The following is a 56914-nucleotide window of genomic DNA, read 5'->3' on the forward strand; positions in this document are numbered from 1 at the left end:
CCGCAACGGGGCTCTTTTGCGATCTCACTCACCGTCTATTAGGAACCGCCCAGCGGTTCCGACGAGGAATTGCGGTGCCTCATGACCAGTAGAGGGCCATCCTTCCCCGCTTCTTCGCACAAGGCATATTCAGGCAGGTCATCGGCTTTGATGATCCCGCGAAGGAAGAAACAGAATTTTTTGAACGAGCCACCGCTTCCACTGCGTTCGTAAAGGGTCTTGAAAGCCCATTTAGCGCTATCCCTGCCTGCGGCACGGCGAGCCAGTCGGTAGATAAAGCGTCCTATGCCCGGCTCGATCAGAAAGTAGTCCCGGTGTACTGTAAGTACCTCCGGACGCTTGCCCTCGGTGACTTCTCGATAAATCCACTCCGGGGCTTCAATCTCGACAGAACTTATCTTCTTGGTGTCCGTGCGTGACAGAACACGATAGCGCGCGATCAGCCCCTCGGCTTCGGTTGTCCGGAACTTGCCGCTTTCGCGCACTGTCTTGATGGTAGTACCCCGCAACCGATCTAGCGCGGCTTCCACTCCCTTAACCTGACTACTACCGTTACCACGTCGGGCAAATCTGAGGATGTCGCTAACATGCAGCCGAAACACTCTCCCCGGCTTGCCACCCTTTCCTTCTCGATAGCGGTTCATAGCTTCGGTCAAGTGAGACACCATCATCAGCACAATGTCGTAGTCCCAAACGGAGGCCATTCCGTGCGCTCCTGCGGACACTTCCACGTATCCATCCGGCAGGTCGTAGCGGATCAGTTCTCCGGCTCGCTTGTCCTTCTTGGATAAACGGAACACGGCCACATCCATGACGCTGCGATTGTCGCGGCCGCCCACGTCATAAAGGCTGGGCGCAAAAAAATCTGGCTGAGCGTCGCCTTGTGGAGGCTTGCGGACAAGTGACAACGCTTTGTCCCGCTCTTTTGCCCTTTCCATCTGTTCATGCACGGTCGAGACGTTAGACGGTCTACCGCGTTCAGCAGCCGGAGTTCGGTCACTGTTCCGCTTCCTGATATTTTCAAGGCGTTCCAGTAGCCCGCCAGAGTCGCCTATTACCGCGCCTATGGGCTTAAGACCGCTGTTTCGGCTACTCATGCACGGCCCAACCGGAGCTGTATTAAGCCCAGTACAAGCGGTCTACTCGTAAATGTCGCCTGCAAGTTGGCCGCCACAATTCAGGCCCCCATTCCGGGACGAGGGGCCGAGCCGGAATGTTTGCACGCATCAATCCATGCCTCGACCTCGGCTAAATCCCACACGACCTTGCGACTACTAAGTGCGATGCGCTGAGGGAATTTTCCCTGCTTTTCAAAGTTGTAGATCGTGCGCTCGCACAGTGGAATCATCTCCAGCAGCTGCTTTTTGCTAATGAGAACTTTACTCACTCTCCTTAATTCTCTTTCCACACCGAATACCTCGTTTTGTCATCGCCCGAGGTTTAATTATTGCCCCACAATGCCGGTGATTTCCAGCAGTATAGAGAACTTTTTCTCAATAAAATCAATGCCTTAGTGTCCGTAAATTGTCCGCCTTTCAAAACAAAAACCTTCGCAATTCTTTGTTTTTCTTGGCACTTTATTTGACGCAGATAGCGAAAATTGCCTGTCCATATGGAATACGTTTTACGGACAAAAAAAAGCCCTCCGAAGTGGGCATTTCGCTACAAAATGCAGGTCTCAAGACTCCGAATCAGTCCTTGAGGCGGGGCTTCCTGATTGTCCACTCGTCAATCATGTCCGCCCAATCCTGTAGCATTGCCCGGCGCTGATCGCGGTACTCGGCCTTGTTGTAGATGGCTCGAACGCCCTTCTGTTCGTGCGCAAGGCACTTCTCGATCCAGTCAGTGTTATAGCCTGCCTCATGCAGCAGCGTGCTGGCTGTACGCCGCAAGTCGTGCGGTCCGAACTTGCCAAGCGACTGCCCTTCCTTCTGGGCCAGACGATAGGTCAGCGTGAGCACCTGATTGAGCGTGGCGCTGCTCATCGGCAAGTCCGAGTCATAGCGCGATGGCAGCACGTACTCCGAGCCGCCCGCGAAGGTTTTCAGAGCTATGAAAATGTCGAGCGCCTGCCTCGACAGGAACACCAGATGGGGATTGCGGCGCTTCATCCGCTCCTTGGGGATTGTCCAGAGCGCTTCGGTGAAATTGATTTCGCTCCACGTTGCGTTGGTCAGTTCGCTTTTGCGTACCATCGTCAGCAACAGCAACTTGGCGGCCGCGCGGATCGAAGGTGTGGTGCCAATGCGCTCCATGTACTGGTACATCAAGCCGATTTCATCGGGCGTAAGTGCTCGATCTCGCGGCTCAAACTTTGCAATAGTCGACGGGCGCACCAGATCGGCCGGGTTCTCAACCTTCTGGCCGCGTTCTATAGCCCAACGGAAGACCTGCATCACAATTTCGCGGCAAAGCACGGCCGTTGCCGGTGCCCCGCGCTCCACAATCGCATCAGTCAGCGCCCGTAAATCCTCATGGGTGATTTCTGTCAGCTTCTGGTTACCGAACTTCGGCTTAAGCTCGCGCTCGAAGGTAGCTCGACGCATATCGCGGGTAACGTCCGCCATTTGATAGCCGCGTAGCCATTTTTCGCCCCAAGCACCAAAGTTTTCAGCGTCCTTAACGCGGGCTTTGTCCCGCGCCTTCTCTTTGGCTGGAGATTTCCCTGCGGCGATCATCTTCTTGGCTTCGCCCAGCCGTTCGCGGGCTTCCGCTAGCGTGATCCCTCCGACACCGTAGCGGCCGAAGGTGATGGTCTCCTGCCTACCGTGGATCGAGTAGTTGTAGCGGAATGAAATCGAACCCGCTGGCGTGATGGCCACGTAGAGGCCGTCACGGTCATTCACTTTGTAGAGCTTGTCCTTTGGCTTGAGGTTGCGCAGCTTGGTATCGGTCAGCATGGTCGGGTTAGGTTTCCTCTCAAAAATACCATGCTCAAAAAGCCCCACAAATTCTCAAAAAATATCTTTAAGAACAATGTGTTACCTAAATTCAATACCATGAACACCCCATCAGGGGCGGCATGGTATCGAGTGCCGAACATGGCATCAGGTTCAAATCGTACCATCTACCATGCCATAGAAACGGGGTGCTTGGCGATGCGAAAATTTGCCAGACATTGCTACGCCAAGAACGAAAAAAGCCCGCAATTATGCGGGCTTATGGGTGTTTTAATGCTCTTTGGTGCCAGTCTATGCCGGACGTGGGATCACTCCCACTCAATAGTAGCAGGCGGCTTACTACTCACATCATAAGTCACCCGCGAAACCCCACCCAACTCATTGATGATGCGGTTGGAAACGGTCTCCAACAGCTCATAGGGCAGGTGCGCCCAGCGGGCGGTCATGAAGTCGATGGTTTCTACCGCGCGGATGGCGATGACCCACTCGTAGCGGCGGCCGTCGCCGACGACGCCTACCGATTTCACCGGCAGGAACACGGCGAATGCCTGACTGGTTTTTTCGTACCAGCCGGAGGCGCGCAGTTCTTCGATGAAGATGGCGTCAGCTTCACGCAGAATGTCGGCGTACTCTTTCTTCACTTCACCCAGAATACGCACGCCCAGGCCCGGCCCCGGGAAGGGGTGGCGGTAAACCATGTCGTAGGGCAGGCCGAGTTCCAGGCCGAGTTTGCGCACTTCATCCTTGAACAGCTCGCGCAGCGGCTCGACCAGCTTAAGTTTCATGGTTTCCGGCAGGCCACCCACGTTGTGGTGGGATTTGATCACATGCGCCTTGCCGGTTTTGGAGGCAGCGGATTCGATCACGTCCGGGTAGATGGTGCCCTGGGCCAGGAACTCGACGCCTTCAATCTTGCTGGCTTCTTCATCGAACACATCGATGAACGTGTTGCCAATGATCTTGCGCTTGGCTTCCGGGTCTTTCTCGCCTTTTAGCTTGCCCAGGAACAGGTCTTCAGCGTCTACACGGATGACCTTCACGCCCATGTGCTTGGCGAAGGTTTCCATTACCTGGTCGCCCTCTTGCTTACGCAGCAGGCCGTTATCGACGAATACGCAGGTCAGCTGGTCGCCAATCGCTTTGTGTAGAAGTGCTGCTACTACAGAAGAGTCCACGCCGCCGGAGAGGCCGAGCAGTACGTGACGGTCGCCTACCTGCTCGCGTACGCGCTGTACCTGATCTTCGATGATCTGGGCAGGCGTCCACAGCTTTTCGGCTTTACAGATATCCAGCACGAAGTGCTCAAGAATCCGCTGGCCTTGCAGCGTGTGAGTCACTTCCGGGTGGAACTGTACGCCGTAGAACTGCTTCTCTTCCCAGACCATCGCCGCAATCGGGCAGCTGGGTGTGGAGGCAGTGATGGTGAACTCGGCAGGCGCCTTGGCTACCTTGTCGCCGTGGCTCATCCATACGTCCAGCAGGGCTTTGCCGGTGGCGGCGTCTACGTGGTCTTTGATGTCTTTGAACAGCACGTTTTCAGCGTCAATGCTGATTTGCGCGTAGCCAAACTCGCTCTTGTTGGAGCCTTCCACCTTACCGCCCAACTGCTCGGCCATGGTCTGCATGCCGTAGCAAACGCCAAACACGGGCAGGCCCATTTCGAACACGCACTGCGGCGCACGCGGGGAATCCAGCTCGGTCACGGACTCGGGGCCACCGGCCAGGATGATGCCGTTGGGGTTGTACTCGCGGATCTCTTCTTCGGTAATATCGAAGGCGCGAACCTCAGAAAATACGCCGATTTCGCGTACCCGGCGGGCGATCAGCTGGGTGTACTGTGAGCCGAAGTCGAGAATCAGGATCTTGTGAGCGTGGATATCATTCATGGCGGTGTCTCGAGTAAGCAGTGGAGGTGCTGCTGGTAAGGCTAAAAAGCAAGCGGCGGGGCAAAGCCCGCCGCCATTCAACTAAAAGCGCTGGTTAGCTCACCCGGTAGTTGGGAGCTTCTTTAGTGATCTGCACGTCGTGAACGTGGGATTCGTTAAAGCCAGCACCGGTAATCTGGACAAATTCCGGCTTGGTGCGCATTTCCTGAATATCGCGGCAGCCGGTGTAGCCCATGGAGGCGCGCAGCCCGCCCATCATCTGGTGAACGATGGCGCTCATCATGCCTTTATAAGGTACGCGGCCTTCGATGCCTTCGGGCACCAGCTTCTCGGCACCGGCATCCTTATCCTGGAAGTAGCGGTCGGCGCTGCCCTGGTTCTGCGCCATGGCGCCCATGGAACCCATGCCACGGTAGGCTTTATAAGTACGCCCCTGGAACAGCTCGACTTCGCCCGGCGCTTCTTCGGTACCGGCCAGCAGGCCGCCGACCATTACGGCACTGGCGCCAGCGGCAATTGCCTTGGCCAAGTCGCCAGAGAAGCGTACGCCACCGTCGGCAATCAACGGAATGTCGTACTCTTTAAGCGCAGCGGCCACGTTGGAAACCGCGGTGATCTGCGGCACGCCCACACCTGCCACAATACGCGTGGTGCAGATGGAACCCGGGCCGATGCCTACTTTCACGCCGTCAGCACCGGCTTCGGCCAGTGCTTTAGCAGCGGCGGCGGTAGCGATGTTGCCACCGATCACCTGAATGTCCGGAAAGTGTTCTTTGATCCAGCTAACGCGGTCGATAACGCCTTGGGAATGGCCGTGAGCGGTATCGACGATGATGACGTCAACGCCAGCTTCGGCAAGCGCAGCAACGCGGTCCGGGGTTTCCGGGCCGGTACCTACGGCAGCGCCTACTAATAGGCGGCCATCGCTGTCTTTAGCGGCCATCGGGTAGGTGCGGGCTTTTTCGATATCCTGGAAAGTCACCAGGCCACGCAGATGGAAGGCGTCATCGACAATCAGCATTTTCTCAATGCGGTGTTCGCGCATTTTGGCTTTGCTGGTTTCAAGGTCGGTGCCTTCCTTAACGGTAATCAGCCGCTCACGCGGGGTCATGATATCGGCCACGCTGTCGCCGACGTTCGGCTGAAAGCGCATATCACGCTCGGTCACGATACCCACCAGCGTTTCGCCTTCCACCACCGGGAAGCCTGAGAAGCCGTACTCTTTCGCCATCGCGAGAAGGTCTTCAAGCTTGGCCTTGGGGCTAACGGTGACCGGGTCTTTAACAATGACGCTTTCGTGCTTTTTGACCTTGCGGACTTCGGTAGCCTGCTGGGTCATGGTCATGTTCTTGTGGATGATGCCGATGCCGCCTTCCTGAGCCATCGCAATCGCCAGACGCGCTTCGGTCACGGTGTCCATTGCAGCAGAAACGAGCGGGATATTAAGCGAGAGATTGCGGGTCAGGCGGGTTTTGAGACTGACATCCTTGGGGAGGATATCGGAGAAGCCAGGAACGAGAAGTACGTCATCGAACGTAAGCGCTTCTTGGGCCATACGTAGCATAGCGGCAACACCCAATGTGATGTGGGAAGAAGGGGCGTGAAAAGTTAATCCCCCATTATAGCGTTTTGAGGGGCGCCCCAGCAATGTCGTCACGCTGCTGAATTTATACCTATGGCTAATAAGCCATGTGCGTTTGCTGTTAAGTCACTGCCTTACGCCTGACGGGAAAACGCGTGATGATCCGTGTTTTATGTCATGCGCCGACTACTGATGCGCGCTAAGCCAGTATTGAATAGACGCATCCGAGACGATGCCTTGCTCAGAACCAATGCGCACTACGGCTTCCTGCAGGGCAAGTGCTAGCGCCTGTTGATGGCAATGTGCCAAAGAGCGAATCATGCGCGAAATACGCAGGTGATTATGCCCTCCCGCCTTGAGCCAAATATGTTCGCGCATATTAAGTCCCGGCTGGGCGGTGATCGTAAACCCATCTCGCGCCAGGCCTAAAAAGCTCAGCATCACATCCAGCGACGTTCGCTGGCGTTCACGTAACGCGCTATCGTCTTTAAAGGCATCCCTTTCAATAACCGTTAGCGGGGGCGCAAAACCATTAAAACGGCCAACCTCGGGAATCGGAAAAAGCCACTGAATATAGTCGTGGGTATGCTCCAGCCAGAAAGGCGATAAGGCCCAGATAGCATCGATGTAGCGCCCCTGATGATCCGTTGCCTCGCCACGGTAAAAATCGATAAGCGGTGTGGTGTGGTGGCTCATGGCATTTCCTCGTGCTCGCCTTGGGTAATACAATGATATTGTGTAATAACATCGCCATGTTACGCGGTTAGCCGCAAAGATACCTGAACCCCAGTGCAAGGGACGACCATGAACCCAGCAACATCCACCGCCCTTTCTGTCAGCGAGCTAAACAAGCAGGCCCGCCAGGCGCTTGAGCGCGATGTGGGCGAGGTGTGGGTGGAAGGCGAGCTTTCTAACGTTTCGCGCCCGGCCTCGGGGCATATCTACTTCACGCTTAAAGATGACCGCGCCCAGGTGCGCTGCGCGCTGTTTCGTCAGCGGGCGCGCTTTGTGTCGGCGCCCATGCGCGATGGTGACCAGGTAAAACTGCGCGGGCGGGTGTCGCTGTTTGAGCCACGCGGTGACTACCAACTGATTGCCGAAGCCGTGCAGGCGGCAGGGCTTGGCGAGCTGCTGGCCGCGTTTGAGCGCCTCAAAGCCCAGCTGGACGGTGAAGGCGTGTTTGCCAATACGCGCACCCTGCCCTTTCCGCCGCGCAAGATTCTGATTTTAAGCTCGGCCACCGGCGCGGCCATTCGCGATGTGCTGGCCGTTTTGGCGGCTCGTTGGCCCTTGGCGGATGTCACACTAATCCCGGTGCCAGTGCAGGGTGTGGAAGCGGCACCGGCAATGATCGCAGCACTTGGGCTACTCAACCGCCAGGCACGGCTGGACCCTGAGCGCGATGTGGTACTCATCACCCGGGGCGGCGGCAGCCTGGAAGATTTATGGGCGTTTAATAACGAACATTTGGCCCGGGCGATTTTTCATTCACGCCTGCCAGTGATGTCGGCGGTAGGCCACGAGGTGGATGTCACGCTCGCGGATTTTGCCGCCGATGTTCGCGCCCCAACCCCTTCGGCCGCCGCCGAGCGCCTGGTGCCGGATCAACACGCTTTGAAGCGCCAGTTGGCTGACCAGCAAAGCCGCCTGCACCGCGCCATGCAGCGCCGCTTGGAGCGCGATAGCCAACAGCTGGATAGCCTGCGTGCCCGGCTCAGGCACCCCGGCGAGCAGTTAAACCGCCAGCGCCAGCACGTGGCAACGCTTGCTCAGCGTTTAACTCGCGCCATGCAGCAAACCCTTGCCCAGCAGCAGGCACGGGTAACGCAACTGGGCAAGCGCTTGGCGAGCCAGGACATGGCGCGCCTGCACCGCGCCGAAAGCGAACGGGTGAGTCAACTGAACCGCCGTCTGGAAAACGCCATGCAGCGCCAGCTTCAACGCCAGCAGGCGCGTTTAACCAGTGCGGCGCGGGAGCTTAATGCCATCAGCCCGCTGGCGGTGCTGGGCCGGGGCTATGCGATTGCTCAGGATGACAAGGGCCAGGTCGTGCGCCGTGCCGAGGAGACCCAGCCAGGTCAGAAGCTCTCGCTACGCTTGGGTGAAGGCAGGCTGAGTGTTGAGGTAAAGCGGCGGTTTAAGTAAGCAGCCCGAGACCTTAGCTTGCTATACAGGCGGCGGTGTTAGTGAAAACAGCCCTGGATTCGACCGGGCCTCGGCTTGAATAGCCTCATCAATCGGCGTGTCGTAGGTCTTGAGTAGATATCCCAGCACCGAGTAGAAGCCGACCATGGCCATCAGGTCGATCACGGCCTTACGCCCTATCGCCTCAGCCAACGCTTCTTCCTGGTGGCTTGCCAGCATACGCTCGTCGAGTAGCGCATCCACTGCGTTAACAATCAGGCCATCAACGCCATCAATCGCTTCCGGCACGCCACGAATAGCGTCAATCCGCGCCTCGGAAAACCCTAGCGCCAGCGCACGGCTGATATGGTGCGCCCACTCATAGGCAGACCCCAGGCGAAAGCCTGCACGCAGAATCACCACCTCGGTTAACTCGGGGCCCAGGGCATTGTCCTTCACCACGTGCTGCCGCAACGGCGCCCAGGCATTTAGCAGGGCCGGATGGTGCGCCATGGTGCGGTAAACGTTCAAGCGCCCGGCAAAACCTTCGCGTAATTCCGCAGACTCTTCTGGCCAGTCGGCATCGGTCATCGGCGGGCAGGGTGACTGCTTCATCGTGGTATTTCCTCTTGGATTATTTGGCTATCGCGCCAGGTTATTCGGCTATTGCGGCGTCAACCGCTTGAGTGATCCGCTCAATGAGTAGATCGATCTCGTCCGCCTGGATGGTATATGGGGGTGCAAGCAGCACATGATCGCCATACACGCCATCAATGGTGCCGCCCATGGGATAGCTGATCAGGCCGCGTGCCATGGCCTGGCGTTTAATTTTGGCGTGAATCTTTCGAGCGGGGTCAAACGGGGTCTTTAGCTCGCGGTCGGCCACCAGCTCAATGCCCCGAAACAATCCCCTACCCCGAATATCGCCTACGTAAGGTGATGCACCCAGCGCCGCTTCAAGACCGCTTTGCAAGCGCGCGCCCATGGCGTTTACATTCGCCAGCGTTTCAGGCCGCGCGATGATCTCGACAACCTTATTCGCCGCAGCCGCCGCGACCGGGTGGCCAAGGTACGTATGCCCATGCTGGAAAAGGCCGGAGCCGTTGGCGAAGCTATCATAAATAGCGGAGGACAATAGCACAGCCCCAATCGGCTGGTAGCCGCCGCCCAGGCCTTTGGCCACGGTGAGAATATCGGGCGTGATGCCGTCCTGCTCGCAGGCGAACATGGTGCCCGTGCGCCCCATTCCGCACATGACTTCATCGAGAATCAGCAACACGCCGTACTGATCGCAGATTTTCCGCACCCGCTTGAAGTAATCCGCCTCAGAGGCCACGGCGCCAAGCGTAGCCCCCACCACGGGTTCGGCCACAAACGCCATCACGCTTTCAGGGCCCAGCTCGAGAATCCTGGCTTCAAGCTCATCGGCAAGCCTTGCGGCATACGCCTCAAAAGATTCGTCGCTTGCCTTGTCACGATAGGCATAACAGGGCGAGACATGATGGGTTTGGGGCAAAAGCGGCTGGAACTGCTGCCTACGCATGGCGTTGCCGCCGGTGGCAAGCGCGCCCAGGGTATTGCCGTGATAGCTCTGGCGCCGGGCGATAATATGCCGCCGCTCTGGCCTGCCGGTTTCAACGAAATACTGGCGGGCCATTTTTAACGCGGCCTCTACCGCTTCTGAACCGCCGGAGACTAGGTAAACGTAATCCAGGCCATCTGGGGCCAGGTTCACCAGCTTCTCGGCCAGTTCCTCGGCGGCGTCCGTAGTGAAAAATCCGGTATGGGCGTAGCAGAGGTTATCAATCTGGGCGCGCATGGCCGCCAGCACTTCCGGGTGGCCGTGCCCCACACTCGTCACCGCCGCCCCGCCCGAACCATCCAGGTAGCGGCGCCCTTGGGTATCAGTGATATAGACGCCTTGCGCTGACGCCGCGTGCGGCAACGCCTGGCCAATACTGCGATGAAGAATACGCGCCATTATTATCGTTCCTTTTCAAACGCTACGTTCAGCGCAAGAGTGGCACGTTCCAACCCATTAATGCAACAATACAATCATTATATAATTTATTAAAACAAACGGATCATTGTTTTCGTTGAAAAGCCGCGTTTACACTCGTGCGCAATCATCTCAAGCCCTAGGCGTGTTAAGAGGCACCTTCCTATGCCACAAAGCCCTGTTTCACAGAGCGATCCGCTAAGAGAGCAGATCATTGCTCAGTTCGATGGTATGTCAGCCCAGCTGCAACAGGCAGCGCGCTACGTGCTTGAGCATCCGGAAGAAGTGGCCTTGGTGTCCATGCGCGAATTGGCGCGTTTGGCGGCGGTTCAGCCAGCCACCATGACGCGGCTTGCCAAAGTGCTGGGCTTTCAGGGCTATAACGAAATTCGCGCCCACTACGCACAAACGGTGCGTCAGCGAAACGATGGCTTTGCGGCGAAGGTACGCCAACGCGATGCTCAGGCGGCGAGCCCCCCAGGCAGTGATATCGCCTATCACATGTTGCACGGGTTAAGCGCCCAGATGGCAGCGCTCTGCGAGCCCGAGCAGCTCAAGCGCTTAACCGCCATGGCCGAAAGGCTCGCGGCGGCCAAAAAAGTCTATGTGTTGGGGTTACGCTCAAGTCATGTGGTGGCCTGGCATTTTCATTACGTGATGTCACTCTTAGGCGAGCGCTCGGTTCATCTTGATGGCCCTGCCGGAACGGGCGGCGACGCCTTGATTCGTGCAAAACCGGATGAGGTGGTGCTGGTCGTATCCATAAAACCCTACGCGCTGGATACGCTGACGCTTGCGCAGCTGGCAAAAGAGAAAGGCCTGTCTATTCTCTCGATTACCGATAGTGAGGTATCACCGCTGGCGGGAATTTCCGAGCATACGATTTACTGCGCCACGGAGAGCTACAGTTTCTTTCACACACTGGCCCCTGCCCTGGCCGTATCGGAAGTGCTCTGTACGCTGCTGGCCGAGCTCGATCGCCCTTCGGCATTGAAAGCCCTGCAGGACGCTGATGATCACCTGGCTCGTTTTAATACCTACTCAAATACGCTCCCTAGGCGGGAATGAGCAGTATCGCTTTAGCCAGCGTTGGCGCTGCGAAAGTACCTGCGAAAGTACCTGCGAAAGTACCGCACATAAAAAAGTGCCCGGCCTGGGCCGGGCACTACTTTTCATAAGAGGATAACGCTTACCGCTTACGGGGCTTTATTGGTACCTGAGCCCTGGGTGTTGCCGGAAGGCGTGTTCGAGCCCGCCAAGCCTGGTTCTCTAACGCCCTTTGAGGTGTCCGGCGTGGTGCCGGTAGTGCTTGAGCTAATGCCTGAGGCCGAGTTATGGCCTGGAGCCTGGCTGCTGGACGAAGGGCTTCCCGGCGTGGTGGAGCGAGACATTGACTGATCGTTATCGCTGGACGATGAATGCTGATTACCATGCGTATCGTCTTTCATATGCTCCGCCTTTTCATGGATCTTATCCTGGGCTCTATCTACCTGCTCCTGCCCCGCTTCCGCCGCTCTGTGCAGGGCGCGATCACGGTATTCGCCCATGTATTCATCCTCTTTGCGCGTGGTCGGAAACAGGCTTGCCAAGGCAGCGCCCAGAGCAACGCCTAAGGCGCCTACCACTAGCGGATGCTCCTGAACAAAATCAGATGAACTACTGCCCATGTGGCGGGCGCGTTCAGACATGTTGTGAAGATGATCCCGCGTACCGTGCTGAAGGTGGGATGTAGAATCGCGCATACTGCCTCCCATATGCTGTGCCTTTTCGCCAAGATGATGCGCTTTATCACCTATCTGATGCGCAACGTCTTTGGCTTTTTCACTGAAATGATGGGCTTTATCTTTGGCGCCCTCTTTCACGCTGCTCATCCGGCCTTTGCTATCGCCATGGGGCTCAGGGTTACCGGCGACGTAGCCTGGCGTACTGGTATAGTTCTGCGTACCGCCATGCGTATGCGTGCCTTCATGAACGGGAACACCCGGCGAGCCGTGAGAGCCGCTATATCCGGTAGACGCATGCTCATCCATATAGTGATGCGACGGTCCACGCTGATAGCGATGCCCCTGGTTCGGATTACGCTGGGCCATCATCAGCCAGCCAAGACCCGCAGTAGTCACTAAAAAAGGCACTGGGTTTTGCTTGATGGTATTACCCAGGTTGGACACAAACTCGTTGGCGCCACCTTGCCGGATATACTCATAGGACGTATTGAAAAGCTGCTGAGGAGAGAAGCGTTCCTCGATTTCGTGCAGAGTGGAGTCAAGGCGTTCACGCGAACGATGGATATCCTTTTCGATCTCTTCCGTACTTCGATGATCGGGGCGATGATCATGGCGCTCATCGTGAGTATGGTCACTGCGCTTATGATCGTGATCGTGGTCACTCATTTTAGCTCCTCCTTGACGTTGCGCTGATGCTCCTTGGCGAATTCCTTATCGTGACGCAAGCTACTGATCGTGCGATTAGGCATTAGATTGCGCGCCTGAAGCTGTTTCATACCGCCTTTAAGCATAATGAAGCCGATCAGTGTCACGACGACACCCACGATGATCGCGGATAGCCATGGCGTCATATCGGGTGGCAGCACTTCGTTTAGCACAAATACCAGCGCGGCAAGCAGCGTAAGAAAGCCGCCCAGCAGCACTGCGCCAGCAATTGCAATGGTCGCAATGCTCGCCATTACCTGATGCGTTTTTTCCGACACCTCGGCCTTGGCAAGCTCAGCTTCATTGCGCACTAGAGACGTTATTTCCTGCATGACCGTCGATAAAAGCGACCCGACAGACGATCCCTGCGATGAAGTTTTATGATCTGAATCCATTCGTAACCTCCTTTGCCCGGTAGTCAGGGCGCTTAGCTAGATGTTTAGACGCTCAACGGTTCTAAACCTGGCCTGGGTTAAGCAGTAGCTCATAAGGGGTTAATCAAAGCGCCTTAGAGCTACTATCACATTGCATAGAGGCTGTTTTAAACCGTCAGATACTTCCACCGGGACCGCTGGGTTTGTTCACTGAACCTGCACCACCCAAGGGGTCATTGGCCAAGCCTTGTGATGAGCCTGGCGACGTACTGGGAGAAGTACTGGACGAAGCCCCGGGATTTACTGTTGGACCGCGTGAAGTCCCCTGCAGCGACGAGCTTTGCTGGGTTGGGTCATGCGCCACCCCGGTAGAAGCGCCGTGCATAATGCCTGCCGAGGGATTGTCAGGCGTTGGCGACGAATGGCTGGAATATGCGCCCGAAGGCTGGTTGGAGTAACCGCTGGACGGGTGAGAATGATCATTTGATGAATGCGAATGCTGACCAGAACTGCGTAAAAAGCGTGTTAGCAAAAAGCCTGCAGCAATCGCGCCACCAAAGAAAAGAGCTGGCTCGCGACGGCTGTAGCTTTGCGCTTCCTGGCAAATACTTTTTAAGTCCTTGTCACGCAGTTTATTTGAGAGACGATCAGCGGTATCAGCAAGCTTTCTAACCTGTTGGGAGAAATAGGGCTGCTGCTGATTGTCGAACTCATCGGCCATTTTATAAAAGACGCTGGTAAATTTTTGCGTCTGCTCGGCAGCGGTATCACGCTGTTGGTTATAAAAGTGTTCAGCCTGATGCTGGGCTGCATCACTTACATCATGAACGGCATCCCGACCTTGCTGCTTTAGATGGTCGCTATTGGGAGAATGCGCTGTACCGTTATTCGATTGAGGCGAACCGGTAGCCGTATTCGGCGTAGATGAAGAACCTGGGTCAGCCTGTTTTCCATGATCAATCATTAGTCACTTCCTCCTTGTCGCTTCACTCATTAGCGACTGTATCGAACAAGTACGCTAGGTGAAACAAAACGAACTGGACCACTGCTACATTAATAAGCGCTTTATAAAGCATTCCGTTAGATATTTAATGGAACTCTTAATTTAAGCGTCTTTTCAATATAGTGCGCCTCCTTACCCTGTCAATTTATACCCCCACCCTCCTCCTAATAGCGAATAACTTTAATCATTATCAAAACAAATTTATTAACCTATATTAAAAACCTTACAACGCGCCATTTATTTTAATTTTACTTATAAATTACAAACACTTAAATAAATCCAGGCACAAGATTTAATATATGATCGATAACTTTATAAATTATTTTTCAACGCCAATGAATTCCCTTGCCCACAAGACACTGATTACTCTTTTATTGCGCCCCTACTTTATTAAGGCATCTTTATTAATAGCTTAACCGTCTCTCCGTGTAATCTTGATTTCAAGCTTGGCTAAATACCAACAACGCCATTTAGAGCCCCAGCATTAAAAAATCGATTATTTAATGCCACCACTATTAGAGTAGCGTTAACCACTAACATTAATAAAAAAGCCAGCTTAGTAAGCTTTCAATTTGGCTCTCTTTACAGGGGTGCGCTAGGGTAAATATTGACGTAACGGCCCCTGGGCGTCATCGCCTGCGGTGTTGGAAAGATTACTGTGCCAACAAGGAGTAATTGCACATGAGCGAGCAAAAACTACCGCCTCAGCATCAGGACGAACAGCCAGGCGATGAGCATGAAATGCGCCCCGAACCTGAGTTCATTCGCGATAGCTATCAAGGAACTCAAAAGCTTAAAGATAAGGTCGCTCTTATTACCGGCGGCGATAGCGGTATTGGACGTGCCGTTGCGGTGCACTACGCTCGCGAAGGCGCCGATAGCGTTATTGTTCATCTGGAGGAGGATAAAGATGCTGAGGATACTAAAGCGCTGGTAGAGGCCGAAGGCCGCAGCTGCCTGGTGCTAAAGGGCGATGTCGGTGACCCTGAGTTTTGCCGTGAGATAGTCAAGAAGACGTTGGATCACTTCGGCAAGCTCAATATTGTGGTCAATAATGCCGCCGAGCAGTACGACTGGAACGATCTGACCGAGGTGCCAGATGAGCAGATAATGCGCACCTTCCAGACCAATATCTTCAGCCACTTCTATGTGACGAAAGCCGCGCTGCCGCATCTGCAAAAAGGCGACACCATCATCGAGACCTCCTCTATCAACGCCTTTAAAGGCAACGATACGCTGATTGACTACAGTGCCACCAAAGGGGCGATTCAAGGGTTTATGCGCTCGATGGCCATGTCGTTGATGGATCGCGGCATTCGCGTTAACGCCGTGGCGCCAGGCCCAGTGTGGACCCCGCTGATTCCAGCAAGCTTCGATGATGAGAAAGTGGCCTCGTTTGGCGGCCAAGTGCCAATGAATCGCGCGGGCCAGCCCAGCGAAATGGGCCCCGCTTATGTGTATCTGGCAAGCGAAGATTCTTCGTATATGACCGGGCAGACCTTGCACCTTAACGGCGGGGTTATTCTAAACACCTGATGACCAACCGGGCGGGGCCAGCCAAAGGCCGCCCCGCCCCTAACAGCCCCCGATTTCACAACTCACTATTCCCAACTCATCATTCACCATCCCCCTATCCCGCCAACTTCTTCACCAACACTTTCGATTTACGTGCGTGGTTATAGGCTTCGCGCTTCAAGGGCGGCAAATCATCCAGGCTGGCCGTTTGAAAGCCGTGTTCCACAAACCAGTGGGCCGTGTGGGTGGTTAACACAAATATGGCGGTTAGCCCACGCTGGCGGGCGCGGCGCTCCAGGGCTTCCATCAAACGCTCTCCGCGCTCGCCCCCTCGGTAGCTGCCGTGTACCGCTACACAGGCCAGTTCGGCAATCGTGGTTTCGGGGAACAGGTGCAGCGCGGCGCAGCCAATCACCATGCCGTCACGCTCGATGACCATATAGTCATCAATTTCGTGCTCCAGGCGCTCGCGCGAGCGGGCCACCAGCATGCCGCGGCGCTCCAGAGGCTCAAGCAGCTCAAGCAGCCCGGCAATATCGTTTAGCTTGGCCGGGCGTAGCTGCTCGTAGCGGTGCTGGGTGATCATGGTGCCCACGCCGTCCCGGGTGAATAGCTCCCCCAGCAGCGCGTCGTGGTTGCGCCACGACAACAAGTGCGTGCGGGCCACACCCTCAAGTGCGGCGTTACACGCTGCCTGAAGGTGACGGGCAAGCTCGCTGCCGGGCAGCGCGCTCTCAAGTCTGGGTTCGGCATCGGCAGGGGTTAGCTGGCGCAGCAAGGCACCTTCTTCATCCTGCAGGCCTTCCGAGTCGCCCAGCAGTATCAGCTTATCGGCCTTGAGCGCCACGGCGGCGTGCTGGGCAACTTCTGCGGCATCCAGGTCAAATACTTCCCCCGTGCTTGAAAAGCCCAGCGGCGGCAGAAGCACTAACGAGCCTTTATCCAGCAGCCCTTCAATCGCGCTTGCGCGCACGCGGCGTACTTCGCCGCTATGGTCAAAATCGACCCCTTCACGCACGCCCAAGGGCTTGGCGGTGACCAGATTGCCGGAAATCACGCTGAGTTCAACGCCGTGAAGCGGCGTACTGGGTAGGCCGAGTGACAGGCGTGCTTCAAGCCAGAGCCGCTGGTGCGCGGCGACCTGCTCTACGTGAGTCATCACCGCACGGTCGGCCACCCAGCGGCCGTTAATGCGCGTAGGCTCAACGTTTGCCTGGGTAAGCGCTTCCTGTACCTGGGGGCGCGTGCCGAATACCACGACCAATCGCACGCCCAGCGTATGCAGCAGGGCTAAATCCTGAATGAGCTGTTCCCCGCGGCCAGACGCCATGGCTTCGCCTTCAATCAAGATGACAAAGGTTCGCCCCCGGTGCGCATTAATGTAGGGGGAAGCGTTACGAAACCAATCAACAAAGGGGAAGTGCTTATCCAAGGCCGCTCTCCGGCAGCAAGTGAAAGAAAAACTCTGCGTTTAAAATCTACTCGCTACTTTACCAGAGCACAAAAAACAGCGGCACCTTCTATTGCAAATTGGCTAACGCAAATCTGCATGAAGGTGCCGCTGAGAGTCAGGCGTTTACTGCTAGCCGAACATGCCTTTAAACATGAAGAAGAACACGATGGCCAGACCCGCGCCAGCCGGCAGCGTAATCAGCCACGAAATAACGATCGTGCCGATAACGCGCAGGTTAAGTGCCGCCATACCGCGTGCCAAGCCGACACCGAGTACCGCGCCGACCAAAGTGTGAGTCGTCGAAATTGGCAGGCCCGTGCCGGAGGCAACCACCACGGTGCTGGCAGCGGCAAGCGTTGCTGCAAAGCCACGGCTCGGGGTTAGCTCAGTAATCCCGGTGCCTACGGTCGCGATGACTTTATGCCCGTAAGTCACCAGGCCAAACACAATACCGCCACCGCCCAGCACTAGCACCCACCAGGGCACCAGCGCGGCGCTATCGATCATGCCTTCGCTGCGCACCACGCTAATGACGGCGGCCAGCGGGCCAACCGCGTTGGCCACATCGTTAGAACCGTGGGCGAACGCCATGGCACACGCGGTAAAGATCATCAACACACCAAACACGCGCTCTACATTGGCATAGCCAAAATGATCGTTGGCATTCTGGGTGTACTTGATACGCCGCTGCATGATGATGCCAAGGCCCATAATCAACACGCCAATCAAGATCGACAGCAACAGGCTCTGGCTAAAGGTAAGGTGTAAGCCAACATGGGAAAGCCCTTTGGTGAGCGTCACCATAGACACGATAAAGCCGACTAAAAACACATAGCCCGGCACATAGCGCTTGGCCGCCGCAAACGGGTCTGAGCTTTCAAATATCAGGTGGTGCACCGACTTAAACAGCATATAGCCGATGGTACCGGCGATCAGCGGCGAGACGACCCAGCTGGAAGCGATCTGGCCCACTTTGCCCCAGGCAACTGCATCCACGCCCAGGCCGACTGCGGCAAAACCCACGATAGCGCCGACAATCGAGTGCGTGGTGGAAACCGGCCAACCGCGGGCGGAAGCCACCATTAACCAGATACCGGCAGCCAAGAGCGCAGACAGCATGCCGTAAACCAGAAACTGTGGGTTCGCTTCAAGCAGGTTGGCGTCGATGATTCCGCCACGGATGGTGGCCGTTACCTCACCACCGGCAAGCCAGGCACCTAAAAATTCAAAAACAACCGCAATGATAATAGCTTGTTTGATGGTGATCGCTTTCGACCCCACCGAGGTTCCCATGGCGTTGGCGACATCGTTTGCACCGACCCCCCAAGCCATAAAAAAGCCAAACAAACAGGCCAGGATGATAAAAATATCACCGTGCTGGGCAATAATATGCATGAAATCCCCTTAGCGAGCGGTCAAAATCTGCAAGCGACTGCCCACACGCTCAGCGCGGTCGGACACTTCACCTACCCATTCGATGATCTTGTAAAGAAAGATCACATCGACGGGTGGCAGCTGGCTTTCAAGTTGAAAAAGCTGCCGACGAATGGCGACCTGCTGAGCGTCCGCCTGGTGTTCAAAGTTATGCAGTTCGCGAATCATGTTGTGCATAACATCGGAAACATTCCGCCCAAAGCCGGACTCAAGGAGTTCCATCAGCTCTTCAAGTGCTTGGCGCGCTTGAGCAACACATGCCACGCTAGTGATCATATAATCGCGCATCGGCTCGGCGAGCTCGTCAGGCACGCGCATTTTACGCCCCAGCATAATGCCGGTAATGTCGCGCACCTTGTTGGCGATTTTGTCCTGCACACTAATCAAATCCAGCAGATCGGACCGGGAAACCGGCAAAAACATGGTGCTGGGCAGGTTAAGCCGCAGGTCCGTTTTCAGCACATCGGCTTCGTGCTCTAAGCGGGTCACGTTTTCACGCAGCTCAGCAGCTTTATCCCAGTCGCCAGCAAGGGATGCTTCAAAAAATGGCAACAACTGATCGGCGCATTCATTGGCCTTGACGATGTGGGCCAGCAACGGCTGGAATGGCGAGCGGCCAAACATCGCAGAAAAAGGATTGGAGGTAACCATAGTGCCTTTTAGCCTGTTTTCGGGGAGCCTGGAAATGGCGACGCCAGTATAAAGAGTGCGCTCGCCGCCGTCATGAAAAGTTCATATTGGTAGCAAAAATTTCATCAGCATTTCACGTTTAAGAGTGGCTATTGTCATGAAAAATGCAACTCCTATTGAAGTAGAATTAAAGCTTGCCCTTGCGCCTGCAAGCATTGGGGCCTTGTTAAGCCACCCGTTACTCGCGTCTCAACCACCGCTCACCCAAACCCTCGCCAATACCTATTTCGATACCCCAACCAACGACTTAGCCAACGCCCGCGTGGCCGTTCGTCTGCGCCAGATAGATGAGCGCGTACTGCAAACCGTGAAAACGGCAGGCAAAGGTGGGGGCGGGTTATCCAGTCGCCAAGAGTGGGAATGGCCTGTCACTGGCAACCAGTTGGATCAGGAAGGCTTGGCCGCACTACCGCCCTTTCAAGGCGAGCTGGCCGAGCGGCTGGCAAGCCTTGCCCCCAAGCTGCGCACCGATTTTATCCGGCGTAGCTGGCAGTTGACCTGGCAAGGCAGTCATATTGAGTTGGTAATGGATGAAGGCGAGATCGAGAGCGGCGCTTATCGCACGCCTATTTGTGAGCTAGAGCTGGAGTTAAAAGCCGGTGATCCGGAAACCCTGTGGTCGTTAGCCATCGCGCTTGCCGAAAAGATCCCGCTTCGCCCGTCTGACAGCAGTAAAGCATCCCGCGGCAACGCCTTGGCTGCCCAGCAGTGGCCACTACCCGAGGCTACCACTCCCGCGCAATGGCTTCACCGGGCAACGCTTGCTCTGGATGCCTATCACGATAGCCAGCAAGGCCACTACCTTAACGTGGCCCAGGACGCGTTAGCCCAGTTGGCCGAACATCCAGGTTTGTCTGCCGACATGCAGATGCAGGCTAAAGCCTTACCGGCAGCGCTTCTGGGCGATGGCCAGCCCAGCATTGCCTATGGCGTTAATCTATTGACGCTTTCACATCGTTTAGCGCTGCAAAGCGCGCTAAGCTGACATTCATACTGTTTTAAGCGACATCGGTTCAGACCATGCGGGCTTGAAACACGTACTGTATATCAAGAATGTTTACCAATAGGCTAAATCACCAGATAAGTGATTGTTTATTTCACTGGGATTGCTATGAGCTTCAACCTGACACCTGCAGCTGAGGGCCTACGCACCCAGCTTTTTCATATTATCTTTGAATCCGATACCCCGGCTGCCAAAGGATTCGATATTGCGCTGATCGTAATGATCATGGCCAGTGTTGGGGTGATTTTGCTGGGTAGCGTTCAAGATGTCTCCCAGGAGTACGGCTGGCTGTTTTATTACCTGGAGTGGGCGTTCACGATACTGTTTACGCTGGAACTTGCCGTGCGTATTTACTGCCTTGAGCGTCCGTCTATTTACTTGAAAAGCTTTTACGGCGTGGTGGATATGATCTCTATTCTGCCCGCCTGGCTGGTATTACTAATGCCGGGTTTTCATGCGCTGGTGATTATTCGCATCCTACGGGTGCTGCGAATTTTTCGTATTCTGCGCCTGATGGAGTTTGTGGGTGAAGGACGCCTGCTGATCGATGCCTTAAAACGTAGTTTTCATCAGGTACTGCTGTTCTTCTGCAGCATCTTGATGGTCGTTACTATGTTCGCCGCGCTTATGTATACCATCGAGTCGCCGGAGACAGGCTTTACCAGCATTCCCATGTCGATTTACTGGGCAGTGGTAAGCGTTACCACGGTAGGGTATGGCGATATCGTTCCCGGTACAGCGGTGGGCAAAGCGATTACCGTGGTTCTGATGCTGATTGGTTACTCGATCATCGCGGTGCCCACGGGTATTTTTTCCGCCCAGGTAATCCGCTCTATTCGTGAAGACCGCTACTCCGATGAGGCGTGCCCGGGCTGCGGCCATGACCGTCACGAAAAGCGTGCTCGTTATTGCCTGCGCTGCGGTACCTGGTTGGATGAAACAACGGAAGACCCGCACAAAGAAGACCTGCAGAAAGAACCCTAGCTTGGCTGGCTACTCAAAATATCTGGTAGCGCCATGGCCACGCTCGCGTGGGCATGGCGCTAAGCCAGGGCTTAGCTTTCCAGGACTTAACTTTCCAGGACTTAGCTTTCCAGGACTTAGCTTTCAAACGGGGTAATATCGCCGCGTCCTTCACGCACAATTTTGGGCGGCAGTTCACGCAAATCAATTACGCTGGTGGGGTCGAGATGACAGGCGCCGCCATCAATAATTAGATCCAGATGTGCTCCAAAGCGCTCGCGAATTTCTTCGGGGTCGCTCATGGGTAGGTCATCTCCTACCGGAATCAGCGTCACGCTCATCAGCGGCTCGCCCAGGGCCTCAAGCAGCGCGTGGGTAATCCGGTGATCGGGTACGCGCACGCCAATCGAGCGGCGCTTGGGATGCAATAGCAGGCGCGGCACTTCGGTGGTGGCATCCAGGATGTAGGTATACGGCCCTGGCGTATGCGCTTTCAGCAGCCGGAAAACGGCGTTATCCACCTTGGCATAAGTGCCAATTTCTGAAAGGTCCGAACACATCAGCGTAAAGTTGTGCTTGTCATCCAGCGAGCGCAGCCACTTTATCTTTTCAATCGCTTTCTTTTCACCCAGGTGGCAGCCCAGCGCATAGCCCGAATCCGTTGGGTAAGCCACCACCCCGCCTTTGCGAATAATCTCGATAGACTGATCGATCAGACGCTTTTGCGGGTTTTCGGGGTGAATCTGAAAATACTGACTCATAGTCTGCTCCTGCCCGTGGGCTCATTTCAATCCATTGGGGTGTTCACTTACTTATTTATACGCGTACTCATACCATAGCTGACGAAGCGGCTAATGGCCCAGCGGGAGCGTCGCGCAGATGCGACAACCGGGGGTGCTGCCAGATAGGCGGGGCGGCCGTGCGCGGCACCATGCTCATGCTGCCGGGCGCGGCGTGGCTGCCGGGGAAGTGAAAGTCGCTGCCTAATGAAGCGTAAAGCCCACGCTCGACCATTTGGCGGGCCAAGTCACGCGTGACATCCGGATTCTGCTGGCCGCTGACCAACTCAGCTGCGTCTCCGCCCGCCGCCTGAAAGGTATCCATTAAAAGACCCCGTTTACGCCGGGTTAACCCATAGCGTAACGGGTGCGCGATGACCGCTACGCCGCCGGAAGCCACCACCCACTCAACGACTTCGCTAATTTCCGGCCAGTGGGCTTTAACATCGCCTTTCTTGCCGCTACCCAGGTAACGTTTGAACGCGGTAGCCCAATCGGCCACTACACCCTCGGCGACCAGCGCGCGGGCGAAATCAGGCCGCCCCAACGGGCGGTCGCTGCCCGCCTGCTCACGGGCTTTTGCCAGGGCGTTGGGCAGGCCCACCTTTTCCAAGCGCTCAGCAATCACTTCTGCGCGCTGAATACGCGCCAGACGCTGCTGTTCAAGCCCTTCCACCAACGGCCCCTGCAGGCCACCCGGCATGAGTGCGACCACGTGAATATTGATACCCTGCCAGCGGGTGGATAACTCGCAGCCGGGTACCAGACAAATCCCGGCCTGCTGGGCGGCCTGCCCGGCTTCGTCGATACCGTCCATGGTGTCGTGGTCAGTCAACGCCATGTGGGTAAGGCCGCGCTCAGCGCATAGCGCTACCAGCTCAGTGGGGGTTAACGCGCCGTCGGACGCCGTTGAGTGCATGTGCAGATCAGCCGAATAGCGCTGATCTGCATCAAACACCGCAGGAAGTAACGTGGGGATCAAGGGCATGGGCATGACGTCGTGTGGCGAGTTTGTCAGAATAGGGATGTCGTACACGAACAGGCATAATGCTGTGTGTTCATAATGCTCTGTATGGGACGGTGCACGAATGCTCGCCATGGTGCGCGCTTATACGAGTGCGGTCAATGCCGCATAGAGCGCTTTACTGCATGCTTTTAAGGAGTTATCCCCATGCTTTACGCGATTATTAGTGAAGACGTATCGAATAGCCTGGAGCGCCGTATGGCCGCCCGCCCAGATCACCTGGCCCGTATTGAAGCGCTGCGCGATGAAGGCCGCCTGGTATTGGCGGGACCGCATCCGGCGGTCGATACCGAAAACCCCGGTGATGCGGGTTTTAGCGGCAGCTTGATCGTGGCGGAATTCGACAGCCTAGAAGCCGCTCAAAGCTGGGCTGACGCTGATCCATACATCATTGCAGGTGTCTATGCCAAGGTAATTGTTAAGCCGTTCAAGAAAGTTTTGCCTTGACCGAAAGTCGCTAGTGTGGAGGGTCCGCCAGCTAATTCACAGAGCCTGTGGAAAACTCTGTGCAAACCCAGCGGACGCTTTGCGCTAAGCCAGAGATAACGCCCCGATTAACAAATTGGCTATTTTTTAACCACTTCTCTCATTACGGATACCCGCGTGCCTCAACGCCCTACTGCTTTGCCTCCTCTAACGGCGTTAAGCGCGCCTTTACTCACCTGGAGTGACACTTCACCGCACTCGGATGACTTCGATGACGTGTATTTTTCCCGTGAGGGTGGCCTTGAAGAGACCGAGCACGTTTTTTTAAATACCAACCGCTTACCTGAACGCTTTGCCGCCTGGGAAAGCACGCGGGCGTTTGTAATCGGGGAAACCGGCTTTGGGACGGGGCTCAATATGCTGTGCGCCTGGGCCTGCTTTGAACAGCACGCACCCGCCGGGGCGCGGCTGCATCTGTTATCCACAGAAAAGTATCCTCTGGATCGGACGTCACTTGAGCGCGCCCTGCGCGCCTGGCCGTCGCTTGCGGGTTATTCACAGGTGCTTTGTGAGCAGTGGCCCGCATCGGTTAGCGGCGTACACCGCCTACACCTGAGCGACCGCGTTACGCTGGACCTGCATTATGGCGATACCACCGAGCGTCTGGCGCTTTTAGACGGCCAGGTCGATGCCTGGTTTCTAGACGGCTTTGCGCCTTCCAAAAATCCTCAGATGTGGCAACCCGAGCTGTTTGAAGCCATGGCGGCGCGCTCTCGGCCAGGGGCCACCTTTGCCACATTCACCTGCGCAGGCATCGTTAAGCGGGGCTTGAAAGCGGCAGGCTTTACCTGGAAAAAAGTCCCCGGCTGCGGGCGTAAGCGCGAAATTCTCGCGGGCATGATTGAAACACCGCCTGTTGATAAACGCCGTGAAGCAACGCCTTGGTTTACACCACCGGCGCCTCTCAAAACTCAGCATGTGGCGGTAATTGGTGCAGGGATTGCCGGGTGTAGCGTGGCGGCGGCGCTTGCCAGGCGCGGCATCAAGGTTAGCGTGATTGAGCGCACGGCGCCGGGGGCAGGCGGTTCGGGTAATCGTCAGGGGGCGCTTTATGTAAAGCTTGCCGCTGATACCAACCACCAGAGCCGGTTTTATCTCTCCGGCCTGTTATACAGCCAGCGTTGGCTTAGCCAATTAAAAGCGCCTTCACTTTGGCAACCCTGCGGCGTGGTTCAGCTGGCAACAAACGCTAAAGAAGCCAAGCGCCAGCAACGCTTTAGCGAGCAGCATGCGCTGCCCGAAGCCGTGGTGGTGTCACCGCTTACCCAAGGGCTTAGCGAGGCGGCCGGCGTTACCATTGACGCCCAGCACGCGCTTTTTTATCCACAGGCGGGCTGGGTGCGGCCCAAGGCGCTATGTGAACACTTACTTCAAAGCCCCAACATTACCCTTACCCAAGGTGAGGTAACGTCGCTTAACCGTGAGCATGAACACTGGCAGCTGAAGCTTGCTGATGGGCGTACGATAAATGCTGACCACGTGGTGATTGCAAGCGCTCACTACGCCAACACGTTTACTCAGACGGCCTTTGCGCCCCTACAGCAGGTGCGCGGCCAGGTTAGTGAAGTGACACTGCCCGTCGGCGTAAAAGGCCCTGAGCGGGTCGTGTGCGCGGGTGGCTATGTATCACCGGCGTTTGAAGGCGTGCTGACCTTTGGCGCAAGCTTTGTGCCTAACAATGACTCTACCGAAGTGACCGATACCGACCATCAGCGCAATATCGAGGAGCTTCGCCAAACGCTCCCGGCACTGGTGGCAGAACTTGAGACAGCGTTGGAAAGCACAGGCGCCCAACTGACCCCACAGGCGCTTGAAGGGCGTGCGGCGGTGCGCGCTGCAAGCCCGGATAAAACGCCCTATGCGGGCCCGGTGCCCGACGCTTCTGCCTGGCAGTCAGCGTATGCCGTGCTGGGTAAAGATGCCTCGCGGGCACCGGATGTAGCTGGCGAACACTACCCCGGCTTGTGGATATCGACCGCTCACGGCTCGCGTGGGCTCTCAAGCGCGCCGCTATGCGCTGAGGTGATCGCCTCCCGACTGTGCGATGACCCCATGCCTCTGGAGGCGCCGCTGGTCGATCACCTTCACGCCGGGCGGCGTATTATCAGCGCGATCATTCGCGGTCAGTAGTCGCCCTCTTCCTCATCATCCGCCAGATCCCGACCGAAGGAACGCCACTGCGCCAGGGTCATTACTTCGGTCATTTCAAGCTTCAGGTCGTGGGCAATAATCAACTCGCTGCGCGCCAGCTGCTTTTTAAGCTCAGCCACCCAGCCTTTCATTCCCTCACCAGTATCCGTGGTGTCATAACCCTGTCGGGTAACAAAGGCCTCCAGCAGCGCATCAAGGGTTTCCGGGGGCAGCATGCGGGCGGGTACTTCAATAAAACGGCTCATTCAGGTTGCTCCCACTGCGAAAGGCGTTCGATAAAGGTCGCTTCATCGACCACTTCAACGCCTAGCTGTTCAGCTTTGGTTAACTTGCTGCCTGACGCTTCGCCAGCCACCAGCGCCGTGGTCTTTTTCGAAACGCTGCCCGCCACTTTGGCACCCAGCGCCTGCAGCCGCGCCTTGCCTTCATCGCGGGTCATGCTTTCCAGCGCGCCGGTCAGCACCCAGGTCTGGCCTTCAAGCGGCGTGGGACCTTGGGCGACTTCGGCTTCCTTCCAGGTAACGCCTGCTTCAATCAGCGCGGCAATCGTTTCCTGGTTGTGCGGCTGACGGAAAAACGTATGCACGTGGGCTGCCACAATCGGGCCCACATCATTCACCGCCTCAAGCGCTGCAAGCTCGGCCGCCTGAAGTACCTGCAGCGTACCAAAGTGGCTGGCCAGATTGGCCGCCGTGGCCTCACCCACTTCACGAATCCCCAGCGCGTAGATAAACCGGGCGAGCGTAGTGTGTTTGGCTTTATCCAGCGCGTTGACCAGATTCACCGATGACTTTTCGCCCATACGCGGCAGGCTCTGCAGCTGCTCAACGGTCAGGTGGAAAAGATCGGCGGGGGTTTTCACCCAATCAAGCTGCACCAGCTGATCGATCAGCTTCACGCCCAGGCCATCTACATCCAGAGCCTTGCGGCTGGCAAAGTGTTTAAGCGCTTCCTTACGCTGCGCGGCGCAGTACAGCCCGCCCGAACAGCGGGCAACGGCTTCACCGTCCACACGCTCGATATCCGAGCCACATACCGGGCAGTGCTCGGGGAACACAATCGGTTGCGCATCGGCCGGGCGCTTGTCCACATCCACCCGCACTACCTGAGGGATAACATCGCCTGCGCGCCGAATGGTGACCGTATCGCCGATCATGACGTCCAGCCGGGTGATTTCATCGGCGTTGTGCAGCGTGGCATTGGAAACGATAACGCCCGCCACGCTCACCGGTTCAAGCCTTGCCACCGGGGTGATGGCACCGGTACGGCCGACCTGAAATTCAACGTCGTTGAGCGTGGTGACTTCTTCCTGAGCAGGGTATTTAAACGCGGTGGCCCAGCGGGGGGCTCGGGCCACAAACCCCAGCTCGCGCTGGTAGCGCAGCGCATTGACCTTGATCACCACGCCGTCGATATCGTAGCCCAGCTGATCACGTTTCGCGCCCAGCTGCTCGCAATACTCGACCACAGCCTGCGGGCCGGTCAGCACTTTTAACTCGGCACTTGAGCGAAAACCCAGTGTGATCAGGCGGGCCATCAGTTCGCTATGTGTCGCATCGCCCATGTCGGGCTCAAGGCGTGCCGCCTGGTAGGCGTGGAACTCAAGCGGGCGGGTCGCGGTAATCTGGGGGTTTAACTGGCGCAGGCTGCCCGCTGCAGCGTTACGTGGGTTAGCAAAGACCTTGCTGCCTTCTTCCCGGGCGCGCTCGTTGAGGGCCTCAAAGCCTTTGTGGCGCATGATAACTTCACCGCGCACTTCCAAAAGCTCAGGGATTTGCTTGCCCATCAGCTTTAAAGGCACCGAGCGCAGCGTGCGCAGGTTAGAGGTAATGCCCTCCCCGGTACGGCCATCGCCACGGGTGGCGCCGCTAACCAATACGCCCTGCTCATAGACCAGCGATACCGCCGCACCATCAAGCTTAGGCTCACAGGTAAACTCGACCTCATCAGCCTCGCACTCCAGGCGCTCGGCCACGCGCTGGGCAAAGGCGATAATATCCTCTGCGTTAAACGCGTTATCCAATGAGAGCATGGGAATAGCATGGGCAACCGAGGGAAACCCATCGGCTGGGGCGGCACCTACTCGCTGAGTAGGTGAATCCGGTGAGATAAGCGAGGGGTTTTCGGCTTCCAACTGTTTTAAACGCTGCAATCTACGATCGTAGTCGGCATCCGTTAACGTTGGCTCGTCCAATACGTAGTAACGGTAGTTGGCTTCATCAAGCTCGGCGCGCAGCTGGGTGACTTCTTCCAGCAATTGGGGGTCAGGCTGACTCATTAACGTTGGTTTCCATCGTACAGGCTAAAAGCGATCACAAAAAAGACACATCTTAGAACAAAAACACCCGCCTTCTGCAAGAAGGCGGGTGTTTAATCGCAAGCGTTACTTAGTGGGCTTGCATATGGCGATGCAGACGATGGCGCCGCTCGAAATCGCGTACCCGCTGACGGGCAAACTCGATGGTTTGCGCCGTCATGACGCTGCGGTGTTCATCTTTCAGTTCACCGCCCATATGGCGTACCACTACCATGGCGGTTTCGACCATGGCTTCAAAAGCGGCTGAGCTGTCGACCGCTCCCGGCAAGGGCATCAGGAAAGTAACGCCTGGAGTCACAAACTCGCCCATTTCCTCGATCGGGAAGGTGCCAGGCTTGACCACATTGATCATCGAGAACTGCAGCTCGCTATCGGGGCTCTCGGTTTCAAAGCGGTGGAAGACACCCATCGGGCGGCTGTAACGCAGGCCGCACGCCATAATGAGATCAAGCAACTTGCTGCCATCAAAGCCTTCCGGGTCACGAGAAAGCACGCTGATTACGATGACTTCATCAGCATTGGAAAGCGTCTCTTTGGCATGCTCGCCAGACACATCATGACGTAACGCTTTTTCAAGCGTTGGGTGAGTACGTACTACCGAGTCACGCTGAGCACGAACCGGCGCGTCATCATAAGACTCGTAATTTTCGTACTCTTCGCTCGGCTCGTCATACGCATAAGCGGGCTCTGGTTCGTCATATCGAGGCGCGGCGGCTTTTTGAGCGGCAGCGGCGAGAGCAGCGGCCTCGTGTGCCTCTGCCTGCTCCTGAGCGATACGGGCTTTTTCTGCTTCGGCGGCTTCTTTCGCTTCACGGCGCTGTTCGGCTTCCAGCGCTTTACGCTCAGCCTTCTGCTTGGCCAGCGCTTCAGCACGTATGGCTTTTTCAGCTTTTTTACGCGCCTTCTCTTTACGACGGATAATCAAACGACGCTTAAAGGAGCGGCCGATACCTTCAAAATCGACCAACCGGTATTCGTCGACTTCATCATCATTAAGCTCGTCGTACTCGCCAACCGTATCTTCGCGCAGTTGGCGACGCTTGGGCGCATCCTGCTTGGCAAACACGGCGTCTTCTGGCTCGGCACGTAAAACAGGCTCAGCTGGCGTAGCGGCGGTGGACAGCGCAGGGTCTGCGACGCTCTCTTTATCTACCTCGTTAAACGCATCTACCTTATTAACCGAGGCGACTTCTGCATCGCCAGTGGTTAATTCATCAGTAACGGACAGCTCATCGGTAGTCGATTGATTGGTAGCAGATAAAGAGATAGACGGCTCATCAATGTGGCGTTCGCTTTGGGCGGGCGCAGGCGCTGAAGGGCTTTCCTGGGCAGCTGTCGGCATGGGCTGGGTGTGTTCGTGAGGCGCTTGTGCTTTAGCGGGCTTAGCGTGAGTGACGGACGGCTCGCTATTTGAAGCACTATTTGAAGTACTACTAGTAGAAGTAGAAGCACTATCTAAAGAGAAGCTGGGTTCACGACGCTCATAATCTGTTGGTGACGTAGCCGCTGGTGAAGCAGCAGACGCGGCTCTAGACGCAGTGGGTGCAGCATGCGTTGCGGCGGCTTGCGATGCGGCAGCTGTTTTACGCTTGGGCACGGCATTGGCGAAGGAGCGTCTGAACTCGGATAGTACGCGGGAAGGCCCGGGATGATCCTGACGCTCTAGCTTGGGTTTTGAACCCAGGCCAGTATAGTCAGCAGGTTTAACGACCCGCGCACCACCGTTAGGCAGTTCCCAGTTAATCTCTGCTTCTTTAGCTTCGTCATCAAGGTCGGTTAGCTTCGCTTCGGGAAGATCCTTAACCGCTTGATCTAGACGTGGGACACGCCGCTGGCGCTGGAGTCGCCTTACACCGTCGACTACGATGAGCGATACCAACGCCAAACCTAAAATAATTAGCCACTCTCTTAGTTCCATGTCGAACATTCCATGGGTCATCTTACCGGTTGCTAAAGCGCCATACCTGAAGATGCTGGCCTTCAAGGTGATTAATAATTATCACCAGCATAGCGCGGTTGCTACAAAAAGGGCCACTTATTGGGCAATCTTCACGTTATGGCACAGTTTTTAACGTTTTTGAGCAAATTTTTGACGCTGATCGCAACTAGACCCTTGCGGCGATTAATAGTGCCATAAATTTGCTGTTTAATATAAATAAGGCAGTACCTTTTACACTTAACGTTATGTTTACTTAAACTCAGAACGTTAAATCATAAACAACTTGAAAACTAACCAACCAATCACTGTATGCATAAACAGCTTATCATTATTGCTATGCTTTAGCTGTACCAGTTTCAGCTACTACACCATAGCATTAACCACAATTTTATAATGATCAATATAGATAAGTTGAGCCTTTTTACACATTTTTTTATCAATTTAACGATAAATGTTAATGCTTGTAGCGGTTTCTTAACGCTTGATGAGCCTGTGCCAAAAGGCATCGGCAAAGGTGCTTGCTAATACGCGTGGCCGAGTAAGATGAATTTCCAACGGGATATCCCAGGCTTCACCGAGTGCCCGAACCAGCGTTCCCTCCGCTATTTCCTGCTCCGCCAGGCTTTTAGGTATCCATGCCAAGCCCTTGTTTTCTATTACCATTGACATCAGTACCGCGGCTAGATGACTACTAAAGCGGGGAGTGAATATCCGGTCGCCTGCATGTTGCTTAAGCCAGTGATTTACCACGCGGCCCAGCCCCGACGCATCGGCATAGGCCAGATACGGCATCTCTTCCAGCGTCCGAGTGTTACCCATTTCTTTACCCATTAACGGAATCAGCGTGTCCTCGCCTATTTGGATACTTTCAAAATGCTCCGAAGAGAGCAAAGAAGGCACGGCGACATGGTGGTGGCTTAGTAAAAACTGGCTATCGCCACGCAGCAGCAACTGTTCACAGGCAGCCATGGTATCTGAATGCAGCCGTACCGCCTCCATGGGCGCGCCCTGCTCCAGGGTTCTTACCCAGCGCGGGAAGAACGTAAATGAAAGCGAATGCGTGGCCGCAAACTGCAGCGTCTTGGTCGCCTTGCCTTCAATTTCCTGGGCTTCAGCACGCAATCGGTAAAGCCGACCTATGGCTTCAAAGGCGCTCGCCTGAATATGCCGACCAGCAGGTGTCAGCGTAGTGCCTTGGGGGGTACGCACAAACAGGCTAACGCCCATCCACTGCTCTAGCGCGCGAATGCGTCGGCTAAACGCCGGCTGAGTGATATGACGAGCCTCGGCGGCGCGCACAAAGCTGCCGTGCTCGGCAAGGGCGGTAAAGTCTTCAAGCCAGACAAGTTCCATAGGGCAATGCCGTTTCAGCATGAGGTAACGCAGTAATAGCATTGGGCAGCGGCGCTTGTCACGCATAGGGTTAAGCTCTTAACCGTTTAAGGAGCTTGCCATGCGTATTGTGGATATTCGCGAGAAAACCGTTTCGATCGCCTCCCCGATTGCCAATGCCTATATCGATTTTTCCAAGATGACCTGTTCGGTGGTGGCCGTGGTCACCGATGTGATCCGCGATGGCAAGCCAGTGATTGGCTACGGCTTTAACTCCAACGGCCGCTACGGTCAGGGCGCGCTAATGCGTGACCGCTTTCTGGATAGAATCACCGAAGCCAACCCCGACACGCTGATCGACCAAGAGCGCGACAACCTGGACCCATTTGCCATCTGGGATACCCTGATGAAAAACGAAAAGCCCGGCGGCCACGGCGAGCGCTCGGTAGCCGTTGGCACCATCGACATGGCAGTGTGGGACGCGGTGGCCAAAATTGAAGGCAAACCGCTCTACCGGCTGCTTGCCGAGCGTTATCGCAATGGCCAAGCCGACGATAAAGTCTGGGTGTATGCCGCTGGCGGCTACTACTATCCCGGTAAAGACCACACCAAGCTGCAGGACGAAATGAAGAGCTACCTGGCGCGTGGCTACAACGTGGTAAAAATGAAGATTGGCGCCGCGCCGCTTGAGGAAGATATTCGGCGTATTGAAGCCGTGCTTGAAGTAGTCGGCGATGGCAGCCGTCTAGCGGTAGATGCCAACGGGCGCTTTGATCTAGAAACGGCCATTGCTTACGCCGAGGCGCTGAAACCGTATAACCTCTTCTGGTACGAAGAAGCCGGTGATCCGCTGGATTACGCACTTCAGGCGGAGCTTGCCAATCACTATGAGCTACCCATGGCGACCGGCGAAAACCTGTTTTCGCATCAGGATGCCCGCAACCTGCTGCGCCATGGCGGTATGCGTGCCGACCGTGACTTCGTACAGTTTGACTGCGCGCTCTCCTACGGCTTGGTGGAGTACATGCGCACGCTCAAGGTGATGGATGAACTTGGCTGGTCATCGCGCCGCGTGGTACCCCACGGTGGCCACCAGATGTCCCTTAACATCGCCGCTGGCCTGCACCTGGGCGGCAACGAATCCTACCCTGACGTATTCCAGCCGTTTGGGGGCTTTGCCGACGGCATTCAGGTTGAAAATGGCTACGTCGGCCTGCCGGACACCCCCGGCGTGGGCTTTGAAGCCAAATCCAAGCTGTATGCGGTGATGCGTGAGCTGGGCGAAGGTTAAGCTAGAATCCAAGCTCGCCTAGTCCACCAGCGCGGCCGCTTCATCAATCCCCACCGATACCAGACGCGAAACGCCGGGCTCCTGCATGGTGACCCCCATCAGACGCTCGGCGGCTTCCATGGCGATCTTGTTGTGGGTGATATAGATGAACTGGACGTTTTCCGACATCTCTTTCACGAGCTTCGCATAACGCCCCACGTTGGCATCATCCAGCGGTGCGTCGACCTCATCGAGCATACAGAACGGCGCGGGGTTGAGCTGGAAGATGGAGAACACCAATGAAAGCGCCGTGAGCGCCTTTTCACCACCGGAAAGCAGGTGAATCGTGCTGTTCTTCTTGCCCGGCGGGCGCGCCATGATCGCAACGCCGGTTTCCAACAGGTCGTCGCCGGTTAGCGTCAGCCAGGCAGCACCACCGCCAAACACGCGTGGGAAGAGTTCCTGCAAACCGCTATTCACCTGATCAAAGGTTTCCCGGAAGCGTACCCGCGTCTCCTGATCGATCCGCTTGATGGCTCGCTCCAGCGTTTCAAGCGCCTCGGTAAGCTCGGCGTGCTGGGCTTCGAGGTAGTTGCGCCGTTCGGCCTGCTGATCGTACTCCTCAATCGCTGCGAGGTTAATCGCGCCCAAACGGCGGATCTTCTCGCCGGTGCTTTCCAGTTTTTCCTGCCAGGTTTGCTCACTGGCATCGCTTTGCAGAGTCTCGGCCAAAGCTTCGGCGTCGTGGCCCAATTCAGCCAGATGCTCATCCTGGGTCGCCGCCTTCAGGGCCAGCGCCTGAACGTCCATGCGCCGCTGTTGAAGCTGCTCGCGGCTTTGTTCAAGATTGCGCTCGTGCTGCTGGCGGGCCAGTTCGTCGTTGCGCAATTGCTCCGCCAGTGACTGAGCCTGCTGACGGGTTTCGTTAAGCCTGCGCTCCTGCTGTTCGCGCTGATGGAGTAGCTCTTCAAGCTCTTCACCGGCCAGCTCATCCGGTTCAAGCAGCATTTCCCGCGACTCTTCGAGTTCTGCTATGCGTAGCGTCAAGCGCTCTTCGCTGTCGCTTGAGCGCGCCTGTTGGGAGCGCAGGCTATCGCGCTCAGCGGTTAAGCGTTCGCGCTCCAGGGCCAGCGTCTGCTGCTGAGTTTTCAGCGGCGCGTGCTCTCGGGTCAACCGTTCGCGCTGCTCGCGCTGACGGCCGCGCAGCTCGGTGGCTACTTCCCGCGCCTCTGAAGCCGCTTCCAGCGTTTCCATGGCGATATGCCAGCGGGCACGCTGCTCTTCCAAAGTAAGCGTTAACTCCGCCTCATCCTCTTGCAGTTGGCTAAGTTCGGCATCAAGTTCCGTGGCCCGGCCTTGCAGATGTTCAAGCTTCTGGGCGGCGCTGCGCTCTTTAATCGCCAGCTGTTGAAGGCTTGCCGCGTGGCTGCGTTCCTGCTCGGCCTGCTGCTCGCGGGCAAGCTCCAGCGCTTCGATCGCTTCACTGGTCGTCTCGCACTGCTCTTCAGCTAGCGCCAGGACTTCTTCATCCTGTTCGCGCTGGGCATCCAGCTCGTTAAACCGGCGGCGGGTCAGCAGCAGCCCATCGACGCCTTGACCGTTGGCCTGCTGATGCAGCCAGCCTCGCCCGTACCAGACGCCATCCCGGCTGACCACGCTTTGCCCCGGGGCGAGGCTTGGCGCAAGCTGCTCGGCTTCCGCGCCGGATTCAACGTAGTGAATACTCGCTAACCATTCACCCAGCGCACCGGCGCCGCTTACCAGTGAATCCAGATGCTGGCTGCCAGTTGAAACAGCGGGCGCTTTTTCATCGATCAGGCACCAGTCGGTCGCCAGGGCTTCCGGCAGCGCGGCAAGCTGATGGCTTGCCACAAGGCGGGCATTTAGCCAGGGGGCGAGCAACCAGGAAATGACCGTTTCCCAGCCGGGCGTGACGTTTAGCGTTTCACCCAGGCGCGGGGCATTACTCAACCCGTGGGTCGCCAGGGTTGCTTCGATATCCGGGTCATGGTCGGCCAGTGCAGCATCAATCAGCGCCTGGAGCGAGGCCAGCTCGCCCTGGCGCTGGCTCAAACTGGCGCGCTGGTCATCGCGGGTGCGTGTGGCCTGCTGATAGGCATTTTTGGCATCGCTGTACTGCTGCTGCCACTGTTCACGGGTTTTGGTGAAGGCTTCGGAGCGCTCTTCTGCTTCCGCCAGCTGGGCCTGAAACTGAGCGTGTTCTTCACGTAGCGCGCTAAGATCCGCTAAATCACCGCGCTGCTGGCGACGTCGCTGGCCTTCTGCCTGCAGGCGTTGAATGCGCTGCTCTAAATCGCGTAGCTGGTCCTGGCTGCGATCGGCCTCGCGGCTTGAGTCCCGCCAGCGGTTTTCGGCTTCAGACCACTGCTGCTCGGCGGCTTCCATGGCAGGGGTGGCATCGGCAAGCGCCTGCTCCAGGGCTTCCAGCTGCTCTTCCAGCGCTTCGTGTTCGGGCGAAAGCGCTTCAAAGCGCTCGTCGATAACGCTCAGGCGCTCGCGGTCGCCTTCGCTGACCCGGCGCTGTTCGTCCAACTCCCGCCGGGCGGTGGCGATGTCGTTAGCCAGCTGGGCCTCACGGCTACGCCGATGCGCCTGATCCTGCTCGAGTCTGGCGATGCGTGTGGTGGTTTCGAAAAACTGCTGCTGGTGGCGCTCAAGTACTTCGGCAAGCTCGTCATGCTGCTCGCGGGCCTGCTCCAGGCGGGTTTCACACTGACGTACGCCAAACACATCTTTTTCAACCGAGATTTCCAGCTCGCGAACCCGGCTCTCCTGCTGCGACTGCTCGGCGCGTAGAGTACGCCCACGCAGCAGCGCCAGCTCGCCTTTCAGCCGGTACTCCAGTTGTTTCAGCTCCTGATAGCGCTTAGCCGCCTCGGCCTGGCGCTTTAAGCGCTCAAGCTGTTTATCCAGCTCCTCGCGAATATCGTCCAAGCGCTCGAGGTTTTCTTGAGTCCGCCGCATGCGGTTTTCGGTTTCCCGGCGGCGCTCCTTGTATTTGGAAATGCCCGCGGCTTCCTCAAGTGTGGAGCGCAGGTCATCCGGGCGGGCTTCGATCAGCCTTGAAATCATGCCTTGGCCGATAATCGCGTAAGAGCGCGGGCCTAGACCGGTGCCCATAAACAGGTCGGCGATATCCCGCCGACGGCACTTCTGGCCATTGAAGAAGTAGTTGGACTGGCCGTCGCGGGTCACTAACCGTTTGACCACGATTTCCGCGTACTGGGCATACACGCCGCCCATGGTGCCGTCGCGGTTGTCGAACTTGAGCTCAATAGATGCCTGGCCCACCGGCTTGCGCCCGGTAGAGCCATTGAAGATAACGTCGGCCATGGACTCGCCACGCAGGGTTTTGGCGGAAGACTCGCCCATTACCCAGCGCACGGCATCGATGATATTGGATTTTCCGCAGCCGTTAGGGCCCACGATCGCGGTCATATTACCGTCGAAGGGCACCGTGACCGGGTCGACAAACGACTTGAACCCAACAAGGCGAATAGAGGTTAAGCGCATGCCGATCCTACAAAGAGTTTATTGATGAACATGAGGGGGTATTCAAAATACACGGTTAATCAAGACTTCGGCAGCGGTGTAGTGACTCAGGGCTTGACTACTCATCGACCGCAGCCTTCTCGGATACATCGGTCAGGCGTTCCTGGGCTGCGCGAATACCTTCACGTAGCGAGGCTGCCGTGTTGGGGTCTTCCACGGTTGCCAGCGCCCGGCGCCAGCGATCAATGGCACGGTTAAAGTCGCCGTTATCGTACGCGTGAATGCCCAATAAGCCTAATACCGTTGGTTGGCGCGGGTCCTGGGCCAGCGTTTCATCCACCAGGTACTGCACTTCTGCAGTCATTTCACGGTTCGCCATAAAAAAGCGAAGTTGCGCCAGCTGTGCCAGCAGCCCAGGGAGGCGGCCTTCAAGGGCGATCAGCCGCTCCAAAGCATCAACGGCTTTTTCCTGATGGCCCGTATCGCGATACAGCGGAAAAAGCATGGCCCACACGTTCGGGTTATTGGGCTGGAGCGACGCCTGCCCTTCTATTCGAGCGATATACGTATCCGCGGTGGCAGTAGGGTCGTTTTGGAGTGTCTGCTGAACTTCGTAGAGGGCAAGATCTCCTTCCGCGCCCTCTTCTAGATACCAAAACAGGCTTAGCACGGCAAAACCCACCGCAATCAAAGGCACCGCCAATCGACCCGCGCGGGGCGACTTTAGCGGCCGCATAGCCTGAGTATGCGTATCTTCGAGCAGGCTGCGCTCAAGCTCCAGGCGGCTCTCTTCAAACGCGGCGGTATTGATATCCCCGCGGCGATGAGCGGCTTCAAGCGATGCCAGGCGGCGCGTAAAGATCGCGACGTTTTGCTCGGCAGCCGTATCATTAGCTTCAAAGGCATGCTGTTCGGCGTAAAGCGCTCCCGCCTTACGCAGCGGAGCGAGTAAACAGACAATCGCCGGTAGCATTACCAGGGCCATGGCAATCCATAACAGTGTCATGACGACCTCCTGCGCTGAATCAAGGCGTCCAGGCGGGCACGCTCTTCAGCGCTCAGAGCCTTGGCCGAGGATTTACGCCGGGTGCGGATTATCAGCAGCAGAAGTACAAAGCCCAGGATACCCAACCCCACCGGCAGCCCCCACAGCAAATAGGTACGCTTCTCCAGGCGGGGGTTGTAAAGGATATAGTCGCCAAAGCGCTCCACCATGTGGCTTACAATTTCACTGTCCGAGCGCCCGTCTTGCAGCATTTGATACACCCGCTCACGCATATCGCCGGAAATCGGCGAGTCGGAATCGCCAATTGCCTGGTTCTCGCACAGCGGACAGCGCATGGAGGCAGTTAAGTCGTGATAGCGCTGCGCAAGCACCGGATCGTCAAACTCGCGTAGCTCGATCCCTCCGGCCGCTGCGCTTATCGAAAGAGCCAACAGAATGGCCGCTGTGACGATACGTATTAACGCCATTTGGCCACCTCCGGCAAAATGCGCTCTGAAACGTCTTGAGGCGAGATATAGCCTTTATGGTGGTAGCGGATAATCCCCTCGGCATCGACCAGGAAAGTTTCCGGGGCGCCATATACGCCCAGATCAAACCCCAGACTGCCTTCAGGGTCGAAGATATTCATCTCAAAAGGGTCGCCGTATTGGTTGAGAAAGCTCATGCCTTTCTCACGCGTATCGCGGTAGTTGACCCCGACCATACGGATACCCTGATCGGCGAGCTCCAATAGCTGCGGCATTTCCTGCTTGCACGCCGGGCACCACTCGCCCCACACGTTGACCAGCGTGACCTCACCTTTCAAGAGTGATTGATCGACCATTTGCTGCTCGTCACGCAGAGTAGTAGCTTCAAACGCTGGGAATTCCCGCGCCATCAACGCTGAGTCGCGCTGTGCCGGATCATGCTGCAGTCGCTGATACAGAAACAGCGCCACCAGTAGAAAACTCACGGGCAAGAGTAGTAGCAATAGCCGGCGGCTCATAGCGTGGCCTCCTGCGGCTCAGACTGACTAGGCGTAGCGGCTGAGGCTTTATTCGTCGCTTTTACACGGCGATAACGCTTATCCACAATCGCCAGCACACCGCCGAGCGCCATCAACAGGCCACCCAACCACAGCCAGCGTACAAAGGGTTTATATTGAATGCGCATGGCCCAGCTGCCGTCGTTCAGATCCTCACCCATGGCCACGTAAAGATCGCGAAACAGGCCAGCTCGCAGCGCCACCTGCGTCATGGGCATGCCGGTGGCTAGATAAAAGCGTTTTTCCGGGCGCATTAAAAAGCCGCGCTCAGAGTCGATATTTTGCACTTCAAGCACCGCCGTGTCGGCCAGAAAGTTGGCGCCCCGACGGCTGGTCAGTTCGGTCATGGTGAACTGATACCCGGCGACCTCGACTGTTGTGCCGGGTGCCATACGTATGGTGCGTTCACTGGCATAGTTGGAAACGACCGCCACCCCGACAATCGTTACGGCGATGCCCATATGGCCAAGCACCATGCCCCAGTAGGCCAGCGACAGCTTGCGTAATCCGGCCAACCGGCTGCGGGCGTGGCGGGTTTTATCGATTAAATCACGCCCCATCGGCAGCACAATCCAGAGTGCTGTCACAATGCCGAGCGACGCCCATAGGTTCCACTCACCGGTGTATATAAATGGCAGTAACACACCCAATACCAGCGCCACTGCCCCTGCAAGCCACAGTTTGCGCTTAAGCTCGCGGGCCTCCATGCTTTTCCAGCGGGCCATCGGCCCCAGGCCCATGAAGATGCACATCACCACGGTCAGCGGTACAAACAGGGCGTTAAAGTAAGGCGGCCCCACGCTGATTTTACCCAGGTTGAGCGAATCCAGAATCAGCGGGTAGAGGGTGCCCAGCAATATAGTCACGGTCATGATGACCAGCACGATATTGTTGATCAGCAGCAGCGCATCCCGTGAAAGCCAGCTGAAGCTAACCTGGTGGCTGACCCTGGGCGCGCGCAGAGCAAACACCAGCAGTGAAAGCGTCACCGTGACCGCCAGCAACACCAGGATAAACAAGCCGCGCGAGGGGTCATTGGCAAACGCGTGTACCGAGGTAAGTACGCCAGAGCGCACCAGAAAAGTACCCAGCAGTGACAGCGAAAAGGTAAAGATGGCCAGCAACACGGTCCAGCTTTTAAACGAGCCGCGCTTTTCAGTGACCGCCAGAGAGTGAATCAGCGCCGTGCCGGTCAGCCAGGGCAAAAGCGAAGCGTTCTCTACCGGGTCCCAAAACCACCAGCCGCCCCAGCCAAGTTCGTAGTAAGCCCACCAGCTGCCCAGCGCGATCCCTACGGTTAAAAAAGCCCAGGCAATATTGGACCAGGGGCGCGCCCAGCGGGTCCAGGCGGCGTCCAACCGTCCGCCCAAAAGCGCGGCAATCGCAAAGGCAAACACCACTGAAAATCCGACATAGCCCATATACAGCATCGGCGGATGAACAATCAGGCCAATATCTTGAAGCAGCGGGTTAAGATCCGCGCCATCGTGAGGCACGTTGGGTAAAAGCCGTTCAAAGGGATTGGAGGTCAGCAGGATAAAGAGTAAGAAGCCCAGGCTAACCAAACCCATGACGCCCTGCACTCGAGCCACCATATCGCGGGGCAGGCCACCGGAAAAGCGTGAGGCAGCATAGCCCCAGCCCGCCAGCATAAAGCTCCACAAAAGCACCGAGCCTTCGTGGTTGCCCCACACGGCGCTCATCTTGTAGTACCAGGGCAGCAGCGAGTTTGAGTTGTTGGCCACGTTGGTCACGCTGAAGTCATCCAGCAGGTAGCTTGTGGTCAGGCACACATACGCCAGCGCGATAAACAGAAACTGCCCCACCGCCATGGGGTGGCCATAAGCCATCCATAAAGGCCTTCGCGTCGTGGCCCCGGCTAATGGCATTACCGCCTGTACCGCAGCCATTAGCACGGCAATAATCAATGCGAAATGGCCAAGTTCAGGGATCATTTTTACCAACATCGGCGCTCCAACCTAGCACTGGCCCTAAGGCTTACGGCATTCATCAAGCATTTCCATTATGCATTCAGGCGCTTACTCATTCAGACGCTTGCTTATTCAGGCGCTTGCCCACTTCGGCGGCCTTCTCTTGATAATCGGCGGGTGAATAACCAGCGTCTTCCAAGGCCTGCGCCACCTCGGGTGGCATATAGTTTTCATCGTGGCGGGCAAGCACCTTATCCGCCACAAACCGCCCGTCGGCTTGAAGCTTGCCGACCACCACCACGCCCTGCCCCTCTCGAAATAAATCCGGCAGGATACCGTTGTAAGAGACGCCCAGCTCATCGACGTAGTCGGTAATCCGAAACTCGACATCCAGGCTTTGCGGGTCGCGAAATACCGAGCCCTCTTTGACCAGGCCCCCCGCGCGTATGGAGCGCTCAATAGGCGCATCGCCCTGGGCGATCTGCACCGGGCTGAAAAACAGATTGATGTTGGCACGTAACGCATAGAGCGTCAGCCCAATGGCAAGCCCGGCTAACACGATGCCGCCGAGGATGATCAACAGCTTTTGGCGACGTTTAGGTGTCATCGCTATGGCTCGCTTGAAGTGAGTTCGGCGCGGTACTGGTGCTTGGGAGCGGACGCGTTGTTTCACGCCGGGCCCGGCGCTTTAAATCACGGATCAGCAGGCGGCGCTCCATGCGTGCATGCCCAACGCTGGCAATCATTAATAGCGCCGTGACGCCCCAGGCGGCCCATACATAAGGCGCATGCCCTCCCATGGCCAAAAACGCCGAGAACGAGGAAAACGCCATCAGTGCGCCTCCTTGATCAAATCCATGACCCAGCGCTTATTGGCCTCACGGCGCAGGATTTCACTGCGCGTGCGCATCAGCGTCAGGGCGATAAAGAAGCAGTAGAAGCCTAGCACCATGATCAACAACGGCAACCACATTTCAGCGGGCATGGTCGGGCTTGAGGTTACCCTAAAGGTTGCAGGCTGATGCAGGGTAAACCACCAATCAACCGAATATTTGATAATCGGGATATTAATCACCCCGACCATGGCAAGCACCGAGGCGGCCCGCGAGCCGCTGTCACGGCTTGTAAAAGCACCGCGCAAGGCAATGACGCCCAAAAATAAAAACAGCAGAATCAACATCGAGGTAAGTCGCGCGTCCCACATCCACCAGGTGCCCCAGGTAGGTACGCCCCACACCGCGCCGGAGAATAGGGCGACAAACGTCATCACTGCCCCCAAAGGCGCCATAACGGTCGCTGCCATGTCGGCAATCTTGATCTTCCAGACCATAAACACCAGCGCCGCCGCGGCCATGGAGACAAAAATCGACTGCGCTAAAAAGGCTGCGGGCACGTGCACGTAAATGATTCGAAAACTATTGCCCTGCTGGTAATCCGCCGGCGCGAAGGCCAGCCCCCATAGCGTGCCGACAGCGATCAAAAGCAGCGAGACCGTCCAGAACCAGGGCTGTAATTTTCCACTCATTGAGTAGAACCATTTGGGGGAGCCCCACTTATGGATAAAGGTCCACATGGCGTGTCTTTCCTTAACCGTTAATGCTGATGCGTAGCGAAGCGGCTATCGCCCAGGGTGCCAGTAACAGGGACGCGGCTAAAAGTGCTCCCAACATCGCCAGATGGGCGGCAACGCCTTCACCAAGAAGGGCGGCCTGCACCGCGCCTACGCCAAAAATAAGCACCGGGATATACAGCGGCAGTATCAACAGCGACAGCAGCACGCCACCGCGGGCGATCCCCACCGTTAGCGCGGCCCCAATGGCACCAATCAAACTCAAACTGGCGCTGCCTATCGCCAGTGAAAGCGAAAGAACCGCGTAACTTCCGGCCGGTAGTGCCAGCATGATGCCGAGCAGCGGTGCCATCAGCGCAAGCGGTAGCCCGGTGAATAGCCAATGCGCGGCCACTTTGGCCAAGCTCAATATGGCCAGTGGTTGAGGCGCTAACAGCAGTTGCTCCAGGCTGCCATCGTCATAATCGGTGCGAAACAGGCTATCCAGAGACAGCAGCGCGGCTAAAAGCGCGGCCACCCATAAAAGCCCAGGGGCAATAAGCGCCAACATGTCGGGGTCGGGTGAAATACCGATAGGAAACAGCGTCACCACCAGTGCAAAAAATACCAGCGGATTGAGTAGCTCGCCGCGCCGCCGCAGCATCAGCGTTAAATCGCGCTCAAGCGTAGCTTTAAAGGCGATCCAAAGGCTGCCTTGAGCAGGCGCTTCGACAATCACGACGGCTGGCGCAGCGTTGGTGCGTTGCAACGACATCTTCTACCCCAACTGAACGCATCTGACGGTGGACGTTACCGCAAGCGCATGGTGCGTGGTCAATAAAACGCAGCCCCCCGCCTGAACGTGGGCCGCCAGCTGGGCTTCCAACGCCGTCACACCCTGGCGGTCAATGGCCGTAAATGGTTCATCCAGCACCCAGAGCGCACGCCGAGTAAGCGTTAAGCGAGCCAGGGCGACACGGCGTTGCTGACCCGCCGACAGCTGCCCAGCAACGACATCTTCAAAGCCGTTGAGACCCACCTTGGCTAACGCTTCCAAGCGCTGCTCTTCACTGCCTTTATCGCCATTGAGCGCTTGATACCAAGCTAAGTTTTCCAATGGCGAAAGCCCGGCCTTAACGCCGGGGGAATGACCTAGATAAAGCAGATTGGCAAGAAACTGCTCACGGGCTTTACGCAGTGGTGTGCTGTTCCAGTAAAGCTCGCCTTCATACTCGCCTAGTTGACCCGCCAAAATTTTAAGCAGCGTGGTTTTGCCACTGCCGTTGGGGCCTTCAATTCGCAGGATTTCTCCACTGCGAATCTTTAGATCGAGCCCTTCAAATAACCAGCGCCCATCGCGCTCGCAGGCTAATTGTCGTGCTTCCAGGCACAGGCTCAAACGTCTCTCCCAGCGCATTAATAATGGCCAAAACTCTACACGCAAAGCCGCTTTATCGCCAGCCAGGTACCGATTGCTTCAGCAATTAATCAAGCACGCTAACAATGTGAGCAAACCACACGGTTCATGATGAATTGACAAAAACAGCACTACCACTGTATGCAAAAACAGCTGTATACTGAAACCACTGTATGAAAACACATATTAATAAAGTCTGATTTACTACGACTCATGCCTAGGGAAAGGGCGCTGCATTGGAGAACCCAATATGAATATATCGATGTCAGCACCAACACCTGCTTGCCGTTCAGTATTAGGCGCGGGGCTTGGCGCTTCAAAAAGCACGTCCTCTGCACGTGCCGTGTCCGCTTCAGGCCGTATGAAAAGGCACAATACTTACGCGCTTAAAATACGCGGCAACCGACTGCGCGATTGCAACTTATTCGATGGGGATGTCATTATTATTCGGCGTTTTCAACGCGATGCCCATGAAGAAACCGCCGTTGCGCAGATCAACCAGCAGCAAGTCGCTTTAAAGCAGCTCTCTATCAGCCGCTTTGGAGTACATTTATGGCCTGCTGACGCCCAGGCGCCGGATCTCTTTTTGCACAATCGCGATATTCAAGTGTTAGGAATGGTAATGGGGGTGGCTCAGGATAACGCCCACCACCTGGCTACCGATTCTTATGGTCCCATGGAGCATTGATTGCGTTACCGAGTCCCGGATTTACCTGCCGCGCAGTGGCACACCGCTGAAATCGACGTCGAAAAGAGCCAGTTTCTGGCGTGGCTATGCCATGCGCCCGACGTTGGCGCTTTCGGTGCGCTGCTTGAGGCCGCCAGAGCCGCCCATCCCAATGCCAGCCACCACTGCACTGCCTATATAGCCGGGCCTCCCGGCGAGCAAACGTTGATTGGATTTTCGGATGATGGTGAGCCGGGCGGCACGGCGGGCAGGCCGATGTATCAGGTACTTCAGGGCAGCCAGCTGGGTGAAATTGGCTGCGTGGTAATTCGCTACTTTGGGGGCACCAAACTCGGCACCGGCGGCTTGGCTCGCGCCTATGCTCAAGCGGTCAGCCATGCGCTGGAAAGCCTGCCAACCCGTGAAGTGATCGAGCGAGACGCCTACGCGCTGCGCCTTACCTTTGCCAGCGAAGCCATTGCCCGCGCTTGGTGCGATGAGCAGATGATCCCCATTGAGCAGGTCGACTATGATGGCGAAGGCGTCAAGCTAACCATCGGCTGGCCTCGCGATCACACGTTCGACCTATCCCCGCTGGAAAACCGCTTAAAGTGCACCCTGGACGTTAGCCCGGTCACTACCCCCACTTTTTGATTCTATTCCAAGCCCACTATCCCCCAAATCTCCTCCAAAAAAAACGGCTTACGGAGTCAACCGTAAGCCGCGTAGCGAGTAATTACGTTTACACCCGCTGATCTATTTCCGATATGTCCCGGGCCTAGCTCCGCCCTATCCCAAATATTTAATCATGACCCCGGCAGCCACGGCAGAACCGATCACACCAGCCACGTTCGGGCCCATGGCATGCATCAGCAAGAAGTTATGCGGATTCGCTTCAAGCCCGACTTTATTGGCTACCCGCGCAGCCATGGGTACTGCCGATACGCCGGCGGCACCAATCAGTGGGTTAATCGGCATACGGCTCATCAGGTTCATTAGCTTCGCCATTAATACCCCGGCGGCCGTGCCAATTCCGAAGGCCACGATGCCCAACCCCAGAATACCCAAGGTTTCAACCGACAGAAAACTCTCGGCCATCAGCTTTGAGCCCACCGAAAGCCCCAGGATGATTGTTACGATATTGATCAACGCATTCTGAGCGGTATCGGAAAGCCGCTCGACCACGCCACACTCACGCATCAGGTTACCAAAGCAGAACATGCCGAGAAGCGGTGCGGCGTCGGGCAGGAACAGCGCCACAAGAATCAACAGCATCAGCGGGAAAACAATCTTTTCCAGCTTGGACACCGGACGCAGCTGCGTCATCTTGATCTGACGCTCTTTTTCGGTGGTCAACAGCCGCATGATGGGCGGCTGAATCAGCGGCACCAGCGCCATATACGCATAGGCCGCCACCGCGATCGCTCCCAACAGCTCAGGGGCAAGCATGCTTGCGACATAGATCGACGTTGGACCATCTGCCCCGCCGATAATCCCGATCGCGGCTGCCTGATTAAGCGAGAAATCCATTACGCCCATGGAGGTCAGCACAACGGCGCCAAACAGCGTGGCGAAAATACCAAACTGAGCAGCCGCGCCTAAAAACAGCGTGCGCGGATTGGCAAGGAGCGGCCCAAAATCGGTCATCGCGCCGACGCCCATAAAGATCAGCAGCGGCGCAATGCCCGAGGCAATGGCAACCGTATAGAAGTTATACAGCATGCCATTACTGTAACCGACGCTCGCGGCAACATCTTTGGCGGCACGCAATTGGTCCGGCGCTACGTCGCTATGAGCCAGCGCCTTGAGCGCTTCACGCCAGCCTTCAATACCGGCCAAAGGATCTAGCGCGACCCCGAGCGCTGCGCCAATCTGCTGAAGCACGGCAGGCTTGGCCACTTCAATGGCCTGATCCAGCGCTGAAATCGCAAGGCCGGCTTCGGGGATATTGGCAAGAATGCCCCCAAAGCCAATAGGCACCAGCAGCAGCGGCTCAAATTTCTTATGGATCGCCAAATAAAGCAGCAGTAGCCCGACCCCGATCATGACCGCCTGACCAAGCTCAAGATTATAAAGCCCAGAGCCTTCCCATAAGGTGATTAATTTTTCCATTCCCGATATGCCCTTAAAGCTCAATCAGTGCGTCACCAACAGCTACGCTGTCACCTTCGCTAACGTTAACTTTCGATACCGTGCCGGCACTGCTGGCGCGGATTTCGGTTTCCATTTTCATTGCTTCAAGGATGATCACCACATCCCCTTCCGCCACCTGATCGCCTGGGCGTACGTTCACTTTGAAAATATTGCCGGCAAGCGGTGCCTCGATACGCTCACCGCTACTTTCAACCGCCGGTGCTGGCGCTGCACTTGCCGCAGGAGCGGCTTGCTCTTGCACCTGACCAATATCGCCGCCTTCAGAAACTTCCACCACAAACGCTTTGCCGTTGAGCTTTACGGTGTAGGTTTCAGGGCCGCGCGCCGCCACTTGCGTACTGGCTTGGGGGGCTACCGGGGCCTTGGTGGGCTGGTTTTCTGCCGCCTGAGGCGCGGGCTCGAAGGCCTCGGGGTTATCGCGGTTTTTAAGAAATTTCAGGCCAATTTGCGGGAACAGCGCGTAGGTTAAAACATCGTCAATCTCGCGTTCCCCTTCTGCCAAACGCACGTTGTCGGCACTGGCTTTCTGCTTAAGCTCCGCCGCCAACTTGTCCATCTCAGGCGTAAGATTATCCGCCGGACGGCAGGTGATTGGCTGACCGCCTTCCAGTACGCGGGCCTGAAGTTCGGTATCAAACGGTGCGGGCGCCGCGCCATACTCGCCTTTAAGCAGCGCCTGAACTTCTTTAGAAATTGATTTGTAACGCTCGCCCATCATGACATTCATGACCGCCTGGGTGCCGACAATCTGCGACGTCGGCGTCACCAGAGGAATAAACCCCAGGTCTTCGCGCACACGCGGAATCTCGCTGAGCACATCATCCAGCTTATCACCGGCGCCCTGCTCTTTGAGCTGGCCTTCCATATTGGTCAGCATGCCACCGGGCACCTGAGCCACGAGAATGCGCGAATCAATGCCGCGTAGCGAGCCTTCAAAAGCCGCGTACTTTTTGCGCACCTCACGGAAGTAACCGGCAATATCTTCCAGCAGCTCAAGATCCAGCCCGGTATCGCGGCCGGTGTCTTTGAGCATCGCCACAACGGACTCAGTGGGGCTATGGCCATAGGTCATCGACATGGAGGAAATAGCGGTATCCACGTTATCAATACCGGCTTCTACCGCCTTAAGAATGGTCGAGGTAGAAAGCCCGGTAGTAGCGTGGCAGTGTAGATGGACTGGAATAGACAGGTTTTTCTTCAGACGGGTTACCAGCTCAAACGCCGTGTAGGGCGTTAACAGTCCCGCCATATCCTTGATAGCCAACGAGTCTGCGCCCATTGCCGCAATAGTATTTGCAAGATCGACCCAGCTATCCAGGGTATGTACCGGACTGACCGTATAGGAAATGGTCCCTTGGGCATGCCCACCCACCTGACGCACCGCTTTAATGGCACGCTCCAGATTTCGGGGGTCATTCATGGCGTCAAACACACGAAAAACGTCCACGCCGTTAGTCTTGGCACGTTCGACAAATTTGTCGACTACATCGTCAGCGTAGTGGCGATAGCCAAGCAGATTCTGGCCGCGTAACAGCATCGCCTGCGGCGTGTTAGGCATGGCTTCTTTTAGCGCCCGGATACGCTCCCATGGGTCTTCGCCCAGATAACGAATACACGCGTCGAAGGTAGCGCCGCCCCAGGTTTCAAGCGACCAATAGCCGACACGGTCCAGTTTTTCGGCAATAGGCAGCATGTCTTCAAGACGCAGTCGGGTTGCAAACAGCGACTGATGGGCGTCACGCAGCACAACATCGGTAATCCCCAGCGGGCGTTTTGTCTCGTTCATGGCGATAGCTCACACGTTAAAATTATAGATATGTAGTAAAACTAACAAAAAAAGCCGATTTAATTGTCGCAGCGAACAAAATGCGTGTCGCTTATTTCGACGGCGAAGAACGGTAACGATGCACTGCAGCACTGATCGCTGCCTTCACTTCGGCATCCGTATCGGCCTGTGCAGGCGTGCGTACACTCTGCGGCGCCGGCATGACCGGTGTGGGCAGCGGCTGAAAACGCCCCATCAGTTTTGACAACAGCGTGACACTGATGACTAAAACCGTAAGGAAAACAAAAACAAACCCCATCCCCAAGCCCATAATGGCAAGGCCTTCCTGGAGCAGCTCTGAATCCTGCATAACCCCTCTCCTGTTATTAGGCGCTAATCATGTGCCAAAGTCCTATAAAAGCTCCTTGGCGTAATGTAAGTAATACTCTAACCTGCCACACTCAGCATAGATTGCAATCGCGCCATAGTGGAAGTCATGGTTGTTAATTTACTACAAAGTGGAAAGATAGGTCTCGCTCCGATGGAGGGCGTTATTGATGCCCTTACCCGCGATTTATTAACGCGTCGGGCTGGCTTTGATTGGACCGTCACAGAATTTGTGCGCGTCGTTGATACGCGCCTTCCGCCCCGGGTGTTCTATAAACACTGCCCTGAGCTTGAAAAACGCCCGGTAGCCACCCCTAGCGGCATTCCTGTGCATTTACAGCTACTTGGCTCTGACCCAACCGCTCTTGCCGAAAACGCGCGTCAGGCGTTAGCGTTGGGCGCTTTAAGCGTGGATTTGAATTTTGGCTGCCCTGCCAAGCTGGTTAACCGTCACGATGGCGGCGCATCCCTTCTGCGCCGACCTGAACGCGTCTATCAGGCAGTCAAGGCGGTAGCGGATGCTCTTGAAGGCCAGATACCGGTCACCGCCAAGATTCGTCTGGGCTTTTCCAACCGTCAGCTGGCGGTCGCCTGTGCCCAGGCGACTCAGGCGGGCGGCGCCTCCCGGCTGGTAGTGCATGGGCGTACACGCGATGAAGGCTATCGCCCGCCAGCGCATTGGGAGTGGATTGGCCGGGTGCGTCAGCAAGTGTCGATACCGGTGGTCGCCAATGGGGATATCTGGACGCTGGAGGCGTACTGGAAAGCGCGTACGCTGTCAGGCTGCTCTGATGTGATGCTAGGGCGTAGCGCGCTAGCCGACCCCTGGCTTGCGCCACGCATTCGGCATTGGCAGCAAACCGGCGAGCGGTTGCCTGAAACGACATGGCCGATGCGCGCCAGCGTGATCAAAGAGTACGCTCGCCTACAGCGCCAACATTTGCCTGACCGCATCGTGGTGTCACTGGTGAAACAGTGGCTTGCCCAAATGCGTCAAGGCAATGAAGAGGCCAACCAGCATTTTCAGCGCGTTAAACGCCTAACCGACCTGGACACCCTGCTTCAAAGCTTGGTGCCTGATACAACGCCTGCTGAGCGGCTCGCTGTCAGCATCTAACCCTCTGGACAAAAAAAAGCGCCCTCGCAATACGCGGGGCGCTCTAAACGATCCAAGAACGTGGCGCGAGCCGCCACGATCAGGCTAGAAACAGAAAACCCGCTCTCATTGAAGAGAACGGGTTTGAAATCTGGCGCGCCCGGGAGGATTCGAACCTCCGACCCCCTGATTCGTAGTCAGGTACTCTATCCAGCTGAGCTACGGGCGCTTTAGGTGATGCAAGTGCTTACAAAGTACATAGTGACTTAATGCTTTACATCAAGTTAGAAGATGGCGCGCCCGGGAGGATTCGAACCTCCGACCCCCTGATTCGTAGTCAGGTACTCTATCCAGCTGAGCTACGGGCGCATCTTCTATTGTGCTATTGGCGGAGAGAGAGGGATTCGAACCCTCGATAGGGCTATAAACCCTATACTCCCTTAGCAGGGGAGCGCCTTCAGCCACTCGGCCACCTCTCCTCAACGGCACGGCGCGAATATTACCGATTTCAGCAGCTGCTGTCCATACTTATGTCGATTTTTTTTCGCACCGGCTTTAGTTTGCCGTTTAGACGCCCTGTAGTAGGCGTAATAAAGGCGGCCATTTACTCTGTTTCGCTTTCACTATTGCGCTCACGCTGAATGCGCTGATAAATCTCTTCACGGTGTACAGCAACGTCTTTCGGCGCGTTAACGCCAATACGTACCTGGTTACCTTTCACACCTAGCACTGTGACGGTGATTTCATCACCGATCATCAGCGTTTCGCCAACACGGCGGGTTAGGATGAGCATGGCTGATCTCCTTCTCAGACGTTTTTATACAACGGGTTGTGTCCGCCAGAAGCGCCACTACGCCATTATGCGGCATAGCAGCGCCTTCACCAATGGCTCTGGCTCCATGACACCTAAACCTCCCGTTGAAAGAAAGCTCACCACCAACGGTAGCGAGTACCTCTTCAGCGTAGAAGGTTTAAGGCATAAATGTTATTCAGATTCTATATTTGCTTTATCCAAACCATATGCTTTGTGTAAGGCATTAACTGCTAATTCCATATGCTTTTCATCAATCACGACTGAAATTTTAATCTCAGAGGTGGAAACCATACGAATATTGACGTTTTCGTCGGCCAATACACGGAACATTTTCGAGGCAACGCCTGCATGCGAGCGCATGCCGACACCGACCAGGGATACTTTAGCGATATTATCATCGCCACGCAGCTCACCACCGCCCAAATCGGGAATGACGGTTTCTTCGATCAGCTTCTTGGTGGCTTTGTAATCGCCTTTGGCAACCGTAAAGGTGAAATCGGTGTAATCACCTGCCGGCGCCACGTTCTGCACGATCATATCGACTTCGATATTGGCATCGGCGATAGGACCCAGAATACGTGAGGCAACACCCGGAACATCAGGGGTATGGAGCAGGGTCAGTTTGGCTTCGTTTTTGGTAAACGCGATTCCTGAGATCAGCGGTTCTTCCATGGAGTCCTCGTCTTGGTCAGAATCTGCAACAATTAAGGTACCGGGGCCATCTTCAAAGCTCGACAGTACCCGCAGGGGAACGTTGTATTTGCCGGCAAACTCTACGGCACGGATTTGCAGTACTTTAGAGCCCAGGCTTGCAAGCTCGAGCATTTCTTCAACCGTAATGCTTTCCAGACGCTGCGCTTTAGTGCACACGCGGGGATCAGTGGTGTAAACCCCATCGACATCAGTATAAATCTGACACTCGTCCGCATTAAGCGCAGCGGCTAGTGCAACACCGGTAGTATCGGAGCCACCACGGCCAAGCGTTGTGATATTGCCTTCTTCATCAACGCCTTGAAAACCCGCGACGACCACTACCTGTCCAGCATCAAGATCGGCTTTAAGATCATCGGTTTCAATGCGTTGGATACGCGCCTTGGTATGCGCGCTGTCGGTATGAATACCGATCTGGGCCCCCGTGTGCGAGGTCGCCGGCACGCCGATCTGCTGAAGCGCCATGGCAAGAAGCGAAATCGTTACCTGCTCACCGGTTGAGAGCAGCATATCCATCTCACGCGGGGCGGGGTCCTCATTTAACGCATGGGCCATATCGGTTAGTCGGTTAGTCTCTCCGCTCATTGCAGAGACCACCACGACGATCTGGTGTCCCTGATCACGAAAGCCTTTAACCTTTTCCGCTACGGCCTTAATACGGTCGACAGAGCCCACCGAGGTGCCGCCGAACTTCTGTACGTATAGTGCCATATGCCGTTTTTCCTATTCGTTCGGGAATGGAGGATGAAACGTAATTTAAATGAACAAAAGGCCGGTCGCTATAATGCCACCGGCCTTGGGTTTAGCTAAGTATATTTTCAAGCCACGCCGGGACACTGCTCAAGGCGTCGGGTAAGCCATCTGGCTGGCTGCCCCCTGCCTGCGCCATGTCGGCACGGCCACCACCTTTACCTCCTACCTGCGAGGCAACATGGTTAACCAGCTCACCCGCCTTCACACGTTGGGTAAGATCCTGCGTCACGCCTGCAATTAGGCTGACTTTACCGGCAGCCTTATCAGCCACACCCAGGATAATCACGCCTGAGCCGATTTTATTTTTCAGCTGATCGAGCACGCCGCGCAGATCTTTACCGGAAACGCCTTCCAGCTGGGTCGCCAGCAGCTTAACGCCGTGGATCTCTTGCGCCTGGCTCAACATATCGCTGCCTGCGGCGCTGGCAAGCTTGGCTTTTAACTGTTCAAGCTCTTTTTCCAGGCTGCGGTTACGCTCAACTAGCGACTCGACGCGGCCTTCGACCTGCTCAGGCTTGGTTTTCAAACGCTCGCCCAGACGCTGCACGCGGGCTTCCTGCTCACGGAAGTAGGCCAGTGCATTCTCGCCGGTAATAGCTTCAATCCGGCGAACGCCGGATGCGATACCGACTTCGCTGATAATGTGGCAACAGCCGATATCACCACTTCGGCTTACGTGGGTACCGCCACACAGCTCAATAGAGAAGCCGTCTGCACCAATGGTCAACACGCGTACGTTTTCCGCGTATTTGGCTTCAAACAGCGCGGCCGCGCCTTTAGCCTTGGCTTGATCCAGGCTCATCTGCTCGGTTTTCGTTGGCGCATTGGCAAGAATCTGCTCATTTACCAGGCGCTCAACTTCCGCTAACTGCTCGGCGGTCATTGGCTCAAAATGGCTAAAGTCAAAGCGCAGACGCTCAGCATTGACCAGCGAGCCTTTCTGCTGAACGTGATCACCCAGCACCATACGCAGGGCTTTATGCAGCAGGTGGGTGGCTGAGTGGTTGCGGATCGTTGCCGAGCGCAGGCTGGCATCGACCTGCCCTTTCACGCTTGCGCCAACGTTAAGCGCGCCCTCCACCATGACACCCTGATGCAGGTGATGACCGCTCTGCTTTTGCGTGTCGGTGACCTGAAAGCGGCCGCCTTCCACATATAAGTAGCCGGTATCGCCTACCTGGCCGCCGGACTCACCGTAAAACGGCGTACGATCCAGCACCACGGTGCCCTTCTGGCCGGCTTCCAGCGCCGCCAGGGCATTGCCTTCGCTATCCACAATGGCGGTTACGGTGGACTGGTCTTCCAGACGGTCATAGCCGGTAAAGCTGGTTTCGCCGTCAAGCTCGATAGAGGCACTGTAGTCGGCACCGAACTGGCTGGCAGCACGAGCACGCTCACGCTGCGCTTCAAGCTCACGCTGGAAACCTTCTTCATCCAGCGTGACGTTACGCTCGCGGCAAACATCGGCAGTGAGATCAAACGGGAAGCCGTAGGTATCGTAAAGCTTAAATACCGTTTCACCGGAGAGCATATTGCCCTCAAGCTCTTCAAGCGCCGCGTTCAGCAATCCCATTCCGTGGTCAAGGGTACGGGCAAACTGCTCTTCTTCCTTCAATAGAACGCGGGCAATCTGCGCACGCGCCTCACGAAGCTCAGGGTAGGCTTTGCCCATCTCGGCATCCAGCGCATCCACAAGCATATGGAAGAACGGCTTGGTCGCGCCCAGCTTGTGGCCATGGCGAATTGCCCGACGGATAATACGCCGCAGCACGTAGCCACGGCCTTCGTTAGACGGCAGTACACCGTCGGCAATCAGGAAAGCACACGAACGAATGTGGTCTGCAATAACGCGCAGCGAAGGTGTCGCGGTATCCGCATGTCCGGTCGCTTTGGCGGCCGCCTGAAGCAGGTTCTGGAACAGGTCGATCTCGTAGTTGGAGTGAACGCCCTGCATTACCGCGGCGACCCGCTCAAGGCCCATGCCGGTATCGATAGACGGCTTAGGCAGCGGGTTCAGCGTACCCTGGGCGTCGCGGTCAAACTGCATGAAGACCAGGTTCCAGATCTCGATATAGCGGTCGCCATCTTCATCGGCACTGCCGGGAGGTCCGCCCCATACGTCAGGACCATGATCAAAGAAGATTTCCGAGCTGGGGCCGCAAGGGCCGGTATCGCCCATCTGCCAGAAATTATCTTCATCCAGCCTGGAGAAGCGTTCCGGATCAATACCGATTTCGTCTTTCCAGATCCGCTCGGCTTCGTCGTCGCTAATGTGTACCGTCACCCAAAGCTTCTCTTTGGGAAGTCCTAAAGTTTCGGTTAAAAATGTCCACGCGAAGCGAATGGCATCATGCTTGAAGTAATCGCCAAAGCTGAAGTTACCCAGCATTTCGAAAAACGTATGGTGGCGCGCCGTGTAGCCGACGTTGTCCAGATCATTATGCTTCCCCCCCGCGCGCACACAGCGCTGGGCAGAAGTTGCACGCACATAGGGGCGTGGATCGCGGCCAAGGAAGACATCCTTGAACGGCACCATGCCTGCATTGGTAAACAGCAGTGTGGGGTCGTTACCCGGCACCAGCGAGCCTGTGGGGACGATAGTATGTCCCTGCTCTTCAAAAAAGGATAAAAAAGCCTGTCTAATCTCTGCGCTTCTCATAGGGTATCCGTAACATTAAAGCATGATGCCCCAGGGCGCTGTCGCCGCTACCCGCTGGGGTCGCAAAAGCGCCATTATAGCGCAGTTGTCAAACGACTAAAGCGGCAGTTAGTGGCTAATAGCTAAAGACGTAAGAAAACGATCAGGCACAATAGTGATAAAAGAAGGCTTTACAAGCAAGAGAGCGCGTAACGAATTTGTTCAAAATCGAAACCACGCGAGGCAAGAAAGCGCTCACGTTTGGCGCGCTCTTTTGGGGTATCACCGGGGGAGGAGAAGCGCCGCGCCAGGGTGGCACTGGCAAGCTCAAACCAGTCAACGCCTTCGTTTTCTTCCACGGCGACGAGCGCGTTGCTTAAAATTTCCTGATCAATGCCACGCTGGCGGAGTTCACCTTTAATGCGTATGACGCCTTGACCACGAATAATACGTGAACGAATAAAACTTTCGGCAAAGCGCACATCCGACTGAAGCCCCTGTTCTTCCAGGGTATCCAGGCACGCCTCAATGTCTGCGTTCTCGAAAGCTTTCTTGGTTAGTCTTTGCGCTATCTCAGCGCGAGAATACTCGCGCCGAGATAGCAGCTGAAGTGCTATGTCGCGTGGGGTTGCATCACGTGACGAAGCAAACATACGATTTACAGCAGGTCGTCGTCAGCATCAGCGGCGACATCAGCCGCTGGCGCTTCTTCTTTTTTCGGGTCAGGCTTGGCAAGCAACTGCTCCCGGATCTGGCTTTCGATCTCTTGCATGATTTCCGGATGCTCTTCAAGGTACTGGGCGGCGTTTGCCTTACCCTGACCAATCTTGTTGCCTTTATAGCTGTACCAGGCGCCTGCCTTGTCGACCAGGTTGCACTGCACGCCCAGATCAACTACCTCACCAGCATGGTAAATACCCTTGCCGTACAGGATCTGGAACTCGGCCTGACGGAACGGCGGTGCTACCTTGTTTTTAACCACTTTAACGCGGGTTTCGTTACCGGTGACTTCATCACCCGATTTTACGGAACCGGTACGGCGAATATCGAGCCGCACGCTGGAGTAAAACTTCAGCGCGTTACCGCCCGTCGTGGTTTCCGGGCTACCAAACATCACGCCGATCTTCATGCGGATCTGGTTGATAAACACCACGAGGCAGTTGGCGTTTTTGATATTACCGGTGATTTTACGCAGCGCCTGAGACATCAAACGCGCCTGCAGACCTACATGGGTATCACCCATTTCGCCTTCGATTTCAGCACGCGGCGTCAGCGCGGCAACGGAGTCGATAATGATCACGTCAACGCCGCCCGAGCGGACCAGCATATCGGTGATTTCAAGCGCCTGCTCACCGGTGTCCGGCTGAGATACCAGCAGGTCATCCAGGTTAACACCCAGCTTTTCTGCATAGCTTGGATCAAGGGCGTGCTCGGCATCAACGAACGCACATACCTTGCCCTGCTTCTGTGCTTGAGCAATGACCGACAGGGTCAGCGTGGTCTTACCCGACGATTCCGGTCCAAAAATCTCTACAACCCGGCCAAAGGGCAAACCACCAATGCCAAGAGCGATGTCCAAGCCTAGCGAGCCAGTAGACACTGACGGCATGACGACACGCGGAGCGTCGCCCAAGCGCATCACCGTGCCTTTACCAAACTGGCGATCGATCTGACTAAGTGCGGCGTTTAGCGCTTTCGTACGGTTGTCATCCTGAGCCATGCAAACACCCTCATCACAAACTGTATAATTACACAGTATTATGCCAAAAATTTGCTGGTAAACAAATCCTCAACGTCGTTTTTAACGATTATTTCTCAACCTCGCCTTCCCCAGAAGCATCCAGGCGCGCTACCAGGCCTGCCAACGCCTCGCGTACCGCCTGCTCGCGTACTGCCTGACGGTCTCCGGGAAAATGAAAACATTCCGCCTGCTGATGGGCCATATCTCCCCAGGCAAGCCAAACGGTGCCCACTGGTTTTTCTGGACTGCCCCCATCAGGCCCCGCCACACCGCTTACTGCAACACCTAGCTGAGCACCGCTTTCCTGGCAGGCGCCTACTACCATAGCTTTTACCACCGCCTCACTGACAGCACCTTCAGCTTCCAGTGTAGCGGCTGACACACCCAGCAGGCGTGTTTTTGCCGTATTCGCATAGGTAATATAGCCCGTTGTAAAATAAGCCGAGCTTCCCGCCGCCGAGGTAATGGCACTGGCGATGCCACCGCCCGTACATGACTCCGCCGCGGTTATTTCTATCTGACGCTGCTGACAGACCCGCCCAAGCCGCTGCGCCAGAAGTGACAAATCAAGATTTTTAAGGCTGGATACGCTAGGGGGCATGGTCGCTCCTTCATGTAGGACATCAGTTCAGCGTAGAATACTGCGTTTAGCTTTCTCAAAGAAATCGCTCAAAGAAATCGCTCAAAAGTACGTAACCCAAGAATGTAGTTAAAAAGGTAGTAAAGAGCGTATTTCAAAGCACATATTTCAAGAACATGCCGCAAGCCACGCTGGCCTGCGCCACGCTCAATCAGGACGCCCATGTCACAGGCCATTCCCCCCAACACGCCAATGATCACGCAGTATTTAAAGATCAAACGTGAACACCCCGAGGTACTACTGTTCTACCGCATGGGGGATTTTTACGAGCTGTTTTTCGACGACGCCAAACGCGCTTCAGCCCTGCTGGACATTACGCTCACCCAGCGCGGCCAGTCAGGCGGCAAACCGATCCCCATGGCTGGCATCCCCTATCATAGCGCCGAGGGCTATCTCGCCCGCCTGGTAGCTACCGGTGAGTCGGTCGCCATTTGTGAGCAGATTGGCGACCCAGC

51 protein-coding genes and 3 tRNA genes (1 of these 54 cut by a window edge) are annotated in these 56914 nt (G+C 56.2%); 12 read left to right on the plus strand and 42 right to left on the minus strand.

Features of this window, described 5'->3' with window-relative positions; genetic code table 11:
- Positions 1-38: 38 nt before the first annotated feature.
- From ACT3R7_RS16385 to ACT3R7_RS16410, 6 genes are all read right to left on the minus strand, one after another.
- Complete coding sequence (locus tag ACT3R7_RS16385) at positions 39-950, minus strand: replication initiator protein A (protein WP_227651339.1); 912 nt, start codon at positions 948-950, stop codon at positions 39-41.
- A gap of 227 nt (positions 951-1177) precedes the next feature.
- Positions 1178-1408 carry a helix-turn-helix transcriptional regulator gene (locus tag ACT3R7_RS16390; RefSeq protein ID WP_001565729.1) on the minus strand — a complete coding sequence of 77 codons (231 nt, stop codon included), beginning with the start codon at positions 1406-1408 and terminating at the stop codon, positions 1178-1180.
- Positions 1409-1691: 283 nt separating this feature from the next.
- Positions 1692-2900, minus strand: a complete 1209-nt coding sequence (locus ACT3R7_RS16395; protein ID WP_001297323.1) for a tyrosine-type recombinase/integrase — start codon at positions 2898-2900, stop codon at positions 1692-1694.
- Positions 2901-3208: 308 nt separating this feature from the next.
- Positions 3209-4786 carry a glutamine-hydrolyzing GMP synthase gene (guaA, locus tag ACT3R7_RS16400; protein ID WP_192537357.1) on the minus strand — a complete coding sequence of 526 codons (1578 nt, stop codon included), beginning with the start codon at positions 4784-4786 and terminating at the stop codon, positions 3209-3211.
- Positions 4787-4880: 94 nt separating this feature from the next.
- The gene (gene guaB / locus ACT3R7_RS16405; protein WP_192537359.1) at positions 4881-6350 is read right to left on the minus strand and encodes an IMP dehydrogenase; all 1470 of its coding nucleotides are present in this window, start codon (positions 6348-6350) and stop codon (positions 4881-4883) included.
- A 204-nt stretch (positions 6351-6554) separates the two neighbouring features.
- Complete coding sequence (locus ACT3R7_RS16410) at positions 6555-7064, minus strand: opioid growth factor receptor-related protein (RefSeq protein ID WP_192537360.1); 510 nt, start codon at positions 7062-7064, stop codon at positions 6555-6557.
- 108 nt (positions 7065-7172) lie between these two features.
- On the opposite strand from ACT3R7_RS16410, the gene xseA reads away from it, so the two are divergent.
- Positions 7173-8513, plus strand: a complete 1341-nt coding sequence (gene xseA, locus ACT3R7_RS16415; protein WP_192537361.1) for an exodeoxyribonuclease VII large subunit — start codon at positions 7173-7175, stop codon at positions 8511-8513.
- A 21-nt stretch (positions 8514-8534) separates the two neighbouring features.
- Here xseA and ACT3R7_RS16420 read toward each other — a convergent pair whose 3' ends face one another.
- Both ACT3R7_RS16420 and ACT3R7_RS16425 read right to left on the minus strand, forming a co-directional pair.
- The gene (locus ACT3R7_RS16420) at positions 8535-9107 is read right to left on the minus strand and encodes a carboxymuconolactone decarboxylase family protein (protein ID WP_192537362.1); all 573 of its coding nucleotides are present in this window, start codon (positions 9105-9107) and stop codon (positions 8535-8537) included.
- A gap of 40 nt (positions 9108-9147) precedes the next feature.
- Entirely contained in the window at positions 9148-10473 is a 1326-nt protein-coding gene (locus ACT3R7_RS16425; RefSeq protein ID WP_192537363.1) for an aspartate aminotransferase family protein, read from the minus strand.
- Positions 10474-10656: 183 nt separating this feature from the next.
- Between ACT3R7_RS16425 and ACT3R7_RS16430 the strand changes: the two genes are divergently transcribed.
- Complete coding sequence (locus ACT3R7_RS16430; RefSeq protein ID WP_192537364.1) at positions 10657-11559, plus strand: MurR/RpiR family transcriptional regulator; 903 nt, start codon at positions 10657-10659, stop codon at positions 11557-11559.
- Between the two features lie 128 nt (positions 11560-11687).
- Here the strand turns inward: ACT3R7_RS16430 and ACT3R7_RS16435 are convergent, their stop codons facing one another.
- The 3 genes from ACT3R7_RS16435 to ACT3R7_RS16445 all read right to left on the minus strand — a co-directional run bounded on the left by ACT3R7_RS16435 (position 11688) and on the right by ACT3R7_RS16445 (position 14258).
- Entirely contained in the window at positions 11688-12881 is a 1194-nt protein-coding gene (locus tag ACT3R7_RS16435; RefSeq protein WP_192537365.1) for a DUF3618 domain-containing protein, read from the minus strand.
- Positions 12878-13315, minus strand: a complete 438-nt coding sequence (locus ACT3R7_RS16440; protein WP_192537366.1) for a phage holin family protein — start codon at positions 13313-13315, stop codon at positions 12878-12880. The genes ACT3R7_RS16435 and ACT3R7_RS16440 overlap by 4 nt, the downstream gene beginning before the upstream one ends.
- Before the next feature lie 154 nt (positions 13316-13469).
- Positions 13470-14258: a hypothetical protein gene (locus ACT3R7_RS16445; protein WP_192537367.1), complete on the minus strand. Its 789-nt coding sequence runs from the start codon at positions 14256-14258 to the stop codon at positions 13470-13472.
- Between the two features lie 720 nt (positions 14259-14978).
- Here ACT3R7_RS16445 and ACT3R7_RS16450 point away from each other — a divergent pair.
- Complete coding sequence (locus ACT3R7_RS16450) at positions 14979-15833, plus strand: SDR family oxidoreductase (RefSeq protein WP_192537368.1); 855 nt, start codon at positions 14979-14981, stop codon at positions 15831-15833.
- A gap of 94 nt (positions 15834-15927) precedes the next feature.
- Here the strand turns inward: ACT3R7_RS16450 and argA are convergent, their stop codons facing one another.
- The 3 genes from argA to ACT3R7_RS16465 form a co-directional block, all read right to left on the minus strand.
- Complete coding sequence (argA, locus tag ACT3R7_RS16455) at positions 15928-17244, minus strand: amino-acid N-acetyltransferase (RefSeq protein WP_192537369.1); 1317 nt, start codon at positions 17242-17244, stop codon at positions 15928-15930.
- A gap of 150 nt (positions 17245-17394) precedes the next feature.
- On the minus strand, positions 17395-18660 hold the full coding sequence (locus ACT3R7_RS16460; protein ID WP_192537370.1) for an inorganic phosphate transporter: 1266 nt from the start codon (positions 18658-18660) through the stop codon (positions 17395-17397).
- A gap of 9 nt (positions 18661-18669) precedes the next feature.
- Positions 18670-19350 (minus strand): TIGR00153 family protein, encoded by a 681-nt coding sequence (locus ACT3R7_RS16465; protein ID WP_018918008.1) that lies wholly within the window; start codon positions 19348-19350, stop codon positions 18670-18672.
- Positions 19351-19486: 136 nt separating this feature from the next.
- Here ACT3R7_RS16465 and ACT3R7_RS16470 point away from each other — a divergent pair, with 136 nt between their 5' ends.
- Together ACT3R7_RS16470 and ACT3R7_RS16475 are read left to right on the plus strand one after the other, a co-directional pair.
- A complete protein-coding gene (locus tag ACT3R7_RS16470) occupies positions 19487-20374 on the plus strand; it encodes a CYTH domain-containing protein (RefSeq protein WP_192537371.1) in 888 nt (295 codons plus the stop codon).
- A 126-nt stretch (positions 20375-20500) separates the two neighbouring features.
- Positions 20501-21376, plus strand: coding sequence for an ion transporter (locus tag ACT3R7_RS16475; protein ID WP_192537372.1), 876 nt, complete (start codon positions 20501-20503; stop codon positions 21374-21376).
- 116 nt (positions 21377-21492) lie between these two features.
- On the opposite strand, the gene ACT3R7_RS16480 is transcribed toward ACT3R7_RS16475, so the two are convergent.
- Both ACT3R7_RS16480 and ACT3R7_RS16485 read right to left on the minus strand, forming a co-directional pair.
- Entirely contained in the window at positions 21493-22116 is a 624-nt protein-coding gene (locus tag ACT3R7_RS16480) for an L-threonylcarbamoyladenylate synthase (RefSeq protein ID WP_192537373.1), read from the minus strand.
- Between the two features lie 67 nt (positions 22117-22183).
- Positions 22184-23122, minus strand: coding sequence for a PHP domain-containing protein (locus tag ACT3R7_RS16485; RefSeq protein WP_192537429.1), 939 nt, complete (start codon positions 23120-23122; stop codon positions 22184-22186).
- A gap of 183 nt (positions 23123-23305) precedes the next feature.
- On the opposite strand from ACT3R7_RS16485, the gene ACT3R7_RS16490 reads away from it, so the two are divergent.
- On the plus strand, positions 23306-23605 hold the full coding sequence (locus ACT3R7_RS16490; protein ID WP_018918013.1) for a YciI family protein: 300 nt from the start codon (positions 23306-23308) through the stop codon (positions 23603-23605).
- 156 nt (positions 23606-23761) lie between these two features.
- On the plus strand, positions 23762-25774 hold the full coding sequence (gene mnmC, locus ACT3R7_RS16495) for a bifunctional tRNA (5-methylaminomethyl-2-thiouridine)(34)-methyltransferase MnmC2/FAD-dependent 5-carboxymethylaminomethyl-2-thiouridine(34) oxidoreductase MnmC1 (protein WP_192537374.1): 2013 nt from the start codon (positions 23762-23764) through the stop codon (positions 25772-25774).
- Here mnmC and ACT3R7_RS16500 read toward each other — a convergent pair.
- The 4 genes from ACT3R7_RS16500 to ACT3R7_RS16515 form a co-directional block, all read right to left on the minus strand.
- Positions 25768-26040 carry a YheU family protein gene (locus ACT3R7_RS16500; RefSeq protein ID WP_192537375.1) on the minus strand — a complete coding sequence of 91 codons (273 nt, stop codon included), beginning with the start codon at positions 26038-26040 and terminating at the stop codon, positions 25768-25770. The genes mnmC and ACT3R7_RS16500 overlap by 7 nt on opposite strands.
- Complete coding sequence (ligA, locus tag ACT3R7_RS16505; protein ID WP_192537376.1) at positions 26037-28073, minus strand: NAD-dependent DNA ligase LigA; 2037 nt, start codon at positions 28071-28073, stop codon at positions 26037-26039. Before ligA ends, ACT3R7_RS16500 begins: the two co-directional genes overlap by 4 nt.
- 109 nt (positions 28074-28182) lie before the next feature.
- A complete protein-coding gene (gene zipA / locus ACT3R7_RS16510) occupies positions 28183-30030 on the minus strand; it encodes a cell division protein ZipA (protein WP_192537377.1) in 1848 nt (615 codons plus the stop codon).
- A gap of 495 nt (positions 30031-30525) precedes the next feature.
- Positions 30526-31404 carry a LysR family transcriptional regulator gene (locus ACT3R7_RS16515; protein ID WP_192537378.1) on the minus strand — a complete coding sequence of 293 codons (879 nt, stop codon included), beginning with the start codon at positions 31402-31404 and terminating at the stop codon, positions 30526-30528.
- A 100-nt stretch (positions 31405-31504) separates the two neighbouring features.
- Between ACT3R7_RS16515 and ACT3R7_RS16520 the strand changes: the two genes are divergently transcribed.
- Positions 31505-32674: a mandelate racemase/muconate lactonizing enzyme family protein gene (locus tag ACT3R7_RS16520; protein WP_192537379.1), complete on the plus strand. Its 1170-nt coding sequence runs from the start codon at positions 31505-31507 to the stop codon at positions 32672-32674.
- 18 nt (positions 32675-32692) lie between these two features.
- On the opposite strand, the gene smc is transcribed toward ACT3R7_RS16520, so the two are convergent.
- The 10 genes from smc to ccmA all read right to left on the minus strand — a co-directional run bounded on the left by smc (position 32693) and on the right by ccmA (position 43075).
- On the minus strand, positions 32693-36187 hold the full coding sequence (gene smc, locus ACT3R7_RS16525; RefSeq protein ID WP_192537380.1) for a chromosome segregation protein SMC: 3495 nt from the start codon (positions 36185-36187) through the stop codon (positions 32693-32695).
- 97 nt (positions 36188-36284) lie between these two features.
- A complete protein-coding gene (gene ccmI / locus ACT3R7_RS16530; protein WP_192537381.1) occupies positions 36285-37172 on the minus strand; it encodes a c-type cytochrome biogenesis protein CcmI in 888 nt (295 codons plus the stop codon).
- Positions 37169-37639 (minus strand): cytochrome c-type biogenesis protein, encoded by a 471-nt coding sequence (locus ACT3R7_RS16535; RefSeq protein WP_192537382.1) that lies wholly within the window; start codon positions 37637-37639, stop codon positions 37169-37171. Before ACT3R7_RS16535 ends, ccmI begins: the two co-directional genes overlap by 4 nt.
- Positions 37630-38157 carry a DsbE family thiol:disulfide interchange protein gene (locus ACT3R7_RS16540; RefSeq protein ID WP_192537383.1) on the minus strand — a complete coding sequence of 176 codons (528 nt, stop codon included), beginning with the start codon at positions 38155-38157 and terminating at the stop codon, positions 37630-37632. Before ACT3R7_RS16540 ends, ACT3R7_RS16535 begins: the two co-directional genes overlap by 10 nt.
- Entirely contained in the window at positions 38154-40163 is a 2010-nt protein-coding gene (locus tag ACT3R7_RS16545) for a heme lyase CcmF/NrfE family subunit (RefSeq protein ID WP_193090937.1), read from the minus strand. Before ACT3R7_RS16545 ends, ACT3R7_RS16540 begins: the two co-directional genes overlap by 4 nt.
- A 76-nt stretch (positions 40164-40239) precedes the next feature.
- Positions 40240-40734, minus strand: a complete 495-nt coding sequence (gene ccmE, locus ACT3R7_RS16550; RefSeq protein ID WP_192537385.1) for a cytochrome c maturation protein CcmE — start codon at positions 40732-40734, stop codon at positions 40240-40242.
- On the minus strand, positions 40724-40960 hold the full coding sequence (ccmD, locus tag ACT3R7_RS16555) for a heme exporter protein CcmD (protein WP_192537386.1): 237 nt from the start codon (positions 40958-40960) through the stop codon (positions 40724-40726). The genes ccmE and ccmD overlap by 11 nt, the downstream gene beginning before the upstream one ends.
- Complete coding sequence (locus ACT3R7_RS16560; protein WP_192537387.1) at positions 40960-41700, minus strand: heme ABC transporter permease; 741 nt, start codon at positions 41698-41700, stop codon at positions 40960-40962. Before ACT3R7_RS16560 ends, ccmD begins: the two co-directional genes overlap by 1 nt.
- Before the next feature lie 13 nt (positions 41701-41713).
- Positions 41714-42451, minus strand: coding sequence for a heme exporter protein CcmB (ccmB, locus tag ACT3R7_RS16565; RefSeq protein WP_192537388.1), 738 nt, complete (start codon positions 42449-42451; stop codon positions 41714-41716).
- A 3-nt stretch (positions 42452-42454) separates the two neighbouring features.
- Positions 42455-43075, minus strand: coding sequence for a cytochrome c biogenesis heme-transporting ATPase CcmA (gene ccmA, locus ACT3R7_RS16570; protein ID WP_192537389.1), 621 nt, complete (start codon positions 43073-43075; stop codon positions 42455-42457).
- Between the two features lie 268 nt (positions 43076-43343).
- Here ccmA and ACT3R7_RS16575 point away from each other — a divergent pair, with 268 nt between their 5' ends.
- Together ACT3R7_RS16575 and ACT3R7_RS16580 are read left to right on the plus strand one after the other, a co-directional pair.
- A complete protein-coding gene (locus tag ACT3R7_RS16575; protein ID WP_018918031.1) occupies positions 43344-43781 on the plus strand; it encodes a LexA family protein in 438 nt (145 codons plus the stop codon).
- Positions 43782-44414 (plus strand): IMPACT family protein, encoded by a 633-nt coding sequence (locus ACT3R7_RS16580; RefSeq protein ID WP_192537390.1) that lies wholly within the window; start codon positions 43782-43784, stop codon positions 44412-44414. It begins immediately after the preceding gene.
- Positions 44415-44549: 135 nt separating this feature from the next.
- On the opposite strand, the gene ACT3R7_RS16585 is transcribed toward ACT3R7_RS16580, so the two are convergent.
- The 3 genes from ACT3R7_RS16585 to ACT3R7_RS16595 all read right to left on the minus strand — a co-directional run bounded on the left by ACT3R7_RS16585 (position 44550) and on the right by ACT3R7_RS16595 (position 48049).
- Complete coding sequence (locus ACT3R7_RS16585) at positions 44550-45872, minus strand: sodium ion-translocating decarboxylase subunit beta (RefSeq protein WP_192537391.1); 1323 nt, start codon at positions 45870-45872, stop codon at positions 44550-44552.
- 13 nt (positions 45873-45885) lie between these two features.
- Positions 45886-47700, minus strand: a complete 1815-nt coding sequence (oadA, locus tag ACT3R7_RS16590; RefSeq protein ID WP_192537392.1) for a sodium-extruding oxaloacetate decarboxylase subunit alpha — start codon at positions 47698-47700, stop codon at positions 45886-45888.
- 91 nt (positions 47701-47791) lie between these two features.
- Positions 47792-48049: an OadG family protein gene (locus tag ACT3R7_RS16595; RefSeq protein ID WP_192537393.1), complete on the minus strand. Its 258-nt coding sequence runs from the start codon at positions 48047-48049 to the stop codon at positions 47792-47794.
- A gap of 126 nt (positions 48050-48175) precedes the next feature.
- Between ACT3R7_RS16595 and ACT3R7_RS16600 the strand changes: the two genes are divergently transcribed.
- Entirely contained in the window at positions 48176-49183 is a 1008-nt protein-coding gene (locus ACT3R7_RS16600) for a tRNA dihydrouridine synthase (RefSeq protein ID WP_225736080.1), read from the plus strand.
- Between the two features lie 131 nt (positions 49184-49314).
- Here the strand turns inward: ACT3R7_RS16600 and ACT3R7_RS16605 are convergent.
- The 9 genes from ACT3R7_RS16605 to ACT3R7_RS16645 form a co-directional block, all read right to left on the minus strand.
- Positions 49315-49391, minus strand: a tRNA-Arg gene (locus ACT3R7_RS16605).
- A gap of 63 nt (positions 49392-49454) precedes the next feature.
- A tRNA-Arg gene (locus ACT3R7_RS16610) sits at positions 49455-49531 on the minus strand.
- Between the two features lie 17 nt (positions 49532-49548).
- Positions 49549-49641: transfer RNA gene (locus ACT3R7_RS16615), tRNA-Ser, on the minus strand.
- A gap of 125 nt (positions 49642-49766) precedes the next feature.
- Positions 49767-49955 (minus strand): carbon storage regulator CsrA, encoded by a 189-nt coding sequence (csrA, locus tag ACT3R7_RS16620; protein ID WP_018918037.1) that lies wholly within the window; start codon positions 49953-49955, stop codon positions 49767-49769.
- Between the two features lie 192 nt (positions 49956-50147).
- The gene (locus tag ACT3R7_RS16625; RefSeq protein ID WP_496199304.1) at positions 50148-51398 is read right to left on the minus strand and encodes an aspartate kinase; all 1251 of its coding nucleotides are present in this window, start codon (positions 51396-51398) and stop codon (positions 50148-50150) included.
- 91 nt (positions 51399-51489) lie between these two features.
- Positions 51490-54099, minus strand: a complete 2610-nt coding sequence (alaS, locus tag ACT3R7_RS16630; protein ID WP_192537394.1) for an alanine--tRNA ligase — start codon at positions 54097-54099, stop codon at positions 51490-51492.
- Between the two features lie 170 nt (positions 54100-54269).
- Complete coding sequence (locus ACT3R7_RS16635; protein WP_192537395.1) at positions 54270-54731, minus strand: regulatory protein RecX; 462 nt, start codon at positions 54729-54731, stop codon at positions 54270-54272.
- A gap of 5 nt (positions 54732-54736) precedes the next feature.
- Positions 54737-55798 (minus strand): recombinase RecA, encoded by a 1062-nt coding sequence (gene recA, locus ACT3R7_RS16640; RefSeq protein ID WP_192537396.1) that lies wholly within the window; start codon positions 55796-55798, stop codon positions 54737-54739.
- A gap of 88 nt (positions 55799-55886) precedes the next feature.
- Positions 55887-56420, minus strand: coding sequence for a CinA family protein (locus ACT3R7_RS16645; protein WP_192537397.1), 534 nt, complete (start codon positions 56418-56420; stop codon positions 55887-55889).
- Positions 56421-56621: 201 nt separating this feature from the next.
- Here ACT3R7_RS16645 and mutS point away from each other — a divergent pair, with 201 nt between their 5' ends.
- Positions 56622-56914: the beginning of a DNA mismatch repair protein MutS gene (mutS, locus tag ACT3R7_RS16650; protein ID WP_496199305.1), read on the plus strand. 2299 nt of this gene lie beyond the right edge of the window; 293 of the gene's 2592 nt are visible here — the first part of the coding sequence; the start codon lies at positions 56622-56624; its stop codon lies off the right edge, out of view.

The organism is Halomonas sp. AOP43-A1-21, assembly GCF_052376775.1.
GTDB classification, from domain to species: Bacteria; Pseudomonadota; Gammaproteobacteria; order Pseudomonadales; family Halomonadaceae; genus Vreelandella; species Vreelandella colorata.

Excerpts from the sequence above, each read along its gene's own strand:
- ACT3R7_RS16395 (WP_001297323.1), bottom strand. The coding sequence starts at position 2,900 with ATGCTGACCGATACCAAGCTGCGCAACCTCAAGCCAAAGGACAAGCTC.
- guaA (WP_192537357.1), bottom strand. The coding sequence starts at position 4,786 with ATGAATGATATCCACGCTCACAAGATCCTGATTCTCGACTTCGGCTCA.
- guaB (WP_192537359.1), bottom strand. The coding sequence starts at position 6,350 with ATGCTACGTATGGCCCAAGAAGCGCTTACGTTCGATGACGTACTTCTC.
- ACT3R7_RS16410 (WP_192537360.1), bottom strand. The coding sequence starts at position 7,064 with ATGAGCCACCACACCACACCGCTTATCGATTTTTACCGTGGCGAGGCA.
- xseA (WP_192537361.1), top strand. The coding sequence starts at position 7,173 with ATGAACCCAGCAACATCCACCGCCCTTTCTGTCAGCGAGCTAAACAAG.
- ACT3R7_RS16420 (WP_192537362.1), bottom strand. The coding sequence starts at position 9,107 with ATGAAGCAGTCACCCTGCCCGCCGATGACCGATGCCGACTGGCCAGAA.
- ACT3R7_RS16425 (WP_192537363.1), bottom strand. The coding sequence starts at position 10,473 with ATGGCGCGTATTCTTCATCGCAGTATTGGCCAGGCGTTGCCGCACGCG.
- ACT3R7_RS16430 (WP_192537364.1), top strand. The coding sequence starts at position 10,657 with ATGCCACAAAGCCCTGTTTCACAGAGCGATCCGCTAAGAGAGCAGATC.
- ACT3R7_RS16435 (WP_192537365.1), bottom strand. The coding sequence starts at position 12,881 with ATGAGTGACCACGATCACGATCATAAGCGCAGTGACCATACTCACGAT.
- ACT3R7_RS16440 (WP_192537366.1), bottom strand. The coding sequence starts at position 13,315 with ATGGATTCAGATCATAAAACTTCATCGCAGGGATCGTCTGTCGGGTCG.
- ACT3R7_RS16445 (WP_192537367.1), bottom strand. The coding sequence starts at position 14,258 with ATGATTGATCATGGAAAACAGGCTGACCCAGGTTCTTCATCTACGCCG.
- ACT3R7_RS16450 (WP_192537368.1), top strand. The coding sequence starts at position 14,979 with ATGAGCGAGCAAAAACTACCGCCTCAGCATCAGGACGAACAGCCAGGC.
- ACT3R7_RS16460 (WP_192537370.1), bottom strand. The coding sequence starts at position 18,660 with ATGCATATTATTGCCCAGCACGGTGATATTTTTATCATCCTGGCCTGT.
- ACT3R7_RS16465 (WP_018918008.1), bottom strand. The coding sequence starts at position 19,350 with ATGGTTACCTCCAATCCTTTTTCTGCGATGTTTGGCCGCTCGCCATTC.
- ACT3R7_RS16470 (WP_192537371.1), top strand. The coding sequence starts at position 19,487 with ATGAAAAATGCAACTCCTATTGAAGTAGAATTAAAGCTTGCCCTTGCG.
- ACT3R7_RS16475 (WP_192537372.1), top strand. The coding sequence starts at position 20,501 with ATGAGCTTCAACCTGACACCTGCAGCTGAGGGCCTACGCACCCAGCTT.
- ACT3R7_RS16480 (WP_192537373.1), bottom strand. The coding sequence starts at position 22,116 with ATGAGTCAGTATTTTCAGATTCACCCCGAAAACCCGCAAAAGCGTCTG.
- ACT3R7_RS16485 (WP_192537429.1), bottom strand. The coding sequence starts at position 23,122 with ATGCCCTTGATCCCCACGTTACTTCCTGCGGTGTTTGATGCAGATCAG.
- ACT3R7_RS16490 (WP_018918013.1), top strand. The coding sequence starts at position 23,306 with ATGCTTTACGCGATTATTAGTGAAGACGTATCGAATAGCCTGGAGCGC.
- ACT3R7_RS16500 (WP_192537375.1), bottom strand. The coding sequence starts at position 26,040 with ATGAGCCGTTTTATTGAAGTACCCGCCCGCATGCTGCCCCCGGAAACC.
- ligA (WP_192537376.1), bottom strand. The coding sequence starts at position 28,073 with ATGAGTCAGCCTGACCCCCAATTGCTGGAAGAAGTCACCCAGCTGCGC.
- zipA (WP_192537377.1), bottom strand. The coding sequence starts at position 30,030 with ATGGAACTAAGAGAGTGGCTAATTATTTTAGGTTTGGCGTTGGTATCG.
- ACT3R7_RS16515 (WP_192537378.1), bottom strand. The coding sequence starts at position 31,404 with ATGGAACTTGTCTGGCTTGAAGACTTTACCGCCCTTGCCGAGCACGGC.
- ACT3R7_RS16520 (WP_192537379.1), top strand. The coding sequence starts at position 31,505 with ATGCGTATTGTGGATATTCGCGAGAAAACCGTTTCGATCGCCTCCCCG.
- smc (WP_192537380.1), bottom strand. The coding sequence starts at position 36,187 with ATGCGCTTAACCTCTATTCGCCTTGTTGGGTTCAAGTCGTTTGTCGAC.
- ccmI (WP_192537381.1), bottom strand. The coding sequence starts at position 37,172 with ATGACACTGTTATGGATTGCCATGGCCCTGGTAATGCTACCGGCGATT.
- ACT3R7_RS16535 (WP_192537382.1), bottom strand. The coding sequence starts at position 37,639 with ATGGCGTTAATACGTATCGTCACAGCGGCCATTCTGTTGGCTCTTTCG.
- ACT3R7_RS16540 (WP_192537383.1), bottom strand. The coding sequence starts at position 38,157 with ATGAGCCGCCGGCTATTGCTACTACTCTTGCCCGTGAGTTTTCTACTG.
- ACT3R7_RS16545 (WP_193090937.1), bottom strand. The coding sequence starts at position 40,163 with ATGTTGGTAAAAATGATCCCTGAACTTGGCCATTTCGCATTGATTATT.
- ccmE (WP_192537385.1), bottom strand. The coding sequence starts at position 40,734 with ATGACACCTAAACGTCGCCAAAAGCTGTTGATCATCCTCGGCGGCATC.
- ccmD (WP_192537386.1), bottom strand. The coding sequence starts at position 40,960 with ATGGCGTTTTCCTCGTTCTCGGCGTTTTTGGCCATGGGAGGGCATGCG.
- ACT3R7_RS16560 (WP_192537387.1), bottom strand. The coding sequence starts at position 41,700 with ATGTGGACCTTTATCCATAAGTGGGGCTCCCCCAAATGGTTCTACTCA.
- ccmB (WP_192537388.1), bottom strand. The coding sequence starts at position 42,451 with ATGTCGTTGCAACGCACCAACGCTGCGCCAGCCGTCGTGATTGTCGAA.
- ACT3R7_RS16575 (WP_018918031.1), top strand. The coding sequence starts at position 43,344 with ATGAATATATCGATGTCAGCACCAACACCTGCTTGCCGTTCAGTATTA.
- ACT3R7_RS16585 (WP_192537391.1), bottom strand. The coding sequence starts at position 45,872 with ATGGAAAAATTAATCACCTTATGGGAAGGCTCTGGGCTTTATAATCTT.
- oadA (WP_192537392.1), bottom strand. The coding sequence starts at position 47,700 with ATGAACGAGACAAAACGCCCGCTGGGGATTACCGATGTTGTGCTGCGT.
- ACT3R7_RS16595 (WP_192537393.1), bottom strand. The coding sequence starts at position 48,049 with ATGCAGGATTCAGAGCTGCTCCAGGAAGGCCTTGCCATTATGGGCTTG.
- ACT3R7_RS16600 (WP_225736080.1), top strand. The coding sequence starts at position 48,176 with ATGGTTGTTAATTTACTACAAAGTGGAAAGATAGGTCTCGCTCCGATG.
- csrA (WP_018918037.1), bottom strand. The coding sequence starts at position 49,955 with ATGCTCATCCTAACCCGCCGTGTTGGCGAAACGCTGATGATCGGTGAT.
- ACT3R7_RS16625 (WP_496199304.1), bottom strand. The coding sequence starts at position 51,398 with ATGGCACTATACGTACAGAAGTTCGGCGGCACCTCGGTGGGCTCTGTC.
- alaS (WP_192537394.1), bottom strand. The coding sequence starts at position 54,099 with ATGAGAAGCGCAGAGATTAGACAGGCTTTTTTATCCTTTTTTGAAGAG.
- ACT3R7_RS16635 (WP_192537395.1), bottom strand. The coding sequence starts at position 54,731 with ATGTTTGCTTCGTCACGTGATGCAACCCCACGCGACATAGCACTTCAG.
- recA (WP_192537396.1), bottom strand. The coding sequence starts at position 55,798 with ATGGCTCAGGATGACAACCGTACGAAAGCGCTAAACGCCGCACTTAGT.
- ACT3R7_RS16645 (WP_192537397.1), bottom strand. The coding sequence starts at position 56,420 with ATGCCCCCTAGCGTATCCAGCCTTAAAAATCTTGATTTGTCACTTCTG.